Origin of the sequence: Staphylococcus sp. HMSC059F04, from assembly GCF_001812565.1 — a bacterium.
GTDB classification, from domain to species: domain Bacteria; phylum Bacillota; class Bacilli; order Staphylococcales; family Staphylococcaceae; genus Staphylococcus; species Staphylococcus lugdunensis.
In genome coordinates, this window is record NZ_KV809468.1 from 231,494 (window position 1) to 276,547 (window position 45,054).

The window sequence follows — 45,054 nt, forward strand, 5'->3', positions numbered from 1 at the left end:
ACTACGAATTCATAATGAATGCTGTCCCGCTCCCAATACACATTAATGGCCTTTATGTTTTTCTTTTGCTTTAATTCTTTTGACTCTTCTTTTATAGGCTTTTTCAGCTTCTTTATCTGCTTTGTAACGTTGTTTACGGCGCTTTTTCTTCCGTTGTTGTTCTTCTTTTAATGCCATTTGTGCTTTTGTTAAATCTTTAGGATGTTTTTGTTCTTTAGCCACACGACGTTGTAATCGTTTAGGATTAAGGTGTTTCTTTGGCGGTTTGCTATTTATTTCAACCTCCGCATCATCTAAACAAGCTAATAAATGATTGGTAATAAATTGCAATACTACTTCGTCATCTGGCTCTACACCGAACGTGTATTTTATAAATTTCACCTTTTGACCTTTACGGTATTCAACCAAACCTATAAAAAACTGACCATCATGTAATATAGATAGCTCCATGCTACCCCTCCTCTAATTTTTAGCAATTAGAAATGATGGACGACCTGAGGAGGAAGGTTACTGACAAAGCTAAACTTTGCATTGGGACTACCAACCCAATTGTGTTTTTACATTTCTGGTTACAATATAACGTAACTTAGGGTGTTAATAAAGAGTAGAATAATGATTCATGCATCACTTAATCCAAAATATCGCTTTATATTGCTTAAACATTTTACTATACTTATAACGTATTACTGTCAAAAAACGAAACTTCTTAGGAGTGAAACATGTGAATATTATTGTCTATTGTGGTGCGAGTGAAGGCCACAACGGTATTTATAAAGAAGGCGCAATTCAGCTAGGTCAATGGATTGCTGAACAAAACCATACGCTTATCTTTGGCGGTGGCAATGCAGGTTTAATGGGAGCGATTGCAAATAGCGTCATACAACATGGTGGTAAAACAATTGGTGTCATGCCCACATTTCTGCAACAAAGAGAATTAGCCCATAATGGCTTAGATGAATTAATCATTGTAAATTCAATGTCTGAACGTAAAGAAAAAATCTTATCTCTTGGTGATGTATGCATTGCACTTCCTGGAGGTCCGGGAACACTTGAAGAGATTTCCGAAGTTGTGTCATGGTCAAGAATTGGACAAAACCAAAACCCTTGTATTTTTTATAACATTAATAATTACTACGACCATATTCAACACTTTTACGATCATATGGTTACTGAAGGCTTCTTGAGTCAAACAGATCGCCAACATATGCTATTCTCAGATAATATTAATGAAATGGAACAATTTATTCAATGTTATCAAGCGCCAGAAATTAGAACTTATAAATGAAATAATTAAGCCGTATGAAAATCAAGATACCTTGAAATATCATACGGCTATTATCATCTTAGTGGTGTTGAAATGAATTCTATTTATTTGTGCTAGGACCACCATAGCTTTTGCTATTTCTAAATCACTTCGTACTTTTATTAATGCTATGATTCACGAAATAACTGTGGATATTTATGCTTTAGCTGCTTCAAAAGTTGTTTCATTGTGGCATTGTTTACTTCTTTAAATTGTATATTCGGACTAAGATTGGGATCTTTGTCATTATGATCTTTCGGCGCAAAGCCACTAGATAACCTCGTATCATCTTGTTTCTGAAATTGATATTTATATACTTTACCATTATCTGCGATTAAATATTTGGTTATGGGATATGACATATCTGCAACATTTGCATAACCCTCTACATTAGATAAGTTTTGGGCACGAGAATCTATTCCAGTTTGCTTATGTGCTGATTTATACGTTACAAATCCTGCAAGCGTATGGAGTTTAAATGCCTTGGGTCCGGGTTTGTTTTGATTGCTCACTTGTAGCTGACCATCTGCGGTTAAGGCGTACCAATCACCAGTCGATATCTCTCCACTACCAAAATAGCGATTGGTAACGGCCCGCTTATGCTGTTCACCTTGTTTATTCGCCCACTTAAGCACATCTTTTTTTAACTGTTGTCGCTCTTTATCATGATGCTCAACATGTGGTGTGCCAGAAGCTTCTGTTTGCTTATCGCCATGACTATCACATGCCGTCAATACCATGCAAACTGTTAGTAATACTGCCATGTATCTTTTGCCTGTCATCAAAGTTTAACACTCCATTCTTGCTAACCCTGTTAAAAATACAGTCACATCGTCCATTATCTCAACTTATGATTTAGTTCATAAGAATAGCTGTTTATCGTTTATTTTTATCTTTCTTAATTCCAAACTCATCTATTAATTTAATATCTCTTGGTTCACCTTTACTAATATCACCGTATAATTGATATATTTTAACTTTTAACTTATTGCCTGAAACTTCATACACTGAAAAGTTTTGTGCTGAAGAATCTCTATTGTTTGCATGTTTATTTTTAAATGCAGATGTCTTTTGTGGTTGCTTTCCTACAGCAAACAAACTGTTATAATGATCCAGTTGACGTTGCGTTAATCCTTTAAGTTCTGGTCTTACTTTTTTGATGTGTTTTAATGAACGATCATAAATATCGTCATAGGCCTTTGTACCACCTGTATTTGGTAAGACGTACACTGATCCTTTAGGATTGTCATAGTATTCAACATGATCATCGCCTAATATTTGCTTGGCATCTTCTTTTCTAGCATTAACAAAACTGTTTTTAGTTGAGGTATGTCTAAGTGAATGCGTGCGTGCAAGCACGTGATCATGACCTTGCAATACCAAATCAACGTCTAAATCGTCAATTTCTTTTGTCAGTTCGTTGCGAACTTTTTGAATGTCTTCATCTGATAAAGCGTGATAAGATTTAGAATACATTGGTTTATGCAAGTTTAAAATAATCCAATTAGCACCTTTTTTGCGGGCTTGTTTAATATCATTTTTAATCCATGCCATTTGTTGTTTACCAATTGCTTTTTCGTCTGGATTATCTTTTGACTTCTTATTGTCATTTGTATTTGCTACAACCATATGTGCACCATTATAGTCAAATGAATAATAAGAACCACCATTAACCGCATTATTTGCTTTTGGCACATTGACGTGTTGATTAAATTGTCCTAATAGTTTTGGATCATCTTCATTAAACGCATGTTCATCATGATTCCCAGCTGTAGCAGCTACAGGTAAAGACATAAATGACGGTCTTGATTGATCATATAAATCTGCCCACTCATCTTCAATTTCGCTTGTCTCTACGAAGTCCCCCGTATGCAATGCAAAATTAGGATTGCCTGCCGTTTGAATTGCTTGATTTAATGTGTCAGCTCCAAATTGTGCCTCATTTCTAACATGTTCATTCCAAAACGCATTTTGTGTGTCTGTGTATTGAACAAACTTAAAGGCATCCCCTTTGTTACCTGATGTTTGAAATTGCCCAACAGTACTTTGACCACCTTGCAAACTGCCCACTTTATAGTAATATTTTGTATTTGGTTTTAAGCCCGTTGCTTTTGCTTTATATGTATATTCTGTTTGTGATGTTAACGTAGCTTCACCATGTTCATTACCACTTGTCCATTCTGGGCCATGTGCGTTTGCATCAGTATAATACCCGTTTACTTTTTCCTTGCCATTTTTATCTTTGATTATGTTGCCTTCATCATCTTTTTGTACATCTTTAAAAATAAAATGACCACTATCATCACGCTCAAGATATTTTGAGTTCACCTTCTTAGGTTTAGCATTAAATATTTGTGCATCATCAAAACGTCCAGATTCAGAAACCCAAACTTTAGCATCTTTGAACCGATCCGTTGTATACCAACTAAAGCCCATTTCTTTCTGAGTATTGCCATTAAAATTTGTCATAATTCGGTTCGGACTGTTTTTTGTAGGTATTGGCGCAACATGTGGTTTAGTCTGTGTCACTTTAATTTCATTTTGATTTGTAGCTTGATCAGGACCTTGTCCCGCACCACTTGCTTCAGCATTTCCTGGACAATACATAGTCATACTTAAGGCCATAACCATACTAGCCATACCACTTATCCATTTTGATTTTTTTGTTTGCAAATACAACTGTAATTCCTCCCTAAATTAAATTGAATAACATCGCCTTACATATTTAAGATATCAAGACGACTTTAAAAGAATGTAAATCTAGCATGATTATTATATTAAAAAATTAATTAAATTATATACTATTAATATGCAGAATAATCTAATAAATATTAATTATTGTTAGGCCTTTCAGCTATTAATAAAGTATTAGCGGTTTTATGGACACAGTTCATAATAAAAAAGAGCGAGACAGCATTCATAATGAATTCGTAGTCCCGCTCCGGCAAGGTTGACTATGATTGGAAAAAGCTTGGTATCAGCGTATTTTCAATCCAGGTCAACTACTGTCAATATTTAGTTCATAGCTTAAAACATAATGATGTTCTAGCTTATTTATCAAATATAAATATTTTATTATCATCTTTCGTCATGTTCAGTTGGATTAAAGTCTATACTATCAGTAAAATAAATATTTTCTCCTCTTTTTTCTACAAAGGTAAATTCTATATCTTTATAACCAACAGATGAACCCTTGAAATCGCCATCACCTTTCAACAATAACTTAGGTGCTTTATTGGTTGGAATATGATATCTTTTTCTTAACTGTCGCACATTATCATCATCATTAGTTAATTGATATTTTGCTGAATAACTTGGCACATTGGGATTATATGAAAAATCACCATCTCCGTAGTCATTGATATCTTTAAAATTGCCATATTGTACAAAAAATTTAAAGTTTTCTATTTCTTCTTTTAACTTTTTATCATTTATTGGTTTTGTTGGAATGATTTTGTTGTGCTCCATTTTTACTGGATATCTCTTTTCTTTACTCTGTGGTCTTCCTTTTTTGTCTTCACTTATTTCATCTATTTCAAAATATCCATTTGTTTTTCTAGTATTCCTATTTATATATAAAATCATACCTCTTGACTTCAAATTATCTCCTTTTGTTTGAATATTCATTTCAGAGCTAATAATCCACGTTCCTTTATCGTTCTTATCAAATTCTTGGTCTCGGAAGCCCTCTTTATCATAAAAGTCTTCAAGGTTTTTAGTCGGATAAATACTTAACATTTTATTAAAACTACGTTTAATTTGAGCTTCTCTATTATTATCTTTGTTGTTCATGCCACATCCGCCAATAAAAAGCATTAAAATGAGCAAGCATCTAAGCAACTTCTTTGAATGCAACATGTCTTCACATCCCTTATACTTCCATCGATGTCTATTATATTTATTTTATATTATCAAAACATAGAGATGCGAACAACTAAATATTTATATTATAAAATCAGAAGACGTCACTGACATATTTTTCAATTTATAAAGAAAATTTAAAAAAAGAGCTACAACACATGAGTGCTGTAACTCTTAATCCAATATAAATATTTTATTGCTTTTTATTATCATCCAAAACATCTTCATTAATAATTAGAAAGGCCAACACACCGAGAGGAATTCCTAGTACTGGTGTGGCAAAGATACTTGCGACAATAACATAAAAAATAAGTATACCAATATCTTTAGATGTCCACTTTTTATTTACTAAATAATCCCACATTTCTTTTATACTCATTATAAGACCACCTATATTAAATTTACTGCTTATTTATGTATAGACTATCATATAATTTCTATGATATAAATTAGATTCGTGCAAAATTCTTTCTTCACTATTTATCTGTTGATTCATGATAGTCAACCTGACATGTTATTAACATATCATAGGAAACAGTAGTAGTATTAAATTATTGTTTTTTAAACGACATATGCATCAGCTATTTAGAAAATAATAAAATATCGTGCCATATTAGTCTTGAGAATCACCTTGATATTGCTTAAAATAATCTTCATTCAAATGATTGAGTTCAATATTTTCAATTTGAAGTGTGACATGTTCTAAATGATATTTATTTTTAAGTAAATCTGAGACTTTATTAATGGTCGCATATGGAGATTTAATATATTTATCACTTAAAACCACATGTGCACTAAGAGAGCTTTGGTTCGTTGTGATGCTCCACAAATGAAATTCATGTACATCAATAACACCTTCAATACGTTTCATATGATCGATAATTTCGTCTGAACTATATCCTTCTGGAACGCGCTCCATAAGCACTTTCCACGCATTTTTTATAATCTTATAACCACCATTAAATATGATAAGTGAAATAATGATACTAATGATTGGGTCGATGATTTCCCAACCTGTAAAATGAATTAATACTACAGCCACAATAACACCAAGAGAATTTAACAAATCCCCCATGAAGTGCCATAGCGCACTCTGAATATTGATATTGTCTTCTTTTTTTAAAGATCTAACTAAAATCAACGTTAAAATGATATTAACGAGAAGCCCAAGTGTAGCAATAACAACCATGACCCCACTCTCGACTGGTTCCGGATGAATGATACGCATGACACCCTCATACATAATCCCTAAAGAAATAACAATTAAAGCCAGTCCATTAAGGAAAGCAACAATAATTTCAAGTCTTAAGAAACCATAAGTATAATTTTTTGTGGGCGGTTTACTCGCAAAATAAATCGCAACCATAGATAACCCTAAAGCTAAGACATCACTCAGCATATGAAATGAATCCGAAAGTAACGCCAAAGAATTCGCATAGATACCACCCGCAAATTCAACAATCGTAAAGATGAGCGTTATAACTAATGATAACCATAATGTAAATTTAGAATGATTTTGAAACTTTCTATGTTCAACATGATGAAAATATTTTGTATTATTTGCCATTTTAAATAACCCCTATTTTACTAAATATATTTCTTGTAAATACCCTATTTTTATTATTACATGTTTGTAAAAAAATGTAACATGAATTAGTAATGTTTTTATATTTAGTAAAATAGAAAAATATACGCATAAGCGTTCACATTTTCAAAGTTCTTTTATACAAAAGAAACAGCATGTTCTGTTCTTAACTATGGAAAAGAAGTATTTAAGATACACGTGATATTTCAGTTGGCAATTTCATGAAATAATTATTTCAACATGACTCAATTTATATAAATACATCGAAAATATAACATATATCTATCTCTAATTATTCTTTTTTCTTTCATTATGCTTCTTAATCCCTAAAATCATCGATGGAATGGAAACGACACAGGCTAAACATAAATAAAAAACAATACTCATTAAGGCTGAAAAGCTCATTGAAAGAGGCTCCTTTCTTTAATATTTATTTATGATAAACCGGCATTTAGCTTCTATAAAATATGTAATTTACATCTATAATATACTAAACATTTTGTAGTTTCTCAACGTCCTTAAGTACTCGTACTCTAAATCTATCGAATTATTTGAGCATTGCCATTAGAATTATTGAACTTGCGTCTTACAACATAAATTATCATTCAACGTTAAAATTATTTGTAAATCAGGCAATGGACATCTAGATAGCATAATATATGTTTATTCAATATTTTTTCTATACCATAATTTAATTAATTGTATACTGATGAATTTGTTAATAATACTTTATTTTTATACTAAAAAACTTATAATTTAATTAAAGTACTATAATTAAGGATGATAAATATGAAACATTTACATAAAAACAAATCTTTTTTCAATCTACTTTTAGCAAGAATTTTAATTAATGCTGGAGATAGCCTTTATTATGTAGCAACAACATGGACAGTTTTACAATGGACACATCATTCAGTATTAGTTGGATTAACAAATACATTATTAATGATTCCTATGTGTATTTCTTTTTTGTTTGGGCCTATAGTAGATGCTATTGCTTTAAGAAAGACGCTCATCATAACGCCTATTCTTCAATTTTTAATTTTATTAACTATAACTTTTTTGTATTTTATTGGCATCTTAAATGTTTATCTTTTAATTATTTTAGTGACACTCGCTATGTTTTGTACGCAAATAGGTTATCCAGCACAATCAAAAGCAATTCCTATTTTGGTAAGTAATGATGCGTTAGTTAAAGCAAATTCTGCTATGAGTGTGGCTTATCAAGGTACAGATGTTATCATGAATGCTTTAAGTGGTATTATTGTTGCTACACTCTCTTTCATTCCATTATATTTTGGTAATTCGTTAATATTTTTAATCGCTGCTTTATTTTTTATGTTAATAAAATGGCCTGTAACACAAACAGAATCTATATATAAAGGTAAATATTTAAATAATTTAAAAGAAGGCTTTCAAGAGGTATATCATTTTTTATTACTTTTAATAGCTGTATCAAGTTCCATTCTTAATTTTGGGTTAGGAATTCTTTATACTTGGGTCCCTTTAAAAGCAAATTATCTTGGTGATTCATTTTATTTTGGCTTATTAATGAGCTTACTTTCATTAGGTTTAATTGTTGGTTCATTACTTGCGCCTTATATAAATAATGTAAATATTGGTTATGGTAAAATCTTGATATTTTTATATTTATCCTCGGGTTTACTTTTAATATTTATTAACTATGTTCCTAATATTATTTTTATGATGTTATTTCCAATCTCATTTATCACTATTAGTATAGGTAACGTTTCTCTAGTATCAATCCAACAAAAGGTAACTCCTGAAAAATTATTAGCACGCATTACTACTATAATAACTAGCATATCTGCAATGACTTTACCTTTAGGCAGCTTATCTAGTGGTGTATTAATTAAATATTTAGGTCTTGATTATACGCTTGTTCTTACAGGTCTGATATTTATAATCGGCAGCCTTATATTTTACCTATCTAAACCATATAGATCACTGCCCCAAATAGAAAAAATTGAATATAAACATATTTTTAAAAATCATTAAATATGCTGTAAAAATTAGAATCTTAGTTCGTCGCCAATATCTATATTCTTTATAAAAAATCGTATTCACTTGGGTATTGCCAGTACTTTGTTTCGCAAAAAAGTATCTCATAATTCTGATTCAATAGCTGATTGTAAAAAACAGTTGCAAAACATATAATGGTTGGCTTTAACAATATTAAATAATAAGGGAGCGGGACAGATTTCATAATGAATTCTTAGTCCCGCCCCGGCAAGGTTGACTAGGATTGAAAAAAGCTTGGTATTAGCGTATTTTCAATCCAGTCAACTACTGCCAATATAGAACTCAGAGCCTAAAATATAATTATGTCCCAGACTCTTATTACTTTTCTCTATAAAACTAATATTTGTAATAAATGTGAACTACAGCATTTGAATATTGCTAATCTAAGATAACGGCCTAATATATCATTAGCCTTTAATCTACTACTAGAATTGATAGGTACATCTACAAATTCCACATGTTCATGGTATACGAGTTTTAACCTACCAGTTTCTAGTCAAGTTTCACCATTCTTAACCACAATCTCTTTCGTTGCTATTTCATCGTCAATTACTGATTGAATCAATAAATACAATAACTTTTCACCTTATAAAATAACCTCATGTATAAGGTCATCTTTACGATTTTTTAATGTATTCACTTAAAATTTCAATTATTCTTTTATGAAGGTAATTTAACTTTAAAAATAGCATAAATTAAAAGTATAACTGATAAAAACTTAACTATTCTACATCTTCTAATGGTAAGCTCATACCTTTCCATCCTTCTAATGCTCCAGCTAATTCATAAGCCTCAAAACCATTTCGATATAATTCTAACAACGCTTGCTTACCTAAAATCGTTCCTCCAGTCCAATCATAAACAACATAAATATTATCTTGAGATAACTCGTTTAAACGATTATTTAAGTCTTTAGCTGGTATCTCTAAAGAACCTTTAATTTTATCTTTTTTCACTTCTTTAGGTGCATTTCTTACGTCTAAAACTGTATATTTATTTGTACCTTTTTCCATATCTTCAAGCACAACATGATGATTAATATATAAGCTTAAAAATGTTTCTAAAAATTCAATTTTATTCATTTTCTCCATCCTCTTCTATTTTATTTCTTAATTTATTCATCAAATGAAAAAATGTTTCTTTTTCTTGTTCATCAAAATCACTAAATATATTTGACACAAAGTCATAATTATTAGGTAAAAACTCTTTCAACTTTAAATAACCAATTTCAGTCATTTGTACATAACTGGAACGTTTATCATTTGATAAATTAACCCTTCTAATTAAGCCTTGTTTTTCTAACCCTTTAACTAATCCTGTAATTGTTGATTTTTTATTACCTATTTTCTTAGATAAATCTGATGGCGATAAAGTCATATTTTCTTCATAAGAAAGCAACATTAAAATTGAAAACTTAGCTTCTGACAAATCATATTCTTCTATAAACTTGTCATATTTACTTTTCATAATTTTGTAAGCTTTATTAATTTCAAGATATAACATGACAGAAATAATATCTAAGTTTTCATATTCTTTTTTCAGTCCTTCTAATTTTGTATAAGTCGGACTATCTATCAAATAAAATTCGTTCACGTGAACAACCCTTTCTAATATAGTTAGGCGCCTAACCACTTAAAGCGTAACACATCTTTTTATTTTTGAAAAGTATAAATACATTCAATTAGTTCGTGTCTAGATTAGGTTCAAATTCACTTTTCTTAACCACAAACTTTTTATTACTATTTCATCGTCTATACGCAGTCCTCTTTTCGCAGATTCTTTAAACCATATTACTAAATGTAGTGTTGGTTAATACTCGTAGTCTCAATTAATGTCTGCTTTATTCTATTTATCTAATTTCACAATTTTCGAAGCGTGAGAGAAAAATACGTCACTGAATGTATGACTTAGTATTTCATGTCCCCTAAAAACAAAGGAAATTCCATTTTTCTACTCTTTATATCTAACAGAATGAATTGTTTAAGTAGCTATTTTCAAAAATTAGACATTGTTATTCATAAAGAATAGATAATCATTCAAACATACACATTAATTAGATTTCTATGCTTAATCTACCTAATTTTTTAGTAAAGCATCACAAAAATACTAATTTTGACTATTAACTTTAAATAGTATATTAAATATTCAAAAAGTTCTAATAATGCTATAATAAAAATGATATAGAAAGGAGAAGTTAAAAATGGACAATACTAATAAGAAGCAAAACTGGTTAAAAGTTCTTTGGGTAGGTATTTTAGCCGGTTTACTGTCAGGAATAGTTAAATTAGGTTGGGAAGTTATGTTCCCACCAAGAACACCAGCTAGAGATGCAACAAATCCGCCTCAAGAACTCTTACAGATATTGGGAATACCTTCAAATGTCACACACCTTACATATAGTTTTTCTGAACACGCATTGCCATTTGTAAGCTTTATTGTTCATTATAGTTTTTCAATTGTAATAGCAATTATTTATATTATTTTAGCTAATAAATATTCTAAGATTACTTTGGGATATGGTGCATTATTTGGAATTATAATTTGGATTGCTTTTCACTTGGTTATTATGCCTATCATGCAAGTTGTCCCAAGTCCTTTTGAACAACCATTCACAGAACATATTTCTGAACTATTTGGTCATGTAGTTTGGATGATGGTTATAGAAATGGTCAGACGATATTTTTTTAAGTTAAAAATAATAAATGCTTAATTTAAGTCATACTATTAAAAATCAAAACCACCCGTCAAACGGGTGGTTTGTTTTGCGGCTATAAGCCCGCTATACCGGCTAGCGTCTATAGGCGCTGGCTTTTTCATTTCATTTCCAACCCAAAATGTGATTGTCACTTTAGCTAGCCTATAAAGAGGTTTCTCTTACATTCAATTTACCTAGTGCTTTATCTTGCATTTCTTAGTTTTGAATATATTTTTTATTTCGCATGCTTTACGTGCTCAACAGACTAAAGTCATTAATAAAAATTGGTTCTATAATAAATCACCAGTCCGATTTATTATAGAACCTAAGTAATTTCAGTTGATTGATGGGCCATCTTTATAAATTCTAATAGAATTATATTTTAAAACTACTTAAACAAAGCATGAAACCAGTTGTTCCCTTATATTTGCATAAATCGTAACGATTAGTCACTTGATATTTACCATAACCCACAACCTTTACGTAGTAATTCATCTCTACTTCAACAAAGAACATATCTCAGCGTAAAAACACCACTTAAAATATTGCTTAGTTACAATTTTGACCTATCTATGTTCTTTCTTTATTTGTGATACTGTTTTCGTATTTTTAATAAATTTATTTTCTAATTCTTCTGAATAAGATATATTTCCATTAAATTGAAAATTTTCTGTAGACCTTATACCTACACTAAAAGATAAATTTTTATCTTTATTTATATAACCGCTAATATCATAGCCATCCATTGGATTTTTTTTGAATTCTGTAAATTCAATGTTTTTGAAATCTTTGACATTGTATTTCATATATAAAGTTATTCTTTCTTTTTGTTCATTATAGTACTTTTGTTCTTTTTCTTTTTGTTCATCATATTTCATTTTTAAATAGACGCCTCCTACGATCAATATTATACTAATTAATATAATAACTGTTAAAAATATTTTTTTATTCAAAAAATCAATCCTTATTTAATTTTAAATATTTCGTATCAAATTTATTTCTTTCAACTTTTCTTCTAAATTTTAAAAGTGTTTCTCCAATAACTAATGATTGATACGCTTCATACAAATACTTGATAACTTTCTAAATTAATTTATCCACTCAATTCTAGCTTTTGAGATAATTTCAGCATGCAGTTTTATATTATTAAATTTCCTATTAATCCAATAAAAAATATTGTTGTAATTATCCCTGTTACTAGAGATGACTAATAATAATTCCAATAAATCCCCACAAGCTTAATTTTCTTAAAAGTGATAATACTATTTTTATATCAAAAGAGATAAACGATAGCAAAGATTATTTAAAATGATATAAAAAGAATAGCATTTATAAAGATAATTATGTATTATTTGGTACGTTCTTCAAAGCCTATAGTGAATCTACTATTTTAAGACATTCTCATGCTTCTATGTTAGTCAATCATGGTGTAAGCATTATGATAATAGCACAACGATTAGGTCATGCAGATAGCACTGAAGTATATAATAGATACGGACATTTGTACCTTAGTACACAGAAAGAAATAATTAAATATTTATAACCACTACCTAAAAATGAGGCAGTGGTTTTTTATGCGTTGTGCACTATCTGCGCACTTTTTGTGCACCCAAAAATAAAAAGCCCACAACCACAGTGGTTGCAGGCTATATAATGGAGACGGCGGGATTCGAACCCGCGTCCAGAGGTCCTGATACAAATCTTTCTACGTGTGTAGTCTATATTTCAGTTTCACACAATGAAAGGTCATAGACAACCAACGTTGTGCTAGCTTGATTGGTATTCTTCTAAACAGACTTCAAACGGCAGTGTTTAGCATATCTTATTCAGGTTGAATCGCGTTAACAGCACATAGGAAATGCTGTTAGGCGATGCAGAGTGCGCTTAGGCAGCTACTGCGAAATTATTGTTTGATTTGCCAGTTATTATAAACTGAATGTGTTGATGACGAAGACAACCCTCCGACACGCTTAATAAGCTCGGGGGACCCCTGTCGAATCCAAGAACGTCCCCGTAATGAATAATAAACAAGCATTAATTATCATATCAAAATCAGCCCGATTAAGCAATGACGTTGCTTAATAACGGGCTTTCATCGCACGATCTACATCGCGTTTCATCGCTTTTTCTTTCAACGCTTGACGCTTATCGTATTTTTTCTTACCTCTTGCTACGCCAAGCAGTACTTTACAATGACCGTGTTTTAAATACAGTTTAAGCGGAATGATTGAGTATCCTACTTCTCTTGTACGCTCGCCTAGTTTGATAATTTCTCGTTTATGTAATAAGAGTTTTCTAGAGCGTAATGGATCATGATTAAAGCGATTTCCTTCTTCATATGGTGCGATGTGCATATTGTTTAAATAGATTTCTCCACGTTTTACTTGGGCATAGCTATCTTTTAAGTTAGCACTGCCACGACGTATCGATTTTATTTCGGTTCCTTGTAAGACGATGCCTGCTTCTATGGTATCTTCAATGTTGTAGTCGTGTCGTGCTTTACGATTTTCAGCTAATGTCCCTGGTGATTTCTTTTTAGCCACTGGTTATCACCTCTTTGTTGCTTATTTTTTCTTTCTTCGTGACTTTTTCTTCACACTTTTATCTTTGTAAAATGGTTTGTGATTTGTTTGACCATTTTTTTCTTTTTTGCGTGCATTTTTACCTTTGCGCTGTTTTGACTTCTTAGATTTTTTGCGACGTTGCCCATCGTTTTTTGATTTGTCTAAAGCTTTGCCGCGTGTTTTAGCTTGAATGGTTTTACCTCTCGCTGGACGTTGACTACTACTTTGAGATATTGGCATACCGACAATTTGGAAGTCTATCATACGTTCATCTACATCTACGTGGGTCACTTTAACTTTGACGGTATCTCCAATTCTAAATACTTTTGCTAAGCGCTCACCAATCAATGCCATTTGACGTTCTTCAAAATGATAATAATCGTCTGTCATATTGGAAATATGGACCATGCCTTCAATTGTATTTGGTAATTCGACAAACATGCCAAAGTTGGCTACAGAACTAATAATACCTTCGAATTGATCACCAATATGTTGAATCATATACTCTGCTTTTTTAAGCTCATCGGTATCACGTTCTGCATCTATCGCACGACGCTCACGTTGAGATGTGTGTTCAGCAATTTCTGGTAATTTTTCTGCCCAATAGTGTTGTGTCTTACTGTCCATGCTATGCTCAATTAAATATTTGCGAATCAAGCGATGGACGGTTAAATCTGGATACCGACGTATTGGTGAAGTAAAGTGTGTATAATATTCTGCCGATAAGCCAAAGTGTCCAAGGTTTACATCGTCGTAATGCGCTTGTTGCATTGAACGTAACATCATTGTTGAGATGACCATTTGTTCTGGTCGTCCTTCTACTTCTGCTTGGATAGATTGTAGTGTAGCTGGATGAATATCTTCACCTGTACCTTTTATCATTATGCCAAAGTTCGTTATAAAGTCAAAGAACTGTCTTAGTCTTTCGGATTTTGGCTGTTCGTGTACACGATAGATAAATGGTACGTCTAAGTTACTAAAATGCTCCGCTACGGTTTCATTGGCTGCCAACATAAACGATTCTATTAGCCGTTCACCATCACCGCGTTGTCGTGTGACGACATCTGTTGGAATGCCTTCACTATTCACTAATACTTTCGCTTCGCTGATGTCAAAGTCGATTTCTCCTCGACGATGACGCATTTGAATCAAGCGTTGTGATAAGTCTTGCGCTAAATCGAGCATAGGTGTGAGGGCTTCATATTGTTGACGGACTTCTGGGTCTTTTTCAGTAATAATCTGATTTACAGCATCATATGTCATGCGATAGTCTGAATGTATCACACTATCAAAGATGTCATGATTAACGACTTCACCACGTGCATTAATTTCCATACGGCAGCTTAATGTCAATCGGTCAACGTCTGGATTTAATGAACAAATACCGTTACTTAAACGGTGTGGAATCATAGGTATGACGCGGTCAACTAAATAGACACTTGTCCCACGATCGTAAGCTTCCTTATCTAGCTGAGAATCTTCAGTAACGTAGTAGCTGACATCTGCAATGCTAACGGTAAGTTCGGTGTTTCCATTTTTTAATGCTTTAACACTAATGGCATCGTCAAGATCTTTTGCATCTGCACCATCAATCGTAATCGTTAATTCATCACGTAAATCTGTACGACCTTCAATTTCAGATGGAGAAATCTCATCTGGAACAGCTTCTGCTTCTTTCAAGACTGCATCTGGAAATTCAATTTCTATGCCATGTTGATAAATAATAGACAAGATATCAACGCCTGGATCATTTTTATGACCAAGTATAGCGGATACTTGTCCCTCTGGATTATCATGTCCATCCGCATACTTAGTAATTTGTACGAGTACTTTATGACCATCTATAGCACCTAGACTTTGCCCTTTTGGTATAAAAATATCTTGCATAATTCGTTTGTCATCAGGAATGACAAAACCAAAATGTCTAGCTTCACTATATGTTCCCACAACTTGTGTGACCGAATGCTTTTCAATGGATTTCACTTCACCTTCAATTTTCCCTTTATGGTCACCTTTAGATTGTTTTACTTCAACAATCACTGTATCACCATCTAAGGCTCTGTTTATTTTTGTCGGTGGAATAAAAATATCTTCCATATCATCATTTTCAGGTCGAAGAAAGCCAAATCCTTTTTTGTTTTGACTCAATGTTCCTTTAATCAATTTTGAGCCTAATGACTTTCCTTGTTTTCGCTGATATCTATCTGTTTTTGTACGTTCAACTAACCCCGATTGTTCTAGTTCAACAAGCACCTTTATTAAATCTCTAAATGAGTCGGCACTATTAAGACCTAAAGCATCTTGGAAATCTGACACAGACATCGGTTCGTAATCTGGTTGCTTAACGATTGCTTCAATGGATTGCTTTAAATTCATCATGCCCCTCCTTTCTATATTCATTTCTATTGTTTATTCCTTACTCTGACCATTCTAACGTATTTAAAAAGTCATTAATGTCATCAAAAACTTGTTCTTTTTCTTTATCAATCGTAATGACGTGACCTGAATTGGCATACCATTTAATGTCTTTTTGTTCTGAATCAACATGGTCATATATATAATTGGCTGATTGAGGATCAATCATCTCATCATGTTCTGCTTGTATAACCAAAATGGGATCCAGCACCTCTTCGACAACATCTCGAACTTCACTTAATGTCGCACTTAGCTCTTTTAATGTCTCAGTTGGGTGAAAGTTTTCCATTTCTTGATCAATCGTTGCTTGATCTTTTCCTTCATATTTTTTGAAGTTGCGTGCATATTCAAGGAAACCATCGTATATTGTTCCTTCAGTCTTACCTTCCATAGGAGCACACATCGTTACAATACCCTTTACATCTCGATTTAAGCTTAATTTTAGTGCAAAAACACCGCCTAGAGATAATCCAGCAACGACAATATCGTCATAGCCTTTTTCTTTAAGAAAATCATAACCATCTAATGCATCTTTAAACCAGACATGTGGGCTTGATTTTAAAATTTCTTCTGGCGGCGCCGCATGACCTTCATATTGAGGTGCGTAAGAGGTGATTCCCTTTTTCTGTAAATAACGCCCTAGTTGTCTTACATCTGAAGAATTTCCTGTGAAACCATGAAGCAGTAAGACAGCACGAGGGCCTTCTTCAAAAAAGAATGGTTGGGGTAGTTTAATTTGCATAACAACATCTCTCCTATTTCTAAACATAACTATTTTATATTATTACATGTCTTTAAAGGCGACATTATTTTCCTATTTATTGTGTACTTTAACAGTCACATACACTTATTATAATTAAAAAAGCCCGACATTTATATCGTCGGACCTTATAATTGGAAATAACTTATGCCAATCAATATGATAAAGAATATGATTGCTAAAATAATTGTTAATCTATGCAAAAATAAATCGATGCCACGTTGTTTTTGCTTACCAAATAACTGTTCTGCGCCACCACTAATAGCACCTGAAAGTCCATTACTTTTACCTTCTTGGAGTAATACAACAGTTACTAATGCAATACAATCAATGATTAATAGTGCGATTAAAAATGTATGCATGAAAATTGTCCTCCATTCATTATATACGAACTGAATTATATCACAGAACGCTTGTTTATATCAAATCTACTAACGATTAAATGTACTTTTACGTTTAATCGAGATAACGAGCATATACAATGCTAGTGCTAAAGAACCAATAATTACTATAAGAATTGGTAATGCATACATGAATGAATGTGCTGTAGTGATGCCTTTTATCACTAGTGAAATATTGATTAAGGTAAAAATGGCATTTGACACGAAAACGGCAAACATAAACCACCATAAGTACATATGTCTATTCCAAAATGCAATTACACCGGCTAAATAAGCTAAAATATACATAATCCCCGTATATCTAAAGCCATTTAATAAATTATGCGCAACAGCATCTGATGTTTTCTGACCTGCAAAAGCAAGTAGCGCTTTAGCTGTAGCCATATCCAATGCGACAAAATTATGGAACACTAATAAGACGCTGAACACAAGTGAACTGATTGCAATTAAGTTGCCTGTCCGCTTTTCTCTTACTTGAGTTTGTTTTTCCATCATGTAACTCCTTTTAATCAATTCAAATCTTATTATATCAGTTTCACTACTATGATAACATTACCGTTCCAGCTTTTTATATAAAAAATAGAACAGGATTGAAAGCGAGATAGCCTTCATTATGAATTCGTAGTCCTGCCCCGGCAAGGTTGACTAGGATTGAAAAAAGCTTGGTATAAGCGTATTTTCAATCCAGTCATTACTGCCAATATATAGTTATGAGCCTGGAACAAAAATGATGTTCCAGACTCATAATTATTAGCGTGAACTTTTATTGCATTTTTTGATAATTATTTTTTTGAAACGTCTAAATTGTAGAATGATTTTAAACCATCAAATTTTGCAGTTTCATATAATTCATCTTCAATGCGTAATAATTGGTTGTATTTAGCAATGCGGTCAGTTCTAGATAATGAACCTGTTTTAATTTGGCCAGCATTTGTAGCTACTGCGATGTCAGCAATTGTAGTATCTTCTGTTTCACCAGAACGGTGTGATACAACTGCAGTGTAGCCTGCTTTTTGTGCCATTTCAATCGCATCAAATGTTTCTGTTAATGTACCGATTTGGTTAACTTTAATTAAGATAGAGTTACCAATTCCTTCTTCAATACCTCTAGAAAGGATTTCAGTGTTTGTAACAAATAGGTCGTCACCAACTAATTGTACTTTATCACCAATGCGGTCAGTTAATTGTTTCCAACCTTCCCAGTCATTTTCATCCATACCATCTTCAATCGTAATGATAGGGTATTTACCAATTAATTCTTCTAAGTAGTCAACTTGCTCAGCTGCGCTACGTTTAGCACCATGTTCACCTTCGAATTTAGTGTAATCGTATACACCATTTTCATAGAATTCTGATGATGCACAGTCAAATCCTAAGAATACATCTTCGCCTGGTTTGTAACCTGCTTTTTCAATGGCTTTAATAATTGTTTCAACAGCATCTTCAGTACCGTCAAATTTAGGTGCAAATCCACCTTCATCACCAACAGCAGTTTCTAAACCACGTTCGCTTAAGATTGATTTTAAGTTGTGGAAGATTTCTGCGCCCCAACGTAATGCTTCTTTAAATGATTCAGCACCTACTGGTAAAATCATAAATTCTTGGAATGCGATTGGTGCATCAGAGTGAGAACCACCATTAACGATGTTCATCATTGGAACTGGTAATTGTTTACCATTAAATCCACCTAAATATTTATATAAAGGTTGACCTAATAATTCAGCAGCTGCACGTGCAACAGCGATAGAAACACCTAAAATTGCGTTTGCACCTAATTTACCTTTGTTTGGCGTACCATCTAATTGAATCATCATTTTATCGATAGATACTTGATCTAATACTGAAAATTCACCTTCAATGATTTCTGGTGCGATAATTTCGTTAACATTTTCAACAGCTTTAGTAACACCTTTACCACCATAACGTGATTTATCACCATCACGTAATTCAACGGCTTCGTGTTCACCAGTAGAAGCACCTGATGGCACTAATGCACGGCCAAACGCACCGCTTTCAGTTAATACTTCAACTTCAACTGTTGGGTTACCACGTGAGTCTAAGACTTCGCGAGCATAAACATCTGTAATAATTGGCATGTTCAAAAACTCCTTTTACTTTAATCTAAAGCTATTATAGCTTGATTTGAATAATTAATAAAATAATTTCATATATTAGCAGACAAGCTGCATGTCATCATTGCGCATCAATGATTTCACCATTAAACAATGTTTTTAGTCATGTTTAATGAGTGATTCGCCTGTCATTTCTTCTGGTTGAGTTACATTCAATAAATCTAACAATGTTGGCGCTAAATCACCAAGACGGCCAGTTTTCCGTAATTCTACGCCTTCTTTAGTGACGATTACTGGAACTGGGTTTGTGGTATGTGTCGTCATCGGTTGATCATCATCCGTTAATACTTCATCTGAGTTACCATGATCAGCTGTAATAATGGCATAGCCGTTCATTTCTAAGATTTTATCAACGACTTCACCTAAACAATCATCTACCGCTTCAATTGCTTTGATTGTTGGCGCTAACATACCACTATGTCCAACCATATCGGGATTAGCAAAGTTTAAGATAATTAAATCTAAATCGCCTTTATCCAACTCTTCAAGTAAAGCATCTTTAACTTCATAAGCACTCATTTCAGGTTTCAAGTCATATGTTGCTACTTTTGGAGAATCGATTAAACGACGACGTTCACCTTCAAATTCTTCATTTCTGCCACCACTCATGAAATAAGTGACGTGTGGATACTTTTCTGTTTCGGCAATACGCAATTGCTTTAATTGGTTATCTTGAGCTACTTGACCAATTGTATTAGTTAAATCAACCTTTTCAAAGACAATTTCAGCATCAATGTTATCATTATATTTCGTGAATGTGGCATAGAATAAATCTTTGACTTGTTCTACTTTAAAGCCACCAAAAACTTTGTTTGTAAATATTTCTGATAATTGAGCTGCACGGTCTGGACGGAAGTTAAAGAAAATTACCGCATCGCCATCATTGACTCCTTCATTTTGACCTTCAATAATAAATGGTTCTACAAATTCATCGGTTAAATCTTTAGCATAGTTAGCTTCTACACCTTCTTCGGCTGAAGCAAATTGGGGTCCTTCAAAAGCACGTATTGCGTTATATGCTTTTTGCTCACGATCCCAACGTTTGTCTCTATCCATAGCATAATAGCGACCTGAAACAGAGGCGAACTGTCCAATACCTAGTTCTTTAAATTTATCTTCGGTTTCAGCAATATATTTTAATGCTGATTTTTGATCTACGTCACGACCATCTAAGAACGCATGGACATAAACTTTGTCTATGCCACGTTGTTTTGCTAACTCTAATAATGCAAATAGGTGTTTATAGTGACTATGCACACCGCCATCAGAGAGCAAGCCAAAAACATGTAAAGTAGATTGATGATTTTTGACATGTTGAATCGCATTGTTCAAGACATCATTATCAAAGAAGTCTCCTTCTTCAATCGCTTTATTAATACGCGTTAAACTTTGATACACGATTCTTCCTGCACCAATATTCATATGCCCGACTTCGGAATTACCCATTTGGCCTGGAGGTAAACCTACATCTAGACCACTTGCTTCAATTTGCGTTGTAGGATACTTATTATAATATCTATCGAAATTAGGTTTGTTGGCTTGCTTAACAGCATTACCGTGTTCTTCCTCACGATTTGCAAAGCCATCTAAAATAATTAATGCAGTAGGTTGTTTCGCCATTATTATTTTGCACCTTCTAACAATTGAACGAAATCTTCCACTTTAAGAGATGCGCCACCGACTAAAGCGCCATCAATATCTGGTTGTGCCATGTATTCTTTTACGTTGTTTGGTTTAACGCTACCACCGTATTGAATGCGTGTTGCGTCTGCTACATCTTGGCTAGAAACTTCAGCTAATGTGCGTCGTACTTGTGCACACATTTCATTCGCATCATCAGATGTTGCAGATTTACCAGTACCAATTGCCCAAATTGGTTCATAAGCAATTACAACTTCTTTAAGTTGTGCATCAGTTAAGCCAGCAACAGCTTTTTTAACTTGATTACTTACAATATCGTTTGCTTTGCCATTTTCACGTTCTTCATCCGTTTCACCTACACAAATAATTGGTGTCATGTGATGGTTAAAGACTGCATGTGCTTTTTTATTTACATCTTCATCTGTTTCATGGAATAATTCACGACGTTCAGAGTGTCCGATAACCACGTATTTAACGCCTAAATCAGCTAATGCTACAGGAGATGTTTCACCTGTATAAGCACCATTATCCTCAAAATAAGTATTTTGAGCACCGATTTTAAGGCCTGTTGCTTTACCTTCTTTTACTAAAGTAATCAAAGCATCAAGTTGAATTGTTGGTGCACAGATTACTGACTCTACTTCTTTTTCATCTGGTAAAGTTGGCAAATTATTTACAAAATCTTTTGCTTCTTGAACTGTTTTATTCATTTTCCAGTTGCCAGCAATAATTGGTTTTCTCATTAATAACACTCCTATTGTTTAAATTCTAAAGGTTAAAGGCGCATGACTTAAACTAATAACTCAGTACATGGAATAAGCCACCGCACTTTATATGTTAGCCAATAAATCAATTTCTGACGACAATTTTATTTATTATTAATTGCTTTGATACCTGGTAGTTCTTTACCTTCAAGATATTCTAATGAAGCACCGCCACCAGTAGAGATATGTGTAAAGTCATCAGCAAATCCTAATGAAATTGCAGCTGCAGCTGAATCTCCACCACCAATAATTGTAATGGCATCGTCTAATGCTGCAATTGATTTACAAACGCCAATGGTACCTTGAGCAAAATTACTGAATTCGAAGACACCCATTGGTCCATTCCAAACTACTGTATGTGCACCTTGTAATTCTTTGTTGAACAATTCAACCGTTTTTGGTCCAACATCTAATGCTTCCTGGTCAGCTGGAATTTGATCAATAGCTACTTCAGTAATTGCTGCATCATTAGAGAATTCTGCAGCTACCTTTGCATCAACTGGTAAAATAATTTGATCTCCATTAGACGCCAATAATTCTTTGGCGAAATCAATTTTATCTTCTTCTAATAATGATTTTCCTATTTCGTGACCTTGCGCTTTAATAAATGTATATGCCATACCACCACCGATAAGAATTTTATCAGCAATGTTGACTAAGTTTTTAATAACACCGATTTTATCTGAAACTTTAGCACCACCAAGAATGGCTACAACAGGTTTATGAGGGTCATTTACAACGCCACCAATGAATTTAATTTCTTTTTCCATTAAATAACCTGCTGCTGTTTCTAAGTGAGTAGAAATTCCTACATTTGAAGCATGCTCACGGTGTGCTGTACCGAATGCATCATTTACGAATACATCTCCTAATGAAGCCCAATATTTACCTAATTCAGGATCGTTCTTAGATTCTTTTTTGCCATCTAAGTCTTCAAAACGCGTATTTTCTACTAATAATACGTCGCCTTCTTTTAAATTTTTAATAGCTGATTCTAATTTTTCACCGCGAGTTTCAGGTACAAATATAACTTCTTGCCCCAATTTTTCTGATAAAGCTTCAGCAACGGGTTTTAATGTTAATCCAGCTTTATCACTCTCTTGTTTTACTTTTCCTAAATGAGAGAATAAAACTAATTTGCCACCTTGCTCAATGATGTATTTAATTGTCGGTAAAGCTTGAACAATTCGGTTGTCGTTTGTAATTTTTCCATCTTTAAGTGGAACGTTAAAGTCTGCGCGTTCTAGAACTGTTTTACCTTTTAAATCTAAATCAGAAACAATTTTCTTTGCCATTATAATTTCCTCCTTTTACTAGGAACACTCATATAAAAATAAGCGGAGAAGCGTTTGTGCTCCCCGCTTACTCATAAGCTTATCTTTATTATTTATCAGTACAGAGCACTCGTCAAATAACTATGCTACAAATTATTTAGATAATTGAGCTAAATATTCTAAAGTACGTACTAATTGTGCAGTGTAAGACATTTCATTGTCATACCAAGCTGCAACTTTAACTAATTGACGGCCACCAACTGACATTACACGAGTTTGTGTTGCATCAAATAATGAACCGTAAGTCATACCAACTACGTCAGAAGAAACAATTTCATCTTCATTGTAACCGAATGATTCGTTAGAAGCTTTTTTCATCGCTTCGTTTACTTGTTCTACTGTTACATCTTGTTTTTCTAATACTACAGTTAATTCAGTTAATGAACCTGTAGCTACAGGTACACGTTGCGCACCACCGTCTAATTTACCATCGATTTCAGGAATAACTTTACCGATTGCTTTAGCAGCACCAGTTGAGTTAGGTACGATGTTTTGTGCAGCTGCACGAGCACGACGTTTGTCACCTTTTCTGTGTGGACCATCTTGAGTCATTTGGTCACCAGTGTATGCATGAATAGTTGTCATTAAACCTTCTACTAAACCAAATTCATCGCTGATTACTTTAGCTACTGGTGCTAAAGAGTTAGTTGTACATGAAGCACCTGATACAACTGTTTCTGAACCGTCTAAGTCACTATGGTTAGTGTTGTAAACGATAGTTTTAACGTCACCTTTAGCTGGCGCAGAAATTAATACTTTTTTAGCACCTGCATGAATGTGTGCTTCAGCTTTTTCTTTATCTGTATAGAATCCAGTACATTCTAATACCACGTCAACACCTAGGTCACCCCATGGTAATTTGCTTGCGTCTGGTTCTTCAAATGATTTAACTTCTTTACCATTTACACGGAAACCACCATCAACAACTTCAACTTCGCTAGTGAAGCGACCTTGCATAGTGTCATATTTTAATAAATGCGCTAACATATCATCATCTGTTAAGTCGTTTACTGCTACTACCTCGATGCCTTCTACGTCTTGAATTCTTCTAAATGCTAAACGACCGATTCTACCAAATCCATTGATTGCTACTTTAACTGCCATAAATAATGGCCTCCTTTAAAATGATATTTAAAAAGTCAAATAACTTTTTATTCCTTATTTAATATTACCTTTGCCGCTTCCTCATCTGTGATAAGGACTGTGTTGTCTGGCGCAATACTGAGATAAGCTTTAATAGCTTGCCCTTTCGATTTGCCACCAGCTACTGCAAATATAAATTCCTTTGATTCTAGGTCTTCGAGTTGTAGTCCAATTGTTTTAACTTTATGCACTACTTGACCATAAGCATCAAAATAATAACCAAATGCCTCGGCTACGGCATGGTGATGTTGAAGTTTTTCAACAACCTCTTTAGAGGAATGACGTCTATGCGCCATTTTCAGCGCATCACCGATACCGTGTATTGTAATATTTGCTTGCTTAATTTTGTCTAATGTATGAATGACAGACGGTTCCATCATCAACGTATTATAAGTTGTTTCGCTCACATTATCTGGCACATACAATGAAGTGTAATAACCACCTGTTTGTTGTGCCATGCTTGCTGAAATGGTGTTTGCTTGATAGACCATATTTTCTCCTAGGCCCCCACGCGCTGGAACGAAGAAGACATTGAAAGGTAGTAAATGCATCGCTTCACTGACACGAGCCATTGTGGATCCGCCAGTAACAGATACAATTGCATCTTCATAAAGTATACCTTCAAGTAACTGTCCAGCTTGTCTACCCATTTCTGCTTTTACCGTTTCGGTAGTGTCAGAATTACCCGGTATAACATGAACTTCTTTCAAATTATAAATCTCTCTAATTTGCTGTGCCATCTGATGATCATCTGAATAAACATTAAAATAATCATTGAGATATTCAACAACCATTTTACCTTCTTCAGTAATTTCCATACCTGTTGTCTTAACTCGTATCAGTTCTTGCTTTTTTAACATATCCGTTTCAGCTCTCAATACACGTTCTGTCATGTCCATGTATTCACTTAAACTACGTCGACCTACAGGTTGGTTTTTAGAGATAGTAGTTAAGATAGAAAACCGACGATACATTTTATCAACAAGGTCAGGTATGAGCTTTTGTTGAACTTTCATCAAGTCTTTCACTACTACCTTCCTCCTCTTTTTATAAAAAAGGTAATGAGTAGAAATTATAACTAGGTTTGACGTTTATAGTCCCACGCGGGACAAAATCTAACCTTTCTACACTGCAATAGTACTATGTGATGTTTAAAAATGCAAGACATTTGACCGACTTTTTTAAATTTAATTGCAAAAAATTATCAATAGTCTGACTATTAAACGACTTTCCTTTTAATACTTGTATTTTCTTACCCTGATACACCAATGATAATCGTCTACGTACGAGATGTAAGCTATAAATTTTGTGCCTAAAATGCTTCATAGATAAAAAATCAGCAAACTAGTCGCTTATATGACTAGCTTGCTGATTTTATCTTTATTGCGCTTTAGATGTTGATTGTGATATGTTCGATTGGTGACTGTTACGCTGTTTATTTTGTTGTCCATTTTGATTTGAAGAAGGTTGCTGTGCTGATGGTTTATTTGAGCGTTGTTGACCTGAAGATTCTCTCGTTGGCGTCTTATTGTCGTTTCGCGAATTGCTTTCTTTAGACTTTTCTTGTGTAGCTGGTTCTTTAGTTTTGTCAGGCTGATTATTTTCTTCGGTAGACGGCTCTTTAGTATTTTTCTCTTGTGTATTCCGTTCCTCAGTGGAAGGTTTTCTTGGCTTTTGTTGTGTCGCTGGTGGTTGTTGCGTTGTCTGAGGTGTTTGTTGCGTTTGTGGAATTTGTTGCTGCGTTTGTTGTGTTTCTTGCGTCGGTTGCTTTTTCTTTTGCTCATTCGTTTTATTGTCTTTTTTCTTTGAATCTTCTTTCTTTTCCTCAGTTGACTGCTTGTTAAGTCTTTCATTGGCGCGATTAGAATGGTCTACAAATGAAAAGACTGCAAAAACTAATCCACCTAAAAGCAATAATACTGTTATGATACTTATCACTTTTGCGCCTGTGCCCATACGTTTCTTATCTGAATCTTCATAATCATTGAACTGTTTATTTTCCTTAGACAATAGGCTCCCTCACTTCTCTATATTTGAGTATAATAATTTACTATTATGATGGTACATTTTACATCAATATGTCATTAAAAGATATTCATACACAACTCACTTTTTTATTATCATTTATATGATAACATTTTCAGTTCTTGGGAACATTAATTTAATTATTAAGATTTCCTTACATCCCTCTAATTTTAGTTAAATAATTGAAAAAATCAGCTATCATATTGTAACTTTGAAACATAAAAGTTGATATTATGCGTGGGATGATAAAGAATAATATTAATAGGTATTGTTAGCATATCTGTTGTTGTTAGTGGTTTTACAATTATATAGTAAAATAGACCCATACGCTTATCGCATGGGTCACTACTAAAGGGAGTCAAAATTTACCTTCGAGGGTATAATATGGGGTATACTCATACTAATTAAGAGATGTCTAATTAATTATCGAAGGTACGCTTTTATTATAACTTATTCAAAATGATTTAAAACCATTTATAAAGAAAGTAAATGACATATTAATGACTAACTATTGTATAAAGTTTGAACAATTATAATAACTATTAATAATAGTTATTAAAAGAAAAAAATTATAGAGGTGACTTGCATGAAACATTATTTAATCACTGGTGGTACCGGCATGGTAGGACACCATCTTGTGGATCGTATTTTACAACGTGAATCAGCACAAATCACCATTCTCACGCGTAGCGATAAAGTCAGTCAAAATAATCATATTACCTATGTTAACTGGTCTAAAGACGGGTGGGAGCAAGAAATTGGTCATATTGATGTTGTTATAAATTTAGCAGGCGCTACCTTAAATAAACGCTGGACTGATAGCTATAAACAACTCATTATGACTAGTCGTATCCAATCTACTCAAGCATTAGTGTCATTATTTGAACAGCGCTCAGATAAACCTGAAGTGTTATTTAATGCAAGTGCAATGGGTTATTATCCACCTGATATCAATCGTTCTTATACTGAGTTATATCAAACGTCACCTTTTGATTTTCTATCTGATGTTGTATATCAATGGGAACGTTTTGCCAAGAAATTTGAACAATTCGGAACGCGTGTGATTTTAGGAAGATTCAGCATGATTTTATCTGATGATGGTGGTGCACTACAAACGATGGAATTACCTTATAAATTTTTCGTTGGTGGAAAATTAGGCTCTGGATTCCAATGGTATTCATGGATTCATATTGATGACCTAGTACGTGCTATTCTTTTCACTATTGATGAACCAGATGCAGCAGGCCCATTTAATTTTGCAGCACCTATCGCCGAACGTCAAAATTTATTTGGCTATACTTTAGGACGCGCCATGCATCGACCACACGAAACATGGGTGCCAGCATTCGTGTTACGTACTGTACTTGGTGAAATGTCAACCGTTGCATTAGATACACAAAAGGTGTTACCAAATAAACTCGAAGCGCTAGGTTTCCAATTTAGCTATCCTCATTTAAAATCAGCATTAGATGATTTAGTTCAATAAATATTTAAAAGGAAGCAGAACAAAATTCATTTTCAATTCAGTCACCTAATGTCAATATAGGCTGAACAAGCTGGGACATAAATCATAAAATATTAGCACAAAGATGGTTTGACACAAATCATCTTTGTGCTTCTTCTATATTCAATACTCCGTCATGTTGGTTCTTTTGTGTGGTCTTATTGTTACTTAATATAATAATGGAGAAGGCGATTTCTACTAAATTTTAATAGAAATCGCCTTCTTCAACTTGTCTGAGACATTGATGTCTCAAGCAATTTTTGCTCTGTTGAATTTGTATATATTATTTGTCTTCTGGTTCCATGACTTCATCAATTAAGCCATACGCTTTCGCTTCTTCAGCAGTTAAGAAATTATCACGATCTGTATCTTTTTGAATTTGTTCAATAGATTGACCAGTACGTTCAGCTAAAATACGATTTAATTTTTCACGTGTTTTTAAAATATGGTTTGCTGCGATTTCAATTTCAGTTGCTTGACCTTGAGCACCGCCTAGTGGTTGGTGAATCATTACTTCAGCATTTGGTAATGCAAAACGTTTACCTTTAGCGCCAGCAGCTAATAAGAATGACCCCATTGATGCTGCCATACCAATACAAATCGTTTGTACGTCTGGTTTGATATGTTGAATTGTATCATAAATTGCAAAACCAGCTGTTACACTTCCACCTGGTGAATTGATATATAAATAAATATCTTTTTCAGAATCTTGTGCTTGTAAAAACAATAATTGTGATACAATTGAATTCGCAACGTTATCATCAATTGCTGATCCTAACATGATAATACGGTCTTTTAATAAACGTGAATAGATGTCATAGGCACGTTCTCCACGGTTTGTTGTTTCAATTACTGTAGGAATTAAATTCATTCATATTGCCTCCTTATAATAACTAGTAATGTTAGTTTACCTTAAAAGTCAAAAATGGTCAAAAAAGACGCTTTATTATTTTATCTTATTGACGTTTGGTTCTACATTTTGTAAACTAGATTCGCTCACTAAACTAGATTGTACTGTTAAACACGCAATGAGTACAGCGTTTTGATTATATTTTATTTACCCCTCGTAGTGTAATGGATAACACTTAAGATTCCGGTTCTTACAATAGAGGTTCGATTCCTCTCGAGGGGGCTACATATTAAAACACCCGAATGGTTTAATCAATCTCAAACCATTCGGGTGTTTTCTATGTGTTATATAAATCATGATTAAATACTGTATGAAACTATTATAAATCGATTTTTTCTCCGCTTCTGATTTTATCTGCTAATTCATTTAATTTGCGTAATCGATGGTTAACACCAGATTTAGAAATGGCTCCTGTCGATAACATTTCACCTAATTCTTTTAATGAAATCTCTTGATGCTCAACACGTAGCTTAGCTATTTCACGTAAACGGTCTGGTAAATTATCTAATCCAATCTCTTTGTCGATAAGCCGAATGCTTTCAACTTGCTTCATTGCAGCACTTACAGTCTTATTTAAATTCGCCGTTTCACAATTTACCAAACGATTTACTGAATTTCTCATGTCGCGCACGATTCGTACATCTTCAAATTTTAATAAAGCCTGGTAACCACCAATTAGACTTAAGAAATCCGATATTTTTTCTGCTTCCTTCAGATAAGCAATACTTCCCTTTTTACGTTCTAAATGTTTCGCATTTAGCTCATAGTGGTTCATTAATTTTACTAAGCCTTCTGAATGATCTTCATACTGTGAAAATATTTCTAAATGGTATGAAGAGGTCTCGGGATTATTTACCGATCCCCCCGCTAAGAATGCGCCGCGTAAATAACTACGTCTCATTTCATCATCTTGAATAATTTCTTTATCAATATCATAGGTAAAGATCCCATTTTTCAATATTCCAAGAGCATCTAATATTTCTTTTGCTTGCACTTTTGTCCGACAAATATATATATTATTTTTCTTTAATTTCATCTTTTTACGTACTAAGATTTCTACCTCAACATCAAACACACGTTTAATTAATGAATAAATACGACGTGCTGTTGCTGCATTTTCAGTTTGCACATTAATAACGAATTGCTGATTAGAAAGACTAAGCGCACCGTTCATTCGAATCAATGCACTAAGTTCTGCTTTCGCATTTAAATCGTCAACTTCAATTCGTGTTAATTCATTTTTCATTTCAGAAGCAAAACTCATGTTACCTTCACCTTTCTAATCGCGTCATTGTCAACTAATAACAGTCTAATCGTTAGATTTTGATTGATGCCGTGTTGGTTTAAACGGTATTGTACTTGTTAAATCTAGTGCTATATCATATATTAATTTGGCTAACACTTCGTTGTTGTGCCTTACCCGATAATCTTTAGACACTTCGATTAAGTTGGAAGCTGTAATTACCTTTAATCCTTTAGCTGTTAACATGTCATAATGGGCTGCTACAGGTTCAGCATTCTGTTTCTTATAATGTGCTAGCACTGCTTCATCATATAATTGCGTGTTACATATCACATATTTGATAAAATCTTTACCTGCATGCTTATGTATCGCATTAATATGGTCTAACACATCATAACCATTGGTTTCACCTGGTTGCGTCATTACATTTGCTACATATAACTTTGGTGCGTCGGTATCAAATAGTGCTTTCTGGATGCCGTTGACACATAAATTTGATATGACGCTTGTATAGAGTGAACCTGGTCCTAGAACGATTAAATCGGCCTCTTTTATGGCTTGTACTGCTTCATCCATTGGTTTTACATCGCTTGGCTCTAAATAGACCCGTTCAATTTGTTTATTGCGTTTTGGTATGCTGGACTCACCAGAAACAATTTCTCCATCTTTAAAAACGGCATTTAATTTAACGCTCGTATTAGTTGATGGGATAACTTTACCTTTGATGTTTAATATTTTACTCAGTTCTTTTACTGCGTGACCAAAATCATTTTCTATATTTGTCAGTGCTGCCAATAATAAATTGCCTAACGAATGGCCGCCAATTTGATTAGCTTCAAAGCGATATTGAAATAAATCTTGTATGATAGGTTCAGCGTCACTTAATGCTGCGATGACATTGCGAATATCTCCTGGTGCCGGAATATCCATTTCATTACGTATTACGCCTGTACTACCACCATCATCTGCCACCGTCACAATTGCAGTAATATCTATTGGATAGTTTCTAAGTCCTCTTGCTAATACGGATAGTCCTGTGCCACCACCGATAAGCACAATTTTTAGCTTTTTCATTTATTCACGCCACTTTCAATATGCGCATCTCTATGATGAACATATACATTATAGTCAAAAATTTCATCGAGCTTTTCTCCGATGCGTCGCGCAAGTGCTACAGAACGATGTTGACCGCCTGTACACCCGATTGCAATCACTAATTGAGATTTACCCTCTTTTTTATAACCTGGAATCATAAATTTTAATAAATCCATTAGTTTATCAAAGAAAATTTCAGTTTCTTTCCATTTCATAACATAATTATATACAGGTTCATCTTCACCAGTCATCGGTCTTAAGTCTTCAACATAGTACGGATTTGGCAAAAAACGTACATCAAATACTAAGTCGGCGTCTTTTTGAATGCCATGTTTAAATCCAAAGCTAGTAACATTGATACTAAATGATTTAAATGTTTCATCTTTAAAATACTTATTAACACGTGTTCTTAATTCTTTCGGTTTCATCGTTGTTGTGTCTACTATATAATTAGCAATTGTGCGTATTCTTGAAAGCAGTTGGCGTTCTTCTTCAATCGCATCAATTAACGATACTTCTCCTTTTACATTCAACGGATGGGCACGTCTTGATTCTTTATAGCGTGAAATAAGCTTTTCTGTACTCGCTTCTAAAAACATAACATCAACAATAACGTCATTGCGACTTTTTATGTTATCAATTTCTTGTACGAGTGAGGTGAATAGTTCTTTCCCACGTAAATCAATAGCTATGGCTACTTTATGCAATGAAGGGTTGCCTTGTTCCATAAGCTCTACAAATTTTGGCAATAATATTGGCGGCAAATTGTCCACACAAAAAAAGCCAATATCCTCCAAGCTTTGAATAACGAGTGATTTACCGGCCCCAGATAGACCAGTTACAACGAGTAATTCACTTTTACTTATTTCCCTTTCTGATTGAGTCATATCAGAATCACCACCATAACTTTTTATTCCAACTTATTTTTATATGCTTTAATCATAACGTATAGCTTAAACAAATGTAAGTATGTAAATAAAAGCCAGTACCATTTTAATCTAAATAGTACTGGCTTTATATCATACTGTGCACATGCTTAAATTTAAGCTTCTTTGTCTTTCAATTCTTCAATATAATCAATGGCACTTTGTGCGGCGATACTACCATCACCTGTTGCCGTAACAATTTGGCGTAAACCTTTATCGCGCACATCTCCAGCAGCATAGATGCCAGGAACCGCTGTACTCATGTCGTCCTTAGTTACAATATAGCCAGTTTCATTAGTAATACCTAAATCAAGGAATGGTGCAGTTAATGGTTTCATACCTATATAGATAAACACACCATCTGCATCTAATGTTTGTTCTGAACCATCTTTAGTTGATACGAGTGTCACTGAACCAACTTTTCCATCTTTATCGTTAATTGATTTCAACGTGTGACTCCAAATAAAGTTGACTTTATCATTTTTAAATGCACGATCTTGCAAGATTTTTTGTGCACGCAGTTCGTCTCGTCGATGTACAATCGTTACTTTGTCTGCAAATTTCGTTAAGAAGGTTCCTTCCTCAACTGCTGAATCACCGCCGCCAATAACAAATAGATTTTTATTTTTAAAGAAGGCACCATCACATACAGCACAATAACTTACTCCACGGCCACCTAATTCTTGTTCACCAGGCACGCCTATTTTTTTATATTCTGCACCTGTAGCAATAATAACTGCACGTGCTGTCACTTCTTTATTACCAAGATGAATGACTTTATAGTCACCTTGATCTTCAATAGATTTAATATCCCCGTATTGATATTCAGCACCGAATTTCTTTGCATGTTCAAACATTTTAGTAGAAAGATCTGGGCCTGTAATCATTTCAAAGCCTGGAAAGTTTTCAACTTCTTCTGTATTTGCCATTTGGCCACCTGGCATACCACGTTCAATCATAACTGTACTTAAGTTCGCACGTGATGCATAAACCGCTGCTGTCATACCGGCTGGTCCAGCTCCGATAATAGCAACGTCATAATTTACTTCAGTCATTTTATATGCCTCCTCGTTTATCTTTACCATGCGCATTATAAACCATAATCATTACCGATAAAATTTATATGCTCAACAAGTATTTTACTGCTGAATCTAACTTATATTTTGTGACACCTAGCCAATCAAAGATTTCTCGTTTTGTCATTTTTAATGCTGTGTGGCGATAATAGAGATATACATGTGCAGCTAAATAGCGTTCCATTTCATTATAATCCACTTTACTTGCAATAAGTGCTTCTGCGGTATCAATCCAACTAATAGACAGTTCCATATCTTGTTGCAGTTGTTTATTTTTATATAATTCAACTAAGCCACGATGGATAAAATCTAATTTTGTTAGTTTCAGTCCTTGTATCAGATACGTTAAATATAATTTTTCATAATCTGTCATTTCTTCTAAAATGGCCCATATTTCTTCTGTCATAAATATTTCTTTACCATTTAATTGATTAAGTAAAAAGATACCGTATAGTCTATAATGATTATTATCATGAAGTAATAATGGCAGTACTTTCTGATTAAATTTTTCTTTACTATCCTCAAGCGTCCATGGAGGTGGACCGACTTCGTTTTTTGCCAAATGCTGGAGCTTTTTCCACATGGCTTCACTTTCGATTTCATTTCCTAGGTAATAATGGTTAAAGCTTAAAGCATTGTACATTTGAGGTGAGGGAAATTTACTTTTACGATAAAGTGGTAGTAATAACTTTTGAGACGCTTCATATTGCTTTAAATAACTAAGAATGATACCAAGTTTAAATCTCTCGTCATCGTTCATTGGTCTAATCTTTTTCATTACTTTCATATATTTATTAAACTTTTCTTTATTATTAGTAATATATAGCACCAATGTATAATGACATAATGCGTATACGTCAGAGGAATCTTCTTTTAACAAACGCTCACATATTCTTTTCGCTTGCTGATATTCTCGTAAATAGATGTGACATAGTACAAGAGAATTTTGAACAATGTGTTGTTTGCGCAGTGGGTGTTCTAAATGAGAAATATAATTTTTAGCATCTTCAAAGCGTTGTTGTGTCAGTAAATATTGAAATACGTATTGGAATGAAACTAGCATTACTTCCGTGTAAAATTTTTCTTCATCATCGTATTCTACCTGATGTACATCTTCAAAGATAGCTCTTATATCCATGTCCTTAGACATAGCAGCACTAGACATGGCAAAAATAAACCACTTATAATGATCTTTCAATTTGAAATAAACATTGCTAATATTGTTAAATGCCGAGCGAACATGTTCATTTTTAGCAACTAAATCAAAATTAATCGCAATTGCTTCTTTGTATCGTCCCAACTCTTTTAATGCAGTTGTATAATTGGTAATAACTTCAATATTATCTGACTCATGTTCCATTACTCGACTGTAATATTCAGCTGCCTGTTCCCAATCTTCATTTTCAAATTTTTCCTCTGCCATTTTAAGATAAAAATGATTATTAAATTTCACATGTATGACATTATCATCTTGTTGATTCACTGTTGGTCACCTCACTTCCTATGTATTTGAATTGGATTACCGCAAGCAAAACAACCATCTGGAATATCTTTCGATACAATTGAACCCGCAGCAATAATCGCATGCTTACCAATATATACGCCTGGTAAAATCGTCACATTGGCACCTACCATCGTATGGTCTCCTATTATCACTTGACCTTGTCGATATTCATCAACAAGAATTTCATGAGTTAATATTGTAGTATTATACCCAATCACACAGTTATCACCAATGCTTATAAGTTCTGGATAAAATAAATCTGGTGTTACTTTATAAGCAATTGCAGTAGCTTGACCGATAGACATATTTAAAAAGCGTCGATAGACATATCGCTTCAATAGCATGCTAGGAATAAAACGACAAAATTCTATAATAACGGTTTGCTTCAACACTTTTGGAAAACGAATAAAACGATACATATGCCATAATGGATTAATGCCTGTACTACTACGTTTTTGTAATCGTCTCATCGCTTAACCTTCGCCGTCTGACATGGCCAGGTAAGTGGACCTGCATCTTTATAAACTGGCGCTTTATATTTTAAACGTCGGTAGACAATAAAAGTTAAACCGACGAGTATCAAAATGATTGAAACAAGTTGTGCCACACGAATATGACTTGTCAACATTAAGCTATCGGTACGTAGGCCTTCAACAAAAAAGCGACCAATAGAATACCAAATTAAGTAACTAAAGAATGTTTCTCCAATTCGTAAATGCTTACGCAATGTTAAGAGTATGACGAAACCAGCAACATCCCAAATGGATTCATATAAAAATGTCGGATGATAATATGTACCTTCGATGTACATGTTATTGATAATAAACTCTGGAAGATGTAGTTGTTCTAAAAATGCACGTGATACAGGACCACCATGCGCTTCATGATTCATAAAGTTACCCCAACGACCAATACCTTGCGCTAAGATAATACTTGGCGCAACAATATCACCAATTTGAAATGGATGGAGGTTTCTTAGCTTACATATAATTATTCCAGTGATAAACCCACCGAGTAACCCACCGTGTATCGCTATACCACCGTGCCAAATTTTAGGTATCTCAGCTGGATTCTGTGCATAATACGGCCATTGAAAAATAACGAAATAAATTCGTGCTGCTAAAAAGCCAAATAATGCACAGTAAAAAATAATATCTACAAGTGTGTCTTTATGTAATCCTACATTGATTAAACTCTTTTGGGCGACAAAATAGCCCAGCAAAATGCCACAAGCAATAATAATCCCATACCATTTTATCGATAAAGGGCCTAATTCAATTGCTACTGGATTTATATAACTTACCATTAAATTCATACGTTAGTGCTCCTCATGATTATGTCCATTTTTTCTAATTTCTGCGTTCAAACGTTCGTTAAATTCCTCGGCAGTATTAATACCCATGATATTTAAGCGATAATTCATGGCTGCAACTTCAATAATAACTGCCACGTTTCGTCCTGGTCGAACTGGAATTGTTTTCTTTGTGATTTCAGTATCTAGTATGCGTAATTTTTCTTCATGTAAGCCTACTCTATCGTAGAGTTTTTCTTTATTCCAATTTTCTAAATTAATATTTAGTCGGATTTGCTTTTCTGTCAAAATGGAACCTGCACCAAATAGAGTCATCACATTGATAACACCTAATCCACGAATCTCAAGTAAATGTTCGATAAGTTTTGGCGGTTTACCGATAAGTTCGTCTTTAGATATTTCTCTTATTTCAACGTTATCATCGGCTACTAAACGGTGTCCACGTTTGACTAATTCAAGTGCTGTTTCACTTTTCCCAATACCTGAATCTCCGGTGATCAATACACCTACGCCATAAACATCTACTAAAACGCCATGCAACGATGTAGAACGCGCAAGTTGATGTTCTAAAAAAGTTGTAAGTCTACTCATTAAACTTGTAGTCGCATCGCTAGAGACAATTAATGGTGTATTCATTTCAGTGGCAGCTTCAATCAATTCTTTAGGCGGCTCTAAACCTCTTGTCACTATAATAGCAGGCGTATCAGGTCGACATAATTTTCGCATACGACCTTGTCTTTCGTCATCTGGAAGTAAATTATAAAATGATAATTCTGTCGTACCTAATAACTGAATTCGGTCTGATGCATAGTGCGAAAAATAACCTGCCATCTCAAGCCCAGGTCGTGAAATATCCGTATTCTTAATTTGTTTATTTAGTCCTTTTTCCCCAACAAGCAATTCTAACTTTAATAGCTCAACTAACTTTTTTGTTGTAAGCATGGGTTCACCTCAAAACGTAACTTGAAATTGTTCACTTCTTATCATATCAAAAATATCACACCAAGTTATATAAAAGTTCATTCAAAATGGAAGATTTATAATAAGATACCGTAATATCATATTATTGTCGTTACACTGATATATTTCACAGCAACAAAAATAAATAACATCAATCAAAGTCACACTTAACTAAAGCTTTTAATCGGATATAATACATGGCTGAAGATGATTGTTAGAAAAATAACCAGTAAATGAATTCATGAGAAAACTCATTTACTGGCTTCTATACAATACGTTGTACTATTGACGTCTTTCTTAAGCCTACCTTCAGCCTTATAGTCAAAAATACATATCAAACTAGTTCGATTGTTATTCTGCTTTATCACGTGCTAAGACATTTTTCAAATATTGTCCTGTATAGGATGCATCAACATTTGAAATTTCCTCTGGTGTTCCTGTGGCAACAATTGTACCGCCACCATCGCCACCTTCAGGACCTAAATCAATAATATGGTCTGCTGTCTTGATTACATCTAAATTGTGTTCAATGATGACTACCGTATCACCGTTTTCTACTAATCGATTCAAAACTTTAAGCAAACGTCGAATATCATCAACATGCAATCCTGTTGTTGGTTCATCTAATATATAAATCGAACGTCCCGTTGATCGTTTATGCAGTTCTGAAGCAAGTTTAACACGCTGTGCTTCACCACCAGATAACGTTGTAGCTTGTTGTCCAAGTGTAATATAACCTAAACCTACATCAACCAGTGTCTGCAATTTCCGATGAATTTTAGGTATATTTTCAAAGAAATGTGTCGCTTCTTCAACAGTCATGTCTAATACTTGCGCAATATTCTTCCCTTTATACGTCACTTCGAGCGTTTCTCGATTGTAGCGTTGTCCATCACAGACTTCACAAGGTACGTATACATCCGGTAAGAAATGCATTTCAATTTTGATAATGCCGTCACCTTTACATGCTTCGCAACGACCGCCTTTAACGTTAAAGCTAAAGCGTCCTTTTTGATAACCTCTTATTTTAGCTTCATTCGTTTGTGCAAAGACATTGCGTATATCATCAAATACACCCGTATAAGTCGCAGGATTTGATCGTGGTGTACGACCAATTGGCGATTGATCAATATCGATAATTTTATCTAACTGTTCCATACCGGTAATCTTGTCATAGTCACCTGGCTTAACTTTTGAATTGTTTATCGCTTGAGCTAACGCTTTGTATAATACTTCATTCACTAATGAACTTTTTCCGGAACCTGAAACACCAGTGACAACATTCATTACTGACAATGGAATGTCTACATCCACATTTTTCAAATTGTTGCTTCTAGCACCTTTAATACTTAATTTACGTTCAGTAATCGCTCTTCGATGTTCAGGTACGTCAATGCGTTTTTGACCACTTAAGTATTGACCAGTAAGCGATTTCTTATCTTTCATAACCTTGTCTGGGGTACCACTCGAAACAATTTCTCCGCCATGATTTCCTGCACCAGGACCAACATCAACAAGATAATCCGCAGCGCGCATCGTGTCGTCATCATGTTCGACAACAATAAGTGTATTGCCAAGGTCTCTCATTTCTTTCAATGTATGAATTAAACGATCATTGTCGCGCTGATGTAAACCAATAGATGGTTCATCAAGAACATACAATACACCTGTTAATCGTGAACCTATTTGCGTTGCTAAACGAATACGCTGTGCTTCTCCACCTGACAGAGAACCTGATGCTCGATTTAATGTTAAATATTCTAGACCAACATTATTTAAAAATGATAATCGTGCAATAATTTCTTTTAAAATTTGATTAGCAATTGCTCTATCTTGTTCAGACAGCACTAAATTCTTAAAGTAATCTAAAGCTTTACCAATCGAATATTCGACAACTTCACCGATATTGTATTGACCCACATAAACAGATAGCGCTTCTTGACTTAGTCGTTTACCATGGCATGTTTCACATGGCAATTCAGTCATATATTTACTCATCATTTCACGTGTATATTCAGAAGGTGATTCATGAAAACGTCGACTAATATTAGGTAAGACACCCTCAAAAGTCATTTTTCTATGACGTGTACCACCATTTCTACTAGAAAAAGAAAACTCAATTTCTTTGTCTCCAGAACCATTTAATAAAATATTTTGCTGTCTATCCGTTAACTTTTTAAATGGTTTATCCATATTGATTTTGTATACCTCACATACTCGGGCAAGTAATGTTGGGTAAAAATCAGAACTCGTAGGTTCCCATGGTTCAATGGCTCCTTCATTTAACGTCTTATTCTTATCTGGAATAACTAAATCTAAGTCAACCGTCAACCTTTGACCTAGACCGTCACATGTAGGACAAGCACCAAATGGACTATTGAAACTAAACATTCTTGGTTCCAATTCACCGATTGAAAAGCCACAAATAGGACATGCATGATTCTCAGAAAATTTAAGATCTTCACCATCAATAACATTGACTGTAATGTTTCCTTCTGCTAATTCTAAACCCGTTTCAATTGAATCAGCTAATCGTGTTTCAATACCTGGCTTCACAACTAAACGATCAACAACCACTTCAAGCGTATGATTTTTATTCTTATCTAGTGGTGGGACTTCATTAACATCGACGATATCACCATCCACTCTTAAGCGTACATATCCTTTCTTACCAATGCTTTCTATTAACTTTTCATGGCTCCCTTTTCTATGAGAAATCACAGGTGCCAAAATTTGAATTTTAGTACGTTCTTCAAGTTCTAATATACGATCAACCATTTGCTGAACAGTTTGGGACTCAATCTCTATACCATGATTGGGACAATAGGCTTTACCTACCCTAGCATAGAGTAAACGAATATAATCATATATTTCCGTTACTGTAGCCACTGTGGAACGTGGATTTTTACTTGTCGTCTTTTGATCGATAGATATTGCAGGAGATAAACCTTCAATCGTATCAACATCAGGCTTATCCATCTGTCCTAAAAATTGCCGAGCATATGCACTTAATGACTCAACATAGCGACGTTGCCCTTCAGCATAAATGGTATCGAAGGCTAATGAAGATTTTCCAGATCCCGACAATCCAGTCATAACGATTAATTTATTTTTAGGCAGCTCAATATCGATATCCTTTAAATTATGCGCACGCGCCCCTTTAACTACTATACTTGGTCCTTTCATGTAACTGTCACCCTTCTGATTTTAGTTCAAATAACATATCTCTTAACTCTGTTGCTTTCTCGAAGTCCAATTCTTTTGCTGCTTTTTTCATTTCTTTTTCGATATTTTCAATTGTTTTTTGTCGTTCTTTTTTCGTCATTTTCTTAGGAACTGTAGTTTGCTCTTGTGCATTTGTTTCATCATTCTCAACAGTAGCACTGATAACATCGTGTATCCGTTTATGAATCGTTTGCGGTGTAATACCATATTTTTCATTGTGTGCGGTTTGTATTTCACGACGACGTTGAGTTTCGTCTATGGCGTACTTCATAGAATCGGTCATCTTATCTGCATACATGATGACTTCACCTCGATCATTACGCGCCGCACGTCCAATCGTTTGAATTAATGACCGATTTGAACGTAGGAAACCTTCTTTATCCGCATCTAAAATGACGACTAACGATACTTCTGGTATATCAATACCCTCTCGCAATAAGTTAATGCCAACAATGACATCATACGTACCCATACGTAAATCCCTAATGATTTCAATACGTTCTAATGTTTTAATTTCCGAATGAAGATAATTTACTTTAATTCCCGCTTCTTTCATGTACGTTGTTAGATCTTCACTCATTTTTTTCGTTAATGTTGTCACTAATACGCGTTCATTACGTTCAACACGTTCTTGTATTTCGCCTAATAAATCATCAATTTGATTTTCGGTTGGTCTGACGTCAATTTTAGGATCTAATAGGCCTGTAGGTCGAATAATTTGTTCTACCATTTCATCCGTATGTTCTAGTTCATAAGGTCCCGGTGTAGCTGATACATATACGAGCTGCTTTGTCTTATCCTCAAACTCTTCAAACATTAACGGTCGGTTATCTAGTGCACTCGGCAATCTAAATCCATGATCCACAAGCACTTGTTTACGTGCTCTATCACCGTTATACATGCCTCTTATTTGCGGTAAAGTTACGTGTGACTCATCTATCATAACTAGCCAATCATCACCAAAATAATCTAATAATGTATAAGGAGTTGATCCCAAAGGTCTTAATGTTAGGTGTACTGAATAGTTTTCAATCCCCGAACAAAAGCCCATTTCTCGCATCATTTCCAAATCGTAATTTGTGCGTTGCTCTAAACGTTGTGCTTCTAATAATTTATTTTCAGCTCGTAATTCCTTAAGTCGTTCTTCAAGTTCCTTTTCAATTCGTTGAATCGCTAATTGCATCTTCTCATCTCGAGTGACGAAGTGAGAGGCTGGGAAAATAGCGAAGTGTTCTCTTTCTCTCAACACTTCACCCGTTAAATAATTTACTTCTCTAATACGATCAATTTCATCGCCAAAAAATTCCACCCTGATGCACATTTCTTCTCTTGAAGCTGGGAAAATTTCTACGACATCGCCACGTACTCTAAAAGTTCCGCGTTGAAAATCTATATCATTTCTAGAATACTGAACATCGACTAATTTTCTTAAAAGTTCTGTCCGCTCCATTTCCATACCGACACGCACACTAACAACTAAATCCTTGTATTCTTCAGGATTACCTAAACCGTAAATGCAACTCACACTTGCGATAATAATAACATCATCGCGTTCAAATAAAGCACTTGTAGCTGAATGGCGTAACTGGTCGATTTCATCATTAATTGAAGCATCCTTTTCGATAAATGTATCTGTGGAAGGCACATAGGCTTCTGGTTGATAGTAATCATAATAACTAACAAAATATTCGACTCTATTTTCTGGGAAAAACTCTTTGAATTCACTATAGAGTTGACCTGCCAAGGTTTTGTTATGGGCGATAATCAAAGTAGGTTTGCCAACCTCTTTAATTACATTGCTCATTGTAAATGTCTTACCTGTACCAGTTGCTCCCAATAATGTTTGATGTCGCTTACCTTCATTAATGCCCTTAACAATCTTTTGAATTGCTTGAGGTTGGTCACCTTGTGGCTCAAATTCAGATTTTAGTTTAAATGGTACGTGCTCAACCATATTAAGATACGCCTCCTATCGTTTGTCTCATCATATACTTTGCTCGATTTATTTTCTATTCTAACAGATAATTCAACAAAAATACAAACGTTTGTTCGCTAAACATCCCGTTAAATCTTTTATTCTTTTAAACAAAAAACAAACACAGTGTTGCTACTATGTTTGTCCTTCTTCATGGTCAGTTTGAACTGCTAGCGTTTATCATATTTTTAATTTTAAACATCATATTCGACGTTCGTTAGTCATTATCATGTGATTGATGTAATTTAAGATTATCAATGATAACATAACCAGCTAATAATGAAACGACATCTAAAAATATGATCCATTCATTGTGAAAAAAACCTTTATATATGGACGTTGCAATTAAAATCAATGCGACCAGCGTTCCAATCCATTTATTTCTTGTTACAACACTAAACAAGACGACTAATAAACATGGAAATAACGCAGCACAGACATACCAAATCATGATGTTCACCCATTTCTTTGTTTTAAGATTGACATCGTTGTCTCGCGTAATTCTGTTCTAGGAATAAAGTTTTCGGTTAACATTTCTGGAATTACATTCTCAATAAAGTCTTGCACCGAAACTAAATGATCAAATTGAATTATTGTTTCTAGGCTATTTTCATATATTTCGAAAAATAAGGGTTCAGGATTACGTTTTTGAATTTCTCCAAACGTTTCATATAGTAAGTCTATTTTATCAGCTACTGCTAGTATTTGCCCTTCTAAAGAATCATCTTTTCCCTCTTGTAATCTCTGGCGATAAATATCTTGATAAGGTTCAGGAATCTCTTCATTGACAAATGTATTTACCATTTCTTCTTCTACTTGGGAAAATAACATTTTAAGTTCTCTACTTGCATACTTCACTGGCGTTTTTATATCACCAGTAAACACTTCAGCAAAATCATGATTAAGTGCCTTTTCATACAAACTTTTCCAATCAACTTCGTTACCATGATGTGCCTCAACGGTTGCTAAATATTGTGCTATTTTAGTGACTTTAAAAGAATGCGCAGCAACATTATGTTCAAAATATTTAAATTTACCAGGCAATCTTATTAACTTTTCTAAGTCTGATAATCTTTTAAAATACTGGTGAATTGCCATACTTGTCATCCTTTCTATTATTTTATCGCTGATGATACTTAGCTTTATTATACCAAGCAACTATGTTAAAGAAAGTAACTCTATCATAAAAAATAAATAAAGGTGAGACTTCCTCAATGCATTTGCATTCAAAGCCTCACCTTAATTAAGCTGTTGTTATTAATGAATATATTTATAACTGCTCACATTATAAATTGAACGATGTGTGACATTATTGAAATGTCCATTATAATTCATTTCAGATACATAAATAGAACCATTGCTGTTCACACGTTCAACTACGCCAACGTGTCCGTAATAGCCTGCACCTGTTTGGAAAATCGCACCTACTGCTGGAGTATTATTAACGGTAAATCCAGCTCTTTTTGCTGAATAAGCCCAGTTATTTGCATTGCCCCAAGTACTGCCAATTGAACGTCCTAATTCACTACGACGATTAAAGACATAGTATGTGCAGTTGCCATATGCATATAGGTTGCCTTGATTAGCTACAGATTTATATTTGTTAGGCGCTGGTGTTGAACCATAATGGTAGCGATGATGTGTTACTGCATTATGATGTGCTGGCGCTGATGTTTGTTGGCCGTTGTATGATGATGCTTGCGTATTATTATGATAGCTTTGAGATCCTGCAGTGCCAGAAGTCACATGTGATTGTGAGCTTGTTGTTGCATTTGCATGTGTTAACTCATCAAAAGTTAAATCATGTTGTTTATCATATGATGTTGTCGATGTAACTAAATGCGCAATATCTTGTGGTTGATTTGACGAAGATACTTCGGTATAAGTTGCACCATTAATATTAGTACCAAGTAATGCAGCACCTTTGCTAGAAACTGCGATTAAGTCCCCCGGATGAATTAATTCAGTAACTCCTGGGTTAAAGTTATAAATATCTGTCACTGTAATATGATGAGCAGAAGCAATTGAATTTAATGAATCGCCTGATTTCACTACCACGATATCATTTTCAGAATAATTATTTGCTGTTACAGCTTCTGTATGTAATGTATCTAAAGTATTAATCGTTGTTTGCGCTTTAACTGGTTTAGCCGGAGAAGCATCCGCAATACCATTTACAGCTAAAAATGCGGCTACTGATGAAACTGTTGCTGTTATTGTTTTCTTCATGATGTCATTCCTTTTCATTTGTAGTCTGATTTAATCTTAGACTAGCATAAAGTCGTTGCGAATTGGCTATTGTTATCACTATGTAACATAAAGTTTATATTTTCCCTATATTTTGATGCATTTACTAGGGTTAAGTAATATAAATAACTGCATTTTACATCCATTTTGTTTAGTAATACGTAAACAAACAATCAAATCTTAGAGTTTTAGCAATTCTAAAAGCAATAAATTTTTTACAATAAGTTCCAACCTTACTATTTCTATACAAGGTGTCTAATAAAAAGCATTACGCTATCTTAATATAATGTTGCGTTACCTATATTTAAAACGAGAGCGGGACAGAATTCATAATGAATTCTGTCCCGCTCTGGCAAGGTTGACTAGGATTGAAATAAACTTGGTATCAGCGTATTTTCAATCCAGTCAACT

At 34.0% G+C, this 45,054-nt stretch carries 39 protein-coding genes, 1 other RNA gene and 1 pseudogene; 5 read left to right on the forward strand and 36 right to left on the reverse strand.

Going from position 1 to position 45,054, the window contains the following annotated elements; translation table 11 throughout:
• Positions 1-42: 42 nt before the first annotated feature.
• Positions 43-450, reverse strand: coding sequence for a YjdF family protein (locus tag HMPREF2864_RS06040; protein ID WP_070544950.1), 408 nt, complete (start codon positions 448-450; stop codon positions 43-45).
• Between the two features lie 271 nt (positions 451-721).
• Between HMPREF2864_RS06040 and HMPREF2864_RS06045 the strand changes: the two genes are divergently transcribed.
• Positions 722-1,285 (forward strand): LOG family protein, encoded by a 564-nt coding sequence (locus HMPREF2864_RS06045; RefSeq protein ID WP_002493041.1) that lies wholly within the window; start codon positions 722-724, stop codon positions 1,283-1,285.
• A gap of 146 nt (positions 1,286-1,431) precedes the next feature.
• On the opposite strand, the gene HMPREF2864_RS06050 is transcribed toward HMPREF2864_RS06045, so the two are convergent.
• From HMPREF2864_RS06050 to HMPREF2864_RS06070, 5 genes are all read right to left on the reverse strand, one after another.
• On the reverse strand, positions 1,432-2,085 hold the full coding sequence (locus tag HMPREF2864_RS06050; protein ID WP_002493025.1) for a hypothetical protein: 654 nt from the start codon (positions 2,083-2,085) through the stop codon (positions 1,432-1,434).
• Positions 2,086-2,179: 94 nt separating this feature from the next.
• On the reverse strand, positions 2,180-3,982 hold the full coding sequence (locus tag HMPREF2864_RS06055) for a purple acid phosphatase family protein (RefSeq protein WP_037543053.1): 1,803 nt from the start codon (positions 3,980-3,982) through the stop codon (positions 2,180-2,182).
• A 399-nt stretch (positions 3,983-4,381) separates the two neighbouring features.
• Positions 4,382-5,161: a tandem-type lipoprotein gene (locus tag HMPREF2864_RS06060; RefSeq protein WP_070544951.1), complete on the reverse strand. Its 780-nt coding sequence runs from the start codon at positions 5,159-5,161 to the stop codon at positions 4,382-4,384.
• A gap of 196 nt (positions 5,162-5,357) precedes the next feature.
• Complete coding sequence (locus tag HMPREF2864_RS06065) at positions 5,358-5,543, reverse strand: VraH family peptide resistance protein (protein WP_002459679.1); 186 nt, start codon at positions 5,541-5,543, stop codon at positions 5,358-5,360.
• 234 nt (positions 5,544-5,777) lie between these two features.
• The gene (locus HMPREF2864_RS06070; protein WP_002459680.1) at positions 5,778-6,731 is read right to left on the reverse strand and encodes a cation diffusion facilitator family transporter; all 954 of its coding nucleotides are present in this window, start codon (positions 6,729-6,731) and stop codon (positions 5,778-5,780) included.
• 807 nt (positions 6,732-7,538) lie between these two features.
• Between HMPREF2864_RS06070 and HMPREF2864_RS06075 the strand changes: the two genes are divergently transcribed.
• A complete protein-coding gene (locus HMPREF2864_RS06075; protein ID WP_070572143.1) occupies positions 7,539-8,768 on the forward strand; it encodes an MFS transporter in 1,230 nt (409 codons plus the stop codon).
• Positions 8,769-9,514: 746 nt separating this feature from the next.
• On the opposite strand, the gene HMPREF2864_RS06080 is transcribed toward HMPREF2864_RS06075, so the two are convergent.
• Both HMPREF2864_RS06080 and HMPREF2864_RS06085 read right to left on the reverse strand, forming a co-directional pair.
• Entirely contained in the window at positions 9,515-9,874 is a 360-nt protein-coding gene (locus HMPREF2864_RS06080) for a rhodanese-like domain-containing protein (RefSeq protein ID WP_002492756.1), read from the reverse strand.
• Positions 9,867-10,385 carry a MarR family winged helix-turn-helix transcriptional regulator gene (locus HMPREF2864_RS06085; protein ID WP_002492753.1) on the reverse strand — a complete coding sequence of 173 codons (519 nt, stop codon included), beginning with the start codon at positions 10,383-10,385 and terminating at the stop codon, positions 9,867-9,869. The genes HMPREF2864_RS06080 and HMPREF2864_RS06085 overlap by 8 nt, the downstream gene beginning before the upstream one ends.
• Positions 10,386-10,992: 607 nt before the next feature.
• Between HMPREF2864_RS06085 and HMPREF2864_RS06090 the strand changes: the two genes are divergently transcribed.
• Positions 10,993-11,502, forward strand: coding sequence for a YagU family protein (locus tag HMPREF2864_RS06090; protein ID WP_002459684.1), 510 nt, complete (start codon positions 10,993-10,995; stop codon positions 11,500-11,502).
• 551 nt (positions 11,503-12,053) lie between these two features.
• On the opposite strand, the gene HMPREF2864_RS06095 is transcribed toward HMPREF2864_RS06090, so the two are convergent.
• Complete coding sequence (locus HMPREF2864_RS06095; protein WP_172412343.1) at positions 12,054-12,440, reverse strand: DUF1433 domain-containing protein; 387 nt, start codon at positions 12,438-12,440, stop codon at positions 12,054-12,056.
• 329 nt (positions 12,441-12,769) lie between these two features.
• Here HMPREF2864_RS06095 and HMPREF2864_RS11890 point away from each other — a divergent pair.
• Positions 12,770-13,030, forward strand: a pseudogene (locus HMPREF2864_RS11890) (tyrosine-type recombinase/integrase); the annotation flags it as partial.
• 108 nt (positions 13,031-13,138) lie between these two features.
• On the opposite strand, the gene ssrA reads toward HMPREF2864_RS11890, so the two are convergent.
• From ssrA to HMPREF2864_RS06160, 13 genes are all read right to left on the reverse strand, one after another.
• Positions 13,139-13,500, reverse strand: a transfer-messenger RNA (tmRNA) gene (gene ssrA / locus HMPREF2864_RS06100).
• Positions 13,501-13,565: 65 nt separating this feature from the next.
• Complete coding sequence (smpB, locus tag HMPREF2864_RS06105) at positions 13,566-14,030, reverse strand: SsrA-binding protein SmpB (RefSeq protein WP_002459686.1); 465 nt, start codon at positions 14,028-14,030, stop codon at positions 13,566-13,568.
• 21 nt (positions 14,031-14,051) lie between these two features.
• Positions 14,052-16,427 (reverse strand): ribonuclease R, encoded by a 2,376-nt coding sequence (gene rnr / locus HMPREF2864_RS06110; RefSeq protein WP_060795386.1) that lies wholly within the window; start codon positions 16,425-16,427, stop codon positions 14,052-14,054.
• Between the two features lie 40 nt (positions 16,428-16,467).
• Complete coding sequence (locus tag HMPREF2864_RS06115) at positions 16,468-17,208, reverse strand: alpha/beta hydrolase (protein ID WP_002479324.1); 741 nt, start codon at positions 17,206-17,208, stop codon at positions 16,468-16,470.
• A gap of 146 nt (positions 17,209-17,354) precedes the next feature.
• Positions 17,355-17,588, reverse strand: a complete 234-nt coding sequence (gene secG, locus HMPREF2864_RS06120; protein ID WP_002459689.1) for a preprotein translocase subunit SecG — start codon at positions 17,586-17,588, stop codon at positions 17,355-17,357.
• A 69-nt stretch (positions 17,589-17,657) separates the two neighbouring features.
• Positions 17,658-18,119 (reverse strand): hypothetical protein, encoded by a 462-nt coding sequence (locus HMPREF2864_RS06125; protein ID WP_062078679.1) that lies wholly within the window; start codon positions 18,117-18,119, stop codon positions 17,658-17,660.
• A gap of 290 nt (positions 18,120-18,409) precedes the next feature.
• Positions 18,410-19,723 carry a surface-displayed alpha-enolase gene (gene eno, locus HMPREF2864_RS06130; protein ID WP_002459691.1) on the reverse strand — a complete coding sequence of 438 codons (1,314 nt, stop codon included), beginning with the start codon at positions 19,721-19,723 and terminating at the stop codon, positions 18,410-18,412.
• A 135-nt stretch (positions 19,724-19,858) separates the two neighbouring features.
• Complete coding sequence (gpmI, locus tag HMPREF2864_RS06135; RefSeq protein WP_070544953.1) at positions 19,859-21,379, reverse strand: 2,3-bisphosphoglycerate-independent phosphoglycerate mutase; 1,521 nt, start codon at positions 21,377-21,379, stop codon at positions 19,859-19,861.
• 2 nt (positions 21,380-21,381) lie between these two features.
• The gene (gene tpiA / locus HMPREF2864_RS06140; RefSeq protein ID WP_002459693.1) at positions 21,382-22,143 is read right to left on the reverse strand and encodes a triose-phosphate isomerase; all 762 of its coding nucleotides are present in this window, start codon (positions 22,141-22,143) and stop codon (positions 21,382-21,384) included.
• A 125-nt stretch (positions 22,144-22,268) separates the two neighbouring features.
• The gene (pgk, locus tag HMPREF2864_RS06145) at positions 22,269-23,459 is read right to left on the reverse strand and encodes a phosphoglycerate kinase (protein ID WP_002459694.1); all 1,191 of its coding nucleotides are present in this window, start codon (positions 23,457-23,459) and stop codon (positions 22,269-22,271) included.
• Between the two features lie 132 nt (positions 23,460-23,591).
• Positions 23,592-24,602, reverse strand: coding sequence for a type I glyceraldehyde-3-phosphate dehydrogenase (gene gap, locus HMPREF2864_RS06150; protein ID WP_002459695.1), 1,011 nt, complete (start codon positions 24,600-24,602; stop codon positions 23,592-23,594).
• Between the two features lie 47 nt (positions 24,603-24,649).
• Positions 24,650-25,669 carry a sugar-binding transcriptional regulator gene (locus tag HMPREF2864_RS06155; RefSeq protein ID WP_002459696.1) on the reverse strand — a complete coding sequence of 340 codons (1,020 nt, stop codon included), beginning with the start codon at positions 25,667-25,669 and terminating at the stop codon, positions 24,650-24,652.
• Positions 25,670-26,021: 352 nt separating this feature from the next.
• Complete coding sequence (locus tag HMPREF2864_RS06160) at positions 26,022-26,651, reverse strand: DUF4887 domain-containing protein (protein WP_070544954.1); 630 nt, start codon at positions 26,649-26,651, stop codon at positions 26,022-26,024.
• 601 nt (positions 26,652-27,252) lie between these two features.
• Between HMPREF2864_RS06160 and HMPREF2864_RS06165 the strand changes: the two genes are divergently transcribed.
• Complete coding sequence (locus HMPREF2864_RS06165; RefSeq protein ID WP_070544955.1) at positions 27,253-28,152, forward strand: TIGR01777 family oxidoreductase; 900 nt, start codon at positions 27,253-27,255, stop codon at positions 28,150-28,152.
• A gap of 301 nt (positions 28,153-28,453) precedes the next feature.
• On the opposite strand, the gene clpP is transcribed toward HMPREF2864_RS06165, so the two are convergent.
• From clpP to HMPREF2864_RS06240, 14 genes are all read right to left on the reverse strand, one after another.
• Positions 28,454-29,041 (reverse strand): ATP-dependent Clp endopeptidase proteolytic subunit ClpP, encoded by a 588-nt coding sequence (clpP, locus tag HMPREF2864_RS06170; RefSeq protein ID WP_002459699.1) that lies wholly within the window; start codon positions 29,039-29,041, stop codon positions 28,454-28,456.
• 358 nt (positions 29,042-29,399) lie between these two features.
• Positions 29,400-30,344, reverse strand: a complete 945-nt coding sequence (whiA, locus tag HMPREF2864_RS06180) for a DNA-binding protein WhiA (protein ID WP_002459700.1) — start codon at positions 30,342-30,344, stop codon at positions 29,400-29,402.
• Between the two features lie 45 nt (positions 30,345-30,389).
• On the reverse strand, positions 30,390-31,397 hold the full coding sequence (gene yvcK, locus HMPREF2864_RS06185) for a gluconeogenesis factor YvcK family protein (protein ID WP_002459701.1): 1,008 nt from the start codon (positions 31,395-31,397) through the stop codon (positions 30,390-30,392).
• Positions 31,394-32,305: an RNase adapter RapZ gene (gene rapZ, locus HMPREF2864_RS06190; protein ID WP_002459702.1), complete on the reverse strand. Its 912-nt coding sequence runs from the start codon at positions 32,303-32,305 to the stop codon at positions 31,394-31,396. The genes yvcK and rapZ overlap by 4 nt, the downstream gene beginning before the upstream one ends.
• 155 nt (positions 32,306-32,460) lie before the next feature.
• Positions 32,461-33,399 carry a thioredoxin-disulfide reductase gene (gene trxB / locus HMPREF2864_RS06195; protein WP_002479331.1) on the reverse strand — a complete coding sequence of 313 codons (939 nt, stop codon included), beginning with the start codon at positions 33,397-33,399 and terminating at the stop codon, positions 32,461-32,463.
• Between the two features lie 64 nt (positions 33,400-33,463).
• Positions 33,464-34,903: a tetratricopeptide repeat protein gene (locus HMPREF2864_RS06200; protein WP_070544956.1), complete on the reverse strand. Its 1,440-nt coding sequence runs from the start codon at positions 34,901-34,903 to the stop codon at positions 33,464-33,466.
• Between the two features lie 11 nt (positions 34,904-34,914).
• Positions 34,915-35,394 carry an acyltransferase gene (locus HMPREF2864_RS06205; RefSeq protein WP_070544957.1) on the reverse strand — a complete coding sequence of 160 codons (480 nt, stop codon included), beginning with the start codon at positions 35,392-35,394 and terminating at the stop codon, positions 34,915-34,917.
• On the reverse strand, positions 35,391-36,239 hold the full coding sequence (gene lgt, locus HMPREF2864_RS06210) for a prolipoprotein diacylglyceryl transferase (RefSeq protein WP_070544958.1): 849 nt from the start codon (positions 36,237-36,239) through the stop codon (positions 35,391-35,393). The genes HMPREF2864_RS06205 and lgt overlap by 4 nt, the downstream gene beginning before the upstream one ends.
• A gap of 3 nt (positions 36,240-36,242) precedes the next feature.
• Positions 36,243-37,178, reverse strand: a complete 936-nt coding sequence (hprK, locus tag HMPREF2864_RS06215) for an HPr(Ser) kinase/phosphatase (RefSeq protein WP_002459707.1) — start codon at positions 37,176-37,178, stop codon at positions 36,243-36,245.
• 369 nt (positions 37,179-37,547) lie between these two features.
• Positions 37,548-40,382 carry an excinuclease ABC subunit UvrA gene (gene uvrA / locus HMPREF2864_RS06220; RefSeq protein WP_070544959.1) on the reverse strand — a complete coding sequence of 945 codons (2,835 nt, stop codon included), beginning with the start codon at positions 40,380-40,382 and terminating at the stop codon, positions 37,548-37,550.
• A gap of 7 nt (positions 40,383-40,389) precedes the next feature.
• Positions 40,390-42,375, reverse strand: a complete 1,986-nt coding sequence (gene uvrB / locus HMPREF2864_RS06225) for an excinuclease ABC subunit UvrB (protein WP_002459709.1) — start codon at positions 42,373-42,375, stop codon at positions 40,390-40,392.
• A 238-nt stretch (positions 42,376-42,613) separates the two neighbouring features.
• Positions 42,614-42,847, reverse strand: a complete 234-nt coding sequence (locus HMPREF2864_RS06230) for a CsbA family protein (RefSeq protein WP_002459710.1) — start codon at positions 42,845-42,847, stop codon at positions 42,614-42,616.
• Between the two features lie 5 nt (positions 42,848-42,852).
• Positions 42,853-43,494: a YfbR-like 5'-deoxynucleotidase gene (locus HMPREF2864_RS06235; RefSeq protein WP_002479337.1), complete on the reverse strand. Its 642-nt coding sequence runs from the start codon at positions 43,492-43,494 to the stop codon at positions 42,853-42,855.
• 159 nt (positions 43,495-43,653) lie between these two features.
• The gene (locus HMPREF2864_RS06240) at positions 43,654-44,625 is read right to left on the reverse strand and encodes a COG3942 and LysM peptidoglycan-binding domain-containing protein (RefSeq protein WP_070544960.1); all 972 of its coding nucleotides are present in this window, start codon (positions 44,623-44,625) and stop codon (positions 43,654-43,656) included.
• Positions 44,626-45,054 lie beyond the last annotated feature (429 nt).

What these genes read in the sequence shown, in the direction of transcription:
- HMPREF2864_RS06040 (WP_070544950.1), bottom strand. Translation starts at nt 450, where the DNA reads ATGGAGCTATCTATATTACATGATGGTCAGTTTTTTATAGGTTTGGTT.
- HMPREF2864_RS06050 (WP_002493025.1), bottom strand. Translation starts at nt 2,085, where the DNA reads ATGACAGGCAAAAGATACATGGCAGTATTACTAACAGTTTGCATGGTA.
- HMPREF2864_RS06060 (WP_070544951.1), bottom strand. Translation starts at nt 5,161, where the DNA reads ATGTTGCATTCAAAGAAGTTGCTTAGATGCTTGCTCATTTTAATGCTT.
- HMPREF2864_RS06065 (WP_002459679.1), bottom strand. Translation starts at nt 5,543, where the DNA reads ATGAGTATAAAAGAAATGTGGGATTATTTAGTAAATAAAAAGTGGACA.
- HMPREF2864_RS06070 (WP_002459680.1), bottom strand. Translation starts at nt 6,731, where the DNA reads ATGGCAAATAATACAAAATATTTTCATCATGTTGAACATAGAAAGTTT.
- HMPREF2864_RS06075 (WP_070572143.1), top strand. Translation starts at nt 7,539, where the DNA reads ATGAAACATTTACATAAAAACAAATCTTTTTTCAATCTACTTTTAGCA.
- HMPREF2864_RS06080 (WP_002492756.1), bottom strand. Translation starts at nt 9,874, where the DNA reads ATGAATAAAATTGAATTTTTAGAAACATTTTTAAGCTTATATATTAAT.
- HMPREF2864_RS06090 (WP_002459684.1), top strand. Translation starts at nt 10,993, where the DNA reads ATGGACAATACTAATAAGAAGCAAAACTGGTTAAAAGTTCTTTGGGTA.
- rnr (WP_060795386.1), bottom strand. Translation starts at nt 16,427, where the DNA reads ATGAATTTAAAGCAATCCATTGAAGCAATCGTTAAGCAACCAGATTAC.
- HMPREF2864_RS06115 (WP_002479324.1), bottom strand. Translation starts at nt 17,208, where the DNA reads ATGCAAATTAAACTACCCCAACCATTCTTTTTTGAAGAAGGCCCTCGT.
- secG (WP_002459689.1), bottom strand. Translation starts at nt 17,588, where the DNA reads ATGCATACATTTTTAATCGCACTATTAATCATTGATTGTATTGCATTA.
- HMPREF2864_RS06125 (WP_062078679.1), bottom strand. Translation starts at nt 18,119, where the DNA reads ATGGAAAAACAAACTCAAGTAAGAGAAAAGCGGACAGGCAACTTAATT.
- eno (WP_002459691.1), bottom strand. Translation starts at nt 19,723, where the DNA reads ATGCCAATTATTACAGATGTTTATGCTCGCGAAGTCTTAGACTCACGT.
- gpmI (WP_070544953.1), bottom strand. Translation starts at nt 21,379, where the DNA reads ATGGCGAAACAACCTACTGCATTAATTATTTTAGATGGCTTTGCAAAT.
- tpiA (WP_002459693.1), bottom strand. Translation starts at nt 22,143, where the DNA reads ATGAGAAAACCAATTATTGCTGGCAACTGGAAAATGAATAAAACAGTT.
- pgk (WP_002459694.1), bottom strand. Translation starts at nt 23,459, where the DNA reads ATGGCAAAGAAAATTGTTTCTGATTTAGATTTAAAAGGTAAAACAGTT.
- gap (WP_002459695.1), bottom strand. Translation starts at nt 24,602, where the DNA reads ATGGCAGTTAAAGTAGCAATCAATGGATTTGGTAGAATCGGTCGTTTA.
- HMPREF2864_RS06165 (WP_070544955.1), top strand. Translation starts at nt 27,253, where the DNA reads ATGAAACATTATTTAATCACTGGTGGTACCGGCATGGTAGGACACCAT.
- clpP (WP_002459699.1), bottom strand. Translation starts at nt 29,041, where the DNA reads ATGAATTTAATTCCTACAGTAATTGAAACAACAAACCGTGGAGAACGT.
- whiA (WP_002459700.1), bottom strand. Translation starts at nt 30,344, where the DNA reads ATGAGTTTTGCTTCTGAAATGAAAAATGAATTAACACGAATTGAAGTT.
- yvcK (WP_002459701.1), bottom strand. Translation starts at nt 31,397, where the DNA reads ATGAAAAAGCTAAAAATTGTGCTTATCGGTGGTGGCACAGGACTATCC.
- rapZ (WP_002459702.1), bottom strand. Translation starts at nt 32,305, where the DNA reads ATGACTCAATCAGAAAGGGAAATAAGTAAAAGTGAATTACTCGTTGTA.
- trxB (WP_002479331.1), bottom strand. Translation starts at nt 33,399, where the DNA reads ATGACTGAAGTAAATTATGACGTTGCTATTATCGGAGCTGGACCAGCC.
- HMPREF2864_RS06205 (WP_070544957.1), bottom strand. Translation starts at nt 35,394, where the DNA reads ATGAGACGATTACAAAAACGTAGTAGTACAGGCATTAATCCATTATGG.
- lgt (WP_070544958.1), bottom strand. Translation starts at nt 36,239, where the DNA reads ATGAATTTAATGGTAAGTTATATAAATCCAGTAGCAATTGAATTAGGC.
- hprK (WP_002459707.1), bottom strand. Translation starts at nt 37,178, where the DNA reads ATGCTTACAACAAAAAAGTTAGTTGAGCTATTAAAGTTAGAATTGCTT.
- uvrA (WP_070544959.1), bottom strand. Translation starts at nt 40,382, where the DNA reads ATGAAAGGACCAAGTATAGTAGTTAAAGGGGCGCGTGCGCATAATTTA.
- uvrB (WP_002459709.1), bottom strand. Translation starts at nt 42,375, where the DNA reads ATGGTTGAGCACGTACCATTTAAACTAAAATCTGAATTTGAGCCACAA.
- HMPREF2864_RS06230 (WP_002459710.1), bottom strand. Translation starts at nt 42,847, where the DNA reads ATGATTTGGTATGTCTGTGCTGCGTTATTTCCATGTTTATTAGTCGTC.
- HMPREF2864_RS06235 (WP_002479337.1), bottom strand. Translation starts at nt 43,494, where the DNA reads ATGGCAATTCACCAGTATTTTAAAAGATTATCAGACTTAGAAAAGTTA.
- HMPREF2864_RS06240 (WP_070544960.1), bottom strand. Translation starts at nt 44,625, where the DNA reads ATGAAGAAAACAATAACAGCAACAGTTTCATCAGTAGCCGCATTTTTA.